Genomic DNA, 54,462 nt, shown 5'->3' on the forward strand with positions numbered 1-54,462 from the left:
ATAACCTAATAAGAAATGAAAAATTATATATTGAAACTCGCCTTAGTGAAAGGTATTATGAAGAGAATGATTATATAGAAAAAAATAACATAATGTTTATAAAATTCGCTAATGAATTCGAAAGGTACATGGAGAAATATGACCCTAATTGATACACATGTCCATATTGATTTTTATCCTGATCCAATGAAAGTTGCTCTAGAATATGAATCGCTAAAGATTTACGCAATGTTTGTGACAAACTTGCCTGAAATATTCAAGAAACATTCATCATCATTTAAAAATTTTAAATATGTACGACTTTGTATCGGTTATCATCCTCAGGTTTCAAGTGAATATAAATTTAATAAGGATTTATTTTGTGATTATGTACAAACAACAAGGTATATCGGGGAAGTCGGTTTAGATTTCCAAGACTCAGATGAAGTAAACAAACAAGCACAAATTAATGCATTTGAATATATTACATCTGAAAACTTCAACAAAGGCCGAGTATACTCTATTCACAGTAAAGGTACAGAAGATATTATTATAAGTATTTTGAAGAAAAATAATGTTAAGCATGCAATATTCCATTGGTATAGTGGTAAATTAACAACCCTAGATGAGATTGCAAACCAAGGTTATTATTTTTCTGTCAATCCTAAAATGCTTTACAGTAAAAACGGTCAAAAAATTTTGAGCAGGATTCCTAAACACTTGATTCTATTTGAAACAGACGGCCCATTTGCACGTTTGAATAGAAAAATTTTATATCCTAAAGATTTAAAAAGAATATACTTAGAATTCGAAAAAAATATTCCCGACTTTGAAAATACTGTATTTAAAAATTTCAGACGACTTCTGATTGAAAAAGATATATACTAACCTCACTTCCAAAAGGTGGGGTTTTATTGTACACTTATAACGAACATTTGTTCTACAATATTATTTTGGGATGTTTGAATGAGTTATACAACACATACAGAAGATTTTATTCAGGAGTTTTATACAAGAATGGGCATTTTGAAACCACAGCATCTTGAATTTCAAGAAATATCCAAACAACTTGGTGTTCATTTATTTTACTGGCAAGATATGAGCCAAGCCCTCTTTTTGAAAGATCAGGCATACATATTTATAAATGAAAAACAGACAAATCAGCTAAAATGGCAAGATTTTTGCCATGAGCTAGCACACGTACTTTTACATAGTGGGCATCAAGGGCGTATGTCCCCCCTATTCCGTGAGTACCAAGAGAACAAGGCAAACAACTTTATGTATCATGCTTGTGTTCCCTCTTTCATGCTGGATGAGATAGAGCCGTGTAATCTTAATGTTGAATATGTGCAGCAGCAATTTAATGTGGAATATGATTTTGCCTTCAAGCGATTAGAACAATATTTCAATAGAAAGCACTTATGCTGAATTGGAATAGGAACTTAACTGTCTCTGTTCTATATTTGAAAACAGAATGATATAAGCATTCAAAACTAATGAAATGAAGGTGAATGATTTGAGCTTAGGTGAGTTATTAAAGGGACTACGTGGTAATGAGGGTTTACGTGATGCTGCAAAGCGTATGGACATTACGTATTCTTACTTAGCTATGCTTGAAAGAGGAAAAGATCGTCGTACTGGTAATCCTATCAAACCAACACCAGAAACCCTACAACAAATCGCTAACGCCTATAAATATGATTATTATAAGTTAATAGAAGTGGCAGGTTTCTCGGATGATCCTATTTATAATCCAGCATTAAAAGAACCTTTTGCTCATAATCCCACATTACAGCAATGGTATAAAATTCTCCCTCATTATAATGAGAAAGAAGTTGAGAAACTAAAAGTAATCTGGGATGTAATTCATGAAGGTGGTGACAACTAGTGCATTTCGTACAAATAAATAAGACAACATGGCGTTGTACTGGTGAGGGCCCCCGTAACCCTTCCACTGGTAAACGTCGACAAATTACACGTCGTGGTAAAAGTAAAGGTGAAGCTCGTAACAGAGTAGAAAAAGCTATTGCTGAGCTAAAGAAAGCATATGCCTTTGATGAAAAGATTACGTTTGATGAGTTTAGCAAAGATTGGTTGAAGCTCTATAGGACGAGGGGCAATAAGGAAACAACAAATGAACATCGTGCCTACTGTATTTCCCTACTCAATCGTTACTTAGCGAAAAAGAAAATGACTGCGATTTCAACTATTGAAATACAAGGTGTCCTCAATCACCTATTTGAAAACGGTACTGCATTTAATACACTACGTGGCACTCACAATGCAGCCAAAATGATTTTTGCCTATGCAAAGGAAACTGGATTGATTGAAATAAACCCTGTAGAAGCTACTTTTGTACCGAAGAAGAAAATGACGTTAGAAGAAGTTACTACAGAGGAAACAGAGAAGCTTTATTTAGAAACAGATGAATTGAAGGAATTTTTAAGTTACGTGGACAAGCATCGTAATATTATGTATCGCACTTTGATTTACACAATCGCCTTCACAGGTATGCGCCCAGGAGAAGCTGTTGCTTTAAAATATGAGGATGTCGATTTAGTGAAGAAGGTTGTTCACATCAACAAAACAGTGTATGCGAAAAAAGGTATACGTGGTGACTTTGAGCTTACCCCCCCAAAAACATTTGGTAGCATCTGCTCCGTGGATATCGATGATATTGTAGTAGAAAAATTGAAGCAGCTCTATCAATGGCGTGAGGAACGTGAATGGATCAAATCCGATTTTGTATTCGGTGACAAGGAGGGCATCCCCCCCTACCGTCAAGATGCTCAACCAAACCGTCCGGCGACTGGGTGTTCTTACTGATATACAAAAACAATTCCGCACCTATATCCTCCACCATACACATATAAGTCTATTGGCAGAGGATGGTGTAGATTTGAATTTTATTATGAATCGTGTTGGTCATAAAAACTCTGAAACTACTACGAAGATTTATTTACATGTTACGTCTAGAATGCGTGCAGCCGCTACCGAGAAAATGCATGCTAAGTTTACTGAGTTGTTAGATGAATAAGTTGTGAAAAAGAGAGATATTAAGCAAGTCGCTTAGTTTCTCTCTTAATTAAAAATTTATTAATTTTCTAAACAGCATTTTTTATATTTTTTCCCACTACCACAATAACAAAGGTCATTTCTATTTATCTTAACTTCATTTTCTGCGATATATTCTATAAAACTATAGCAATCTAATACACATTTATAACAAATATAAAATATCAAATCATTATTATAGCTTATTGCGTTCTTCCCAAACAAACTACCAGGTCTCAAGTTATGTGCAAAACTATTTCTAAATAAAGATAATTCTTTAAATTCATCTTTACTCAGTAAAAACCGCGCTTTGTTCACGATTTTACCGGAAAAATCTAAATCTGAGAATCCTTCGAAATATGCTATTTTTTCGTATCTAGGATATGATTTAGTAATATATTTAGTAACTTTGTCAAAACATGCATGTATTCTTTGCAAAATAGAATAAATTAAATAACTCTGATCAATGGTCGTAATATAATCACTTTCCATACACCATTTTCTATAAAATTCTCCCGTTTCAATATTATAATATTCAATTAGACATTTCTGACATTCTTCTAATCTAAAAAAGACATCAAATAAATACTTAATATTACTCGAATTGTATCTACCAAAATTTCTTAATAATTTAAACAATTTATTTTTCTTAATTTCTAATTCCATTAAATCAATTTTTTCTTCAGAATCAGGTACAAAAGTTGGTAGTTGTGAAAAATGATTAAGCATTACTATATTAATCGACTTGCTTTTTGAAATATTTTTATTAGTAAAATCTATTATTTCATCTAACAAAATGTAACATGCTTCAATGCAATCTATATAATTATTAATTTTTGGAATATACATATCAATGTCCACATCATTGGAATCTCTATCAAAATCAATGTTACTCTTCTTTTTCTGTTTTACCTGCTCATTGACATAATTAATATTATATGAATAATCATGAGAATTTAATTCTCTCATTTTTATTATTTCATTATAGCTATTAACCCCCATTAACCCTTCCATTTTTACTTTAATTGCTGAACTTTTATATCTTTCATCTTTTCTTAAATGGTTTTTAATTCTACTTGTTGTATTATATTTCAAAGTATTCGAAAAAGGATAATCAAATTGCAAACCCAAAAAAACCCATATTCGTTCTATTGCATACCATATATTATCAGCAGCATTATGAAAATAAAATCTACCTGATAAAAATAAATTATCTTGTTTCCTTTTGTTAAAGTCCATCGCAATATCTGCAAGTTTTATATCTTGAACAGCTCGATTAATAAAGTGATGAATTTCTTCAATTAAAGTAATAAAATATCCAAATGATGTAGGTTCATCCGGAATCTCCATTATATTTTCAGACTCTAAATATTTAATAAATAGTTCATCTAATTTAATCTCGATATTATCCTTTTTTATATAATAGGTATTTATTTTTGAACCAAGTTTTTGTGGAATTACTTTGTATATGTAATCATAATTTTTAAAAGGAATCATATCTAGCTCATTAATTGAAAAATTATCCTCAATTTCTTTTCTGCTAAAAAAACCCTTAAAATCATTATTAACTAAAATTTCAGAAATATCTATTGGAAGATCACAATTACTACATTCCACCATTAAATCATTCATAACTCTAATACTGTAATCTTTACAACTAGGACAGAAAAATTTCTTATAATAATTTTCTAAACTCAAACTTCTAACCATACTTCCTCCTTGTTTTACCATAAATGTATTTCTTATAAATATATCAAGGTATTTAATATATTAAAACATAAAAATTATAGAGGGGTATACGAGGTTAGCTTTAGAAAAATGTACTTTTTTTAACCTTCTGGGAGAAATTTAGAATAAATGTTTAGTTTTTGTGACTTTTATCAAAATCCACCCTCATTTATCCTCTACAAACCTTGATATACCAAGGAAGCTAAAAAGCATGAACGCTTATATTCATCATAAGCGTTCATGCTTTTACCCTCTTTCATATGTATTCGCAAAGCTTATTATAGCAAGGTTTTGTGTGAAAGTACAAAGACATGCTTTTTGCCTGATTTCGTGGGTTTTCGGGAGGAATGTGACTTTTTCGTGATTTTGGTGACTTTTTTGTGTAACGGATAGTGGTTTTATTTGGGGTTGTTACACACCTGAAAATGGAACTAAATCCGCTGTTCAGGATTCAACCTTTGACTTCACACTCTTTTAGAATGGCTGGGACAACTGCTAAAACACTATCAATCATAAATGTACGTTTGACTCGCCTTGTAGGAATTGCCAGTAATTTTGATAGGCCTCTTTGACACGTTGCCATCCTTAGCTAAGTACATCATATTTAAAAATTGGTTACGCTGCATTGCTTTAATCAGTTGTTCTTTCATCATTCCACACCGCTCAATAAGAACATTTGTATGTATTATTTCAGAATATTAGTTTGTGGAAATAATTACATATAGGAAATAGAGCAATACATTGTTAAGATTTTATAGGTCCAACATTCTATGGGGAAATTTCCAGAATTGAAATTGAGGTGAGTTAAATGACGTTTGCATCGTTTGGATTATTATGTATACCCATTTTTTATCTTTATCAAATTATCTTTTACTTCTTTTTCAGAAAAAAAGAACCTAAAGAATCCACCTTAAAGTATTACAAATTTACCTGCGTGACCAATTTCTTGATTTTTTGTGCCACTAGTCCATTAGGGCTTTTTATCGGTGTTATGGCAACTGATAGCGGAGAATTCCCTATGGTTTCATTCATTTTAGGATTTTTATTCATCACTGGTTTACCATTACTTTTCTTCATTTGGTCACTAAGAGATTTTCTGATTTTACATAAAAAGTAAGATAGGCAGTAAATAAAAACATAAAAAAGCCCATTACCAATTAAGGTAACGGGCATCTACTGTTAAGCGCTACGTTGTGCAATGATAATCTTCAAACCTTCAAAATCACCATCCGTCAATGTATCAGCATCAAATTTATCTAGATGTGATTTATCAATAAACTTATTGTCCACTGCTCGTTTAAGATAATCACGAACTGCCGCTTTGAGTGTTTCATTTGTAAAGCGCATTGTATCATCATCCTTCCCTATCGATTTAGCTGTATTGTCCTCCACAATTAATTGCACTTGGTATTTACTATGCTTGTCCTAATACAGTACTTTGTCATCGTAGCAAGCCTAAAATATCTCTAGAATAGCTTTAATTTGTATATTGTGATATTGATGTCTGCTGTTTAATTAACGAGCACCAGTAGTAATCTGATAAATGGCACGCATTTTTGTCTTTTTTATTGGGAAAGTAGACATCCACTCCGTTTAAGCTCTCTGAATGAAGAAGCTTTAATCAAAAAATTCATTAATTTCATTCTCATTTAATAAATAGATTCCTGTGTCCGTTTGAATAACAAATTGTTTTTTGTATTTCAAAAACTCAAATGGCTTTGAATTCAGGGCAATATAGGGTTCAATTTTCCCGCTACTAGGATTAAAAATTACAATTCGTTTATTTTCCATATCACAAATAGAAAGCTTCCCATTCACATAAGAAATATATTCTGGGTAATCTAAACCTTCTAGCGCAGTATCACAATAAATTACCTGAAGTTCATTCCTTATATCTTCTGTTTTTCGTGCAAGTTCTTCATCGGTCGTATAATGATAGATTTTTTCTATTTCAAAACTCGGAAATCTATACTTTACAACAGAATTCAAAGTCGGGGATACAGCCCAGACTCCTTGGCCATCTGAACAAATTTGATACAGTGTATCATAATAATCAGAGGTTTCCAGCACAATATATTGCACAAGCTCATCATGCTCATTAAAATGCAGTAGGATATTATGAGGCCAGAGAAGACAAATTGTTTCATTTCGTATAGTACAAGTCATAAGATTAGTAACGTCTGAAAAGATATTATTTGGTATGATACTAAAATCATAGTTATTTTCCCAATTTTCACCAAACGTATGATTATAGTAATCACTTAAACTAATTAACTTTCTTTTTCCCGCTTCATTTACCCAACACTTTGCTATACTTTCAATATATGAAAAATTCGATTCTTCCAATTGACGAGATATACTACCCCATCTGTTATCAAATTTACTATTCGCATACAATTCTCTTGAAATTTCCTTTAGATTTTCACCATTATATTGATAATAGTAAGTTTTATCCTCTTTTTCAGAAAAACTTGCGAAAGATAATGTATTTTCATTTTGTGTAAGTGAATGACCATTCAAATGCAATTTTTTCATGAAATTTTTCATCCTCGTTATTTTATATGATAATCCAATTTGCCTCTGGTTCAGGGGCCTTTAAATCATATCCATTTCTCCATAAATAGTAATTCATCTTTTTTAAAGCCTTGTTTCTCATAGGATTCTTGAACTTCTTCATTATTTCTTTCTATTAACAAGTTAATCTTTTCACATCCAATTTTTTTAAAACGCATTTCTAATTCTTTGATGATCTGCTGCCCAATTTTCATTCCTTGGTATTCAGGGTCTACAGCTAAATGGTTTATCCAACCTCTTCTTCCATCAATAGTACAGCTCAGGGTATTGCTAAAAAAATCCTCCACAGACATGCATTATAAAAGGACACGTCCATCGACGCATCCTTTAGCTTTTAAAATTAGTTCTATTGGAAATTAAAAATCCATGTCATCGACCCAGTTTTATTGTTAATATCTGTGTAATCAAATGTTATCTGCGCTTCCCCAATACCAACTTTCTGCACATTTAAAGAAACATGTCCCGAAGGATTTGGACCTGTAATTGTTGCAGTGGAAATATTTTCATCGTTGCTTCTCGGATTGCTGAAAATGACAGTAGAATTATTTTCCCCTATAATGGCAACGGTCAGATTTACATTTGTTGAGGAGGAATAAGGCCCGCCAAATGTCCCGCCATCAACATAAGGTGCTAACGTATTTACTCTTGGTGTATCTGGAATTGTCACCGTTACGGGAGAGGACTTGTAAGCCACTACTTTAGTAGTATTATCCACTATTTTATAGGTTACTGTTACATCACCAGCTGTCACACCTCTTATAGCTCCAGTACTTGGATGATTTGTTGCGGAACCTGTACCATTCGTTACAGTCCAACTGATGGATTGACCAACTGCTGGAGGCGTAAAATTAGTTGCTGCTGTGCCCCAGCCAATAACTGAATAGGGTGCTGGCACTGTGGGTATTGCTGCTACTGCTGCTTGTGGATGAACCGTCACAGTTGTCGTACCTTTTTCAATCACTACGCCATTAGCATCCATTCCTACATACGTAATAACTGAGCTACCTGCACTTATAGCTGTTATTTGACCAGTTGTAGCATTTACCGTCCCTACACTTGTTGCTTCAGATATAAAGCTTTTGTTTGTTGCTGTCACAGATAAGCCTGCTCCCACTGAAGCTGTTATCACCTCGTCTATCTGCAATACTTGCGAATATGTTGGACTTTTTGCTGTTGCCTCTCCATATACAGTGAGACTCACAGAATTCATTTTATCATTACTACTTGTATACGAAATGATTGTTATTCCTGGTGAGTGAGCAGTAATTTCGCCTGTACTAGAATTAATTGTTGCAACGCTGGTATTGTTTGATGACCACGTTATGGTGCCTGACTCAGTTGTTTCTGCTGTTCTGCTAGTATTTTCTCCCATTTGTAGAACAGATGATGGAGTACCTACGCCTGTAATTGTTGCACCTATGCTATGGGACACTGTGAAAGTAACTGAAGCTGTTTTTAATCCATCTACCGTTGTTGCCGTTATGGTCACTGTCCCTATACCAGTTGCTATCACTTTCCCCTGCCCGTTAACAGTTGCAACGTTCTGATCTGAGGAAGTCCATCTCACAAGTTTGTTTGTCGCATTTGCGGGTGCAACGTTTACTGTTAGTGTTTTTATTTCACCAATCTGAAGATTTCCTATCCCCTCATTCAATGTAATCCCTGTTACAGGAATTACACTTGGTGTTGGTGCTGGATCTGGATTTGAGGTTGGGGTTGGGTTTGGATCTGGTTTTGACTCCGGTTTTGGTTCTGGTTTTGGTTCTGGTTTCGGTTCTGGTTTCGGTTCTGGTTTCGGTTCTGGTTTTGGTTCTGGTTTTGGCTCTGGTTTCTGTTCTGGTGTTAATTGATCAATTTGCTTTAAAAATCGAGAAGCTACAAGGGCTACTTGTTGTCTTTCAGCTATTCCTTGAGGATTGAAACGATTTAATGTATCCCCAGTCATTAAGTTTGATGCTACTGCAAAACCTACCGCGTCTCTTGCCCAAGCAGAAATTTTATGTTGGTCAGCAAAAGTAAGTTGTTCTCCAAGGCCTGTAGAATCACCACCTAATGCTCTAGCAAATAAAGTAGCCATTTCTTCACGTGTTAAGCCTGCGCCAACCCCGAACTTCCCATCACCTATCCCATTTATTAATCCAGCTTTAACTGCTGCTTCGATTGCAGGATAAGAATAATGAGTTGTTGGAATATCGGTAAATGTTGGCGTACTTGGAGAGTTTGTTATATTCAAATTCAGTGCTTTAGCTATTATTATAGCAAAATCTTGTCTTGTTATTGCTGATGTTGGTCTAAATTCACCTTCTGGATAACCATTTATAATGCCTTTTTCAACTAACTCGTTGATAGCATTTTTTGCATAGGAAGTCTCAACATCAGAAAAATCAACTGCAGCAAAGGTGACTGTATTTATTGAAAGAAATGAAACGACAAAGCTTAATAAGAATACTATGCTAATAATAATATTTTTCAAAATAACACTCCTTAGTTTAGTTTGGAATAAGCATCTTTCATCTTCACTTATTAATTTTATAGCCTATTTAATGTCGTTTCTATTAACAAATGTTAATAGTACTGTTAATTGTTTAATTATTAACAGCATGGAATTTTTCTTTGCTAGTGCAGAGACTTCTTACTTTACTTAAAACTCTATTTTACATCACCCATTACTTGTTAAAATGTATCCCTCCTATCTACAAACTCCTCTCGTTTTAACGGGTCTTCCACAATAAATATTCTTTACCTATTACTTTTTTTCCTTCAGTAATTCAATCTATCCATTCAAAATATATTAATTGCAGAATCAACAGTAATCCTCAGTGATAGATATGAAAATTTATATCCAACTGATAAATTGTTTTCGCACTGGCTCCGTGTCTGGGTTGAACGAATAACTGCTATTAATCATAGATAGAAAAAATCTATATATTCATTCCAAACACAAAAATAATGAATAAAAATATTTCCACAATTTTTGTCCTTTCACTTTCAAGATTTATTTCTTGTTTTTAATGATTACCTATACTCAAAATCTAACAATCAATAAAGTTAATCACTGTTCTTCCCCTCACCAAGGGATTTTTTATTTGCTGAGAAAACGGTGTGATCAGCTTATAAATAGATTAATAGCAACCAGTATTACGCATTTTTCTATTCTCCCTAACGTTCCAAGTTGTTAGACGTTCTTTTTCAAAGCTCATTTCTTGTCTAACTTCTACAGATTCCGTTTACCATCTCTTATAAATACACAACGAAGTTAACTGCGCTTGTAAATAAATTACTAAAAAAGTAAATATACTAAATCTTTTCAAGTCCTGTACGATAACAAGTATGGAACTAAAAATGTGAATAGGAAGGTGACAACTTATCATGATTACGACGAAATTTTCTAATATGCAATATTTAATGTCACGTAGGTCCTCGTCTAAGTATTACGGGTTGACGCGACAAATGAGCAAGGAAGTTAAAGCTACATCAAAAGAGGATCAAGAAAAAATAAATAATGTAAATAAAATACTTGAAGAAAGTAAAACCTCTAAACTATCTACCAAGCAAATTGAAACGTTAAAAAGCGCTGTAAAGCAAGGGTTATTAGGATCGAATTCGAATCATTTAAGCCCATTAGGTATGTATAACTATAAAAAATCAATCGCAAGTTCGAATTCAAACTTAAATTCAACTTTAAGAGCTTATCGAAATTCTATCTAGTATTAAAACACCCTTTAACGTATTAGAGGGTGTTTTAATATGGTGAAATAATAATATTCAGTTCATTAATATCATCATTAGTCACTATTCGTCTAACATACTGCCTAGCATTCCTGCGAATAATTGATTGCAAAGCATATTTCCTTTCAACCTCATCTCCTGTTTTTTGATAATCAATGACTTTTGAATATCCACCTTTGTGAAATGCATCGCAGCCTCATCATAATCAAACCAAGAAATTTATAAAAAGAATCTGCTAGTGCACTGGGGCATAATCCTATGACCACTTATATCACCTTTCCCCAGGAAATATTGATGCCATTTCGATGTTTCACGATAATGAATTCCGTTTCATTATCAGCACTCATTTGTATTTTATAATAACTTCCTGATTATAATCGTCTGGTGACATGTAATCGATTACGGAGTTGATTACTAACTCATTTGGTTCTTTCCATTTTAATTGATAGGCACCCTCTGAAAATGGTTGATAGCCATCATCTGTACGTGTATCGGCTGAATGCTTCATAAATATTTTTGTAGAGGACATTTGATACATATCACCGTGACCTATTTCCTTGACGACAAAATGCACTTGATTATACAGCTAGCAATCCGGTCATGCATGTAAAAGCGAAAATGAAATAAATCCCAGATAGGCAGGTGGAAAACATGAATAAACATTTTAAGAAATGATGAGATAGTCCACCTGGTGGGAATCCAATCTGTAGGTAAATGCCATTCATACTAAGAATAAGCATTAAAAGTATAATGGATGCACTCACAATAAAGCATACAAACCAAAGCTGAACATCACGTATGCGCTTAAATTCTTTCATTAAAATCCCCTGGCATTTGAAACTTCCACAACATAAAAAAGGTCACTTTCCTATTAGTGACCCTTTCAACGATTATTTAAAATTCTGTGGTTTTACTACTTTAAATGAAGCAACTTCGCCACAGTTTTTACAAAAAGTCATTAGGAGTGGTGACCCTACTGCCATAATTGCGCCAATAGGTCTTATATTGCCTTGGCTTGTAGTACCACCCACCTGTCCAGTCGTAAATTTATCTCGACCACAAGCCTTGCAAACCAATTTTTCATTCTCCATCTTATCACCTCGTTATGTAATTTATGGTAATTATAACATAAAAACACTTAGTATGAGCGATGAGCGGGTCTGACCCATCAAATGATTAGCCTCTTGTAACAAAGCCCTATAATTTGAAGTCTACTCTATAAAATCTCTTGGGATATGAATGAAGAAAACATTCTTATTACTCATTTTGTTATTTCTTGTAGGGTGTAATGACACGGTTAAAACGGAGGGAAAACGTTTGCATTTCCTGATGAAATACAAAAAATAATTGTGATGGGACAAGGGGTAAATAGTGATGACATCGCCATAATGAAAATACCATGCAAAACGCTAATTTAACAGAACCTCATACAGATGAAGGGCCATTCTATCAGCTGGAAGTGATTTATAAGGATTCGATAGATGTATGGTATTACGCAAGCTCAAATAGAGGGCGATTTTATGTAAACGATATGTATTCTTTGAACGAAGAAGCGCTCCCAGCTTTCAACAAACTGATGGACAATAATTAACAGACTCCGCTTCTTTTAAATCAAGACAAAGCTTTGAACGGACACATAGATTGAAAATAAAGATACGCCCATTAGGAACCAACCAGACACTGTTCTCTGTCTTTGAAATTCTTGAATGCCTAAAGTGAACATGAAGAAGCCTAAGAACAATATCATGAGGTCATTCAATTGGAAATCTCGTGTGATTAGACCGTAGGCTGCGAGAGAAATGCCTGTAATTGAAAAGATAATTTTTAAACGATTTAACATAACTTTCCACCTCCCATTTTAGTTTATGATACAATAAATAAAGTTTATAGCTAACTAGAAGGTCATTCGTATAACTACATTTCCATAGATAAAGGCATATGCTCGTCCATAGATCGAACATATGCCTTTATTTTTTAAACTCTTAACGAACCACGGAAGCCTCTTGCGGCGTAGTAGGAATCTGCTCCATTGTGGTACATAAAGACCATGTCATAGCGTCGGTCGCAGAAGATGGCACCGCCGAGCTTGCGAATGTTGTCAGGTGTTTGTACCCAGCTCGATGTTTTTAAATCGAATTTGCCAAGCTCCTGCAGATGGCGATATTGCTCTTCTGTTAACAGCTCAATACCGATGTCCTTAGCAACGTCCATAGCCGTATTTTCAGGCTTATGATTTTTTCTAGCTTCCCATGCTTCACGGTCGTAGCATAAACTTCTGCGTCCTTTAGGGCTTTCCGCTGAACAATCATAGAAAATGAACTCGTCCGTGTTTGCATCATAGCCCACTACATCTGGTTCACCACCTGTTGCTTCCATTTCGTGGAGCGACCATAGTTTTTCCATATTAGCCTCTAGCTTAGCTTGAACATTTGCCCAGTCAAGCCCTTCATGACGAGACGTATTTTTCTCAAAGCGAGCTTGCAAAGTATTGATTAGTTCCTCGCGTTGCTCTTGTGATAATTCCTTCGTTGTCATCGTTGTCTTCCCCCTTGCTTATTTAAATGACAAGCCTTCTTCCTCCAATGATGATCTCATAATCGGTAAGGAAGCTGGTCCAATACCATGCATTTTTACTATGTCCTTTTCCGTATACGTAGATAGTTTTTCCAACGTATCAATGCCTGCGTGCAGCAATGCATTTCTTGCAGGTGAACTCAGTTTGGAAAGGAAGCCACTACTCGGTTTATTTTCCTGATTACAGGTAGGGCAGTTTGGACAATCTGTGCTTTTGTAAAATGTATGCCCTTTTTCGCAAACTTTTAGCCTTTTTTCTGCCAACATCATCCCTCCAAACCTTATGCTATTGTCCATTTTAACATATTTTATCGAGGGAATTGCTAGAGGAACTTAGAAGGCCTCGATTTGTTGATCTGTTAAGTTTTGTGCACCCATATATTGAACTTTCGGTGCCCCATCCATATATTTCACGACCGCATATCTTTGGATCTCTGGTTTTAACCAAATGCGCGCTTCCTTCGGCCAACCCGCAATATCCTTCGCAAACATTTCCTCTGCTGTGATATTTGTATCTTTCGAGAGCGAATATTCAGTATTATTAAATTCATTATCTAAAATGGTCACATAGTATAAATCATCTCTGACTTTATAGACATCTTGAAAATGGCGGTCAATTGCATCGAAATAAAAGCCAGTTGGATATATATAAAACTCCCCTGCTTCATAAGCTATAATGGACTGACTTTCTCTGGATGGGAAATTCATATTCTCTATATCTAAGTCAACGCCAAATGTTTCTTTGTATTTTGCTTTGACAGTTGCCCCATCAAAAACCATTTCACCCATGTCGGAATACTCATGGTCAAGATTGTACTTTTGAATAACATCTAACACTAAAAATTGGACAACTTCACTGGCGTGATGATGAATGCGTCTCGTTGTACTAAATTCATCTAAGGCCTTAATGATTTCCTCCCTTTTGTTCTTCTCTAGTAATTCTTCTTGTCCAACAATACTATTTACGCTCGGTGCGAGGGCAGCAAGGACTTTGCCTACATTACTAGCTGGACTTGTATAATCGAAACCGTATTTTTTCTCTGAAAAAGTACTAATCAGGATGGAACGTTCCTCTCCAGCATATGGGGTAAAAGCTGTGTCATATGTAGCTTGATCTGTTTCTTTACCATTTAAAATATAGTCGATAGCACCTTCATTATTATCAATTGTAAATCCAGTTATAGCTAGCTCCATTGCTGAGTTATTTGGCTCCTTTGCATAAATCCATGTCTTGTCAACCGTAATCCCCTGACTTGTTTGATTGGAGAACATTTTAATGAACGTCCGACCATCCTGACCTTTGACTAAAGACACATTCATATCACAGGCCGAACAGACCAATTGATCAACTTCGCTTGAAAAAGATAGAATGGCGCTTTCACCGTTCGCATTTCCCGTCCAAATTTCTTGGATATAATTATCCTTATTTCGATGTGTATATGCAGATACTGGGTAGTCTGTTCCCTTCATGAAGGCATAAACCTCATGAACCCCATCATTATCAAAATCCACCAATTCCGAATATAAAACGCCCCGATTATACTCATTTTCAGCAAATGTTTGCATATCGTATGTATAACCTAATGTCTCAACGGCCTCAGATAATTTTTCATATAATTGACGCTCTACTAACTGCTTCTCCTGTGTTAGCTTAGATGTCGCTTCTTGGTCCACACTAGCCTCCACAGGCTCTTCCTTGGCTTGATTCGAACATCCACACATCAATACCATGAAGAATAATAACAACCAACTTTTTTTCATATCAACCTTCAACCTTTCAACACGATGTAATATCTATGTTATTTTTCTATATTTACTACTTTATACCAATACAAGAGTGCTGTAAGTAATAAAGTTTTGATATACCTCTACTAAAATGGCAAAAGAAAAACACCCTAAAGGATGCTCGTAAAGAAAATCACATGCTACTCATCAAAAAAATCTGTTAAGAAGAATGGCTGAATCCCAACCTCTCTAAATAAATATTTGATGGGATGAATCGCTTGAACAAAACGGCTGTTTGGAATGAATATTTTCTCTCTAAGTTCTTGAAACAGCGTTGCCTCAATTTCAGGAAACCATTCTTCATAGCTTACTCCCCTTTGTTGTTCAATCAAAATTAAATACAAGACAATGAATTCAAACATATAGGGAAAGTCTCGCTCTATTTTTGAATAATGCTGCAATAGAGCCGTTAGATAGCGTTCGAAATCGTAGTATGTTGTGCTAGCTCCATATTTTAAACGCTCACTCGCCGGCTTAAAGACAATTGTTGCTTTACTATACCAATTTCCTAGCATGCATACAAAAAGGAACAGTGCATGCTTTCTTGTTTCATAATCGGCATCATCGAAGTACTTGAAATACTCATCAAAAATATAAGGTTTGGCAGTGTCAAAATAGCCGATTTCAATTCCTTCAATTGTTTCCTTTACTTTTTCTACAATCGTTTTTTCAGTCATCCGTCCCACTCTTTCTTTATTTATTTGCAACATATTGCATCACTGCCTGGATCATAAGAACGAAACTAATGACCGTCGATAATAAAAGTTCCATTGCTTCTTGCTGATTCCATATAAGTCCATGTCGCATGAGCAAATAAAAACCACTTGCCAACGCAGGCAAATAGACTTCCCCAGGTCACGGCCTTGGACCTTTTATAAACATTACTGCCCCTTAAATACCTCATATACAAAAAACAAACAACACCTATTCCTATGATAAAAAGTGATGTCTGCGCAAAGGATGATGTCACGGTCATCAGTTCTTCATTTGGCATATCCACATAAAGAAGGTTACCTAGGTGAATCATGTTAAAAATCAGTAGACAAATCAGCACATATAAAAAGAATAGCCATTCAGCTATCATCAGGAACCGTCTCATTCTTTTTGTCTCTACCATCTTAGTCTAATAACCTTTCATTCTTTTTATTTACTATATATCTACAAAATAATCTCTCGCTATGAAAATCGCACGGTACATTTCTGACCATGGAATGGTATCTTCACAGCGATCACATTCTACATAAAGATCAGGTAGTAAACCCTTATCTAACAAGACATCCCATTGCCTATTGGTTAATTGATCTGGTCCATTTTTTATAACAGCCATAATGATTGCCAATACTTCCCCATCATAAATTCGATTGAACCTCACTAATTCTTTTAAATAAGCGATACATTTAGTCGGTTCACTTAGGATTTTTTGCTTTAGCTTTTCCCTTAGCATGTAACTCCCGCTTCCTTTTCTAACTTCATTCGCAAAAATAACATATCACTCTCTAATTATGTAAAAAAATTAAAATTAAGTAAATGAAAAACCTTATTCTCTTAAAGTGATAGGCAAGAAAGTTTTCAGCATTTTTTCAAACCATAGGGTAAATACCATTTCTCCTTTCTGCCAGCATACATATTATATGTTGTAGAAAGGAGGGATTTTCAGTGGGATACAACGGAAACGTAGGTAACATCAACAACAGCTGCTATTATGGCGGCGGCGACTCTGGCGGTGGCGGCTATTACGGTTCAACATTCGTATTAATCGTCGTTCTATTCATTCTTTTAATCATTGTTGGCGCTTCTTTCATGTACTAATCATCCCAATTAGCACCTAACCTTTTACAGACTTCTATAGTCATGTAAGGTCATTCTAGCCATTTTATAAGGGTCGCTTTTACCAGCCTAGTGACCCTTTTACTTTTCAGACAGGCGTGCGATAATGAAAGCTGAAATGGTAAATGGAGGTGAACCCTACATGTGGAGAGTAATAAAAGGATTACTAGGAATCGCCTTGATTATGGTTGGTCCTATGTTGATTGTCATTACGGTTGACGATACAGTATTTCTCAAAAATATATTATTAAGAATCATTGGTGGTCTGTGCGTTTTACTTGGCGTTCATTTATTACATAAACAATTTCATCCGAATTCATACAAAAGTAAACCTAGGTACTCAAAATAAAGAGCATTTGGTATACTTTTTAATTTAGAAAAAACTATTCCTTCTCAAAATATTTTGGATCTATTTGAAGAAGAATTGTATTCATATCATAAAAATTTCCTGATTTAAATTTTTCCTCATGAGTAAATCCTTGTTGATTTTGAATAAATGCTAACCAGTCCTTTTCTAACTAACTACCATTTCTCCCATAAACTTCCTCTATTTTTTTTGCTAGTTCTTTCTCGTTGTAGATTTGTTCAAACTTTTCAAGTCCATAGGTATCAATTAAATATGTAACAAATGAAGCCGCATGCGTGTAGCTCATCTCCATCAGGACTTGATTCTCTTTTTGATTTGATAGTTCTGGGCGAAAATAGACATCATCTTGATTTGGATCAATTAGCTTACTAATGGGAATTAACTTATCTGAATCCAAATAATGCTTCATGTATTTTTCAAAGTATAATTTATTTTTTCCATATTGATCCTCCATATAACTCGCAAAACCCTCTTGCGTAACATAGCCATGGTCTGATTCGAAATTGTCACCATAACCAAGTAAAGAATGGGTCATTTCATGGACTAGTGGATAGATATCTTCATTAACGCCAACTAGTTCGATTTTCATGCACCGCCCCAAGATAGACCGTCTTCCATAAACCATACGTTAATATGCTCAGATGGCGTGTAGGAAGTATGTATAGAATCCTTTATATGGTCATATGCCGTCACAATTTCATCCTTTATAGCCTCTACTTTTTCTTGTGGAACACCAATCTCATTCTTAATCTCAAAGGTTATTTTGCCATCCTTTGTCACCACAATATTTTCATCTTTTTTCGCTTCCTGTATTTGTTCTTTAGGTTGAACGGTTTCCGCTGTACAGGCTGTTAATAGCAATGTACATAGAAGGATTGTGCCTCTCCATTTAGCCATAATTTCCTCCTAAAAAAAGTATTTTCCAATTTATACGAAACGTAAAAACCAAAAGTTTCAATCCCAAAAGAAAAATAAGGAAAATTAGACAAAATTATTTATACTATTAGTAGATAAGGCAAAAAGGAGGACGCAATGAACAAAAGTAAATATATTCATTACAACTCACGCTATGGCTGGGATTTAAATGATGATGCAAATTTGGAAATGCGGTTATTCGCCAAAGCACAACACAAACAAGTAACCATTCTCAGCTATGGGTGTGACTTAGATCATCACACAATAAAAAAAATTGCTCAGCATTACCTCCATAGGAAAAAATCTGACCTAGCAGAAGAAACACTTGAAATAAGATATGATACATATGATGCTAATTCTAGTAAACATGAAGAGAGTCAATACTATTGGAAAACCTATTTCATTAGTGAAAGAACATTCGCTGCTTTTCTACAAGCGCTACATCGATTACCTGGTACGCATATTCGCTGTGAATTTAATGTGCGGGGACATTTTGAGGTAATTTTAAATGGTGTGGAATTTTCTACACGCGTATTAAAAGCCCTTGATTTTCCATCTATGTATAAGGAAGATTTAAACGGACGCTATCTTTTATTTATCGATACAGAATCACCTGACAATGAAATGATACGTCATAAAATACACTTGCTCCCTAAAGAGCTACAAAGTCTTTCACTTCCTTTAGATAGTTCACAGCTACAGTGGGAACTATTAGTAAAGGACTGGATAACAGCCATTCTTCGATACGAAGTGTAAACTTTAGCTTATTCAAGATGATGGACTATAAAACCAAGTAGTCTTACGCCACAGCGTAATTGCGTCCAGAATTTTTTTGAGCTTGCTCGAAAAGCTCCTATTCCAAATCTGTGACATCCGCTGGGGCTTTTATCTGGATTCAGTCGATGGTTGTACACCCAAAGAGAACAATTTATGCATTCATCTCACCACCTATAGAGGTGGGTATTTTCTGCTGAATCAAGATAAAAAGTAGTGTTAAGCGAATTCGTTTAACATGGCACCTCCCGATTTGTTACGAAGGGGCACTTTCATCGGTGCCCCTTCTATTTTTTGGTTATTGCACACTTCATCGCCATCCATTACGATAGAATTTATTCGTTATGATGGGATGTGGAATTATGTTAGAATTTATTGTTAATTTTTTATCCAATACCTATGTTAGTCAATCACCTTTACATACAAGAAAAATTGATCAAAATATAGCAAGGCTACAACAATATGATTGGTTTCAGACCATTTATTATGATGATCAGTATCGCAGCTTATTTTTTGCGAATCGTCACGTCAGAAAATATCTTCAAAGCACTATTCGTGTCAAGAGAATGATGAAGAAAAAGCAGGCACAAGCGCGATTTATCCGATTTTTAAATAAGCAATTAAAATAGATGCCTACAAATTGGTTGTTTACGGTGAAATAGCACTTAGCTAATTTCTATGAGGTCCATTTTCAATCATCATCATCTTTCATACTAGCCGTAGTGTGGAGAAGTGATGCGTGACAACACCACTCCATAAAGGATAGTGAACATCTTCACTTTATTTGAAAACCTTAGCTAAAAGGTACCATTTTTGTAGATTGGAGTGGAAGGCTACTTGACTCCTGTGTGATCGCGAGACAGACGAGCCTCTAAACGGAGCGATAGACTCGCTCTCGCCCACAGGAAAGCAAGTAGCCTGCAACGGAAACCATTTTCACCTTCCACCAAAATTCTATGGATGGTTATGTTATTTGTTTTTATATATCGCAAGCATATAGTGTTGAGCTACTCTACATCGGTACTTCAATAATACATACTTCATTCAATAAAGGTAACAATACAATGCATTAGGTAAAGATCACAAAGAGGTGTAGAAGAAAATGAAAAAGATGTTACTCGTCTTTATACTCCCCCTTATACTTGTTACTTCTTTCCAAACGACAATATCCGCTTCAACAGCTGAACCAACACAGGATTCTAACGAGCTGAGATTACAAGATATGCTCATGCTATTGCTTACTCCTTATATTGAAAAAGATTTGACCAATTATTATTCAAAGATTAGAAAGGATGTTTCCCCTCATGTTACTCCTTGGAAAATTGAAGTGATTGAAACAAAAAGAAATCATTTCCGAGGTTTTAAATTGCAAATTACTTTTGAAATTGAACCTACGGATGGTGGACAGTGGATTCCAATAGGGAAGGATCGGATGACCTATGAAATATCTGCAGGACCTGAGGTTAAATTAATCCATCACACGCACCTAAAGACGTATAAATATCCACCTGAATAATACCTTCCCAATTAAAATCACTTGCTTGTCCCTTTATTTAATGTCATGCGATTTTTTTCATCTGTGGTAGATTTAATCATAAAAGCACCCTGTCAAAGCTAGATGTTGTGTCTTACTTTGATGGGGTATTTCATCGTTATATTGGTTGACTAAACTGTTCATGGACTATCAATTTATTTTCTATCTCTTATTTCTTCTAGTATTTCTATTATGCGATTGTTTTGCTTTTCAATCGATTTTAACCTTTTTTCAATGATGCCTGAAGAGAAAAACACAATTAGTACAATCGCTATTCCAATTAGTAAATCCATTTTGATTCCCCCATTATCGATGTCAATTTACTTCATACTACATACGTTTCAAAAGACTAGTTGAATAAAAAAAGATGGCTCTATATGGAGGCCATCTTAAAGTAAAGTATCCGTGGTTGCATATTAATTGAATGATAAACAACGATGAATTAACGGATTCGAGCCTTACGGAAGCCATCGAATATACTGATTGCCGCATATACAACAAATATAATGATTACGCCGCCAACTATCCATATTTCAAATTGCTTAGTTGATGTGCTAAATAAATGACTCATGTACGTAATAAATTCTTGGTTCATTAAATTCGGATTACTTACTATCACAATGGATACAACGGTTGCGAAAAGCTCCACAATTGTATGAAAGATTGCCACTTTTTTCGTCCATTGCCCTTTCAGTAATTTGTAGAGACCTAACCCAATTTCGAGAGCAATGACAACGAGCACAATGGGCCAATAACGAAGTAAAACATCCTGATTGAAAGCTGGCATTACGAATCTGAGTCCATCCCCACCACCTTCATATACACCTAATAGGTGATTTGCATAAAAATAAAAAGTTGCCCAAATGGCCGTCCACATTAAATAGCCAAATACTTCGAGCTTCGTAATTGCTTTTTTCTTCGGAATATAAATAACGGTTTTCAAATCCTCAGGGGTCCATTTTTTAAGACTTGCTGACAACGGATACTGCTCTTTTCCTTTATCTGTTCGTTCAATAATGGCGAAAACGAGCGTTAGCCAGAAAAAGACGTTGATTCCTACTTCGATGATTCTCCATATTCCTTCACTGATTATCGTGATGACAACATTAAGAATCGCTTCTTCTCCACCAAAACCAATAAAGTATTCAGCAATCATCGAGATCACTGCAACGACAGCGGCAATTGGAATAATCATTTTTAATAACGAGATGTATACATCAAAATAGCGTGGGCCAATTAAATGCATGGGTTGATCTCGATAACCACTCGCTAATGCTGCTGGGTTTCCTAATTTCTCAAGAACATCCTTTACATCATTCTCATTGTAATCATCAGGCAGCATATCCCCAATGGTTGATCGTAACTCAAGTGCGATATCCTCACGATTTTTTTCAGGCAGCCTCCGCGTGACTTCTTGAATATAAATTTCAGTCAGATTCATCTTTATCCTCATCTCCTTTTAGTAACTCATAAAGTTCTTTTGAATTATTAATCCATTCTCTTTTCAATTGCAAAAAGACTTCTAATCCATAGTCACTTAATACATAATACTTGCGCGGTCTACTCTCTGATGTTTCCCAGCTACTCGTCACTAACTCCTGTTTTTCTAAACGGCGAAGCAATGGATATAAGGTACTTTGATCAATGTTAATGCCCGAATCCTCTAATAATTGAACAAGTGAATACCCATACTGGGGTGTTCGTAATTGACTTAAAACGGCTAATGTCAGCGTTCCTCTCCTAAGTTCTGTCGTTAATGAATTCAGTAACGTACTCATTCACTCACCTCAATTCCACTTACTATATGACATACACTGTATAACTTATACTATGTATCGTACACTATTGTTGTTACAACAACAAGCAGTTTTAATTTCCTTTATAGAAAAAATGCCGTTTTTCAACACAGAAAGGTGCTCAGAGGTGATTCGAGCTGACTGGGTTTCAAACGTTGGTTGACAGGAAAGGTCTGCGTTCCGTTAATTAAAGGTCGAACCACTGTATTATTGTGAAATTTCCAATACATAACACTTCAGACATTAGTCTGAAGACAAGAAATGACAATAGACTGTATATTGTATTTATACTTTTTAACAATAAAAGTATTAGGATAAATCCTAGACAACCATTACGTATAGAAAAAAATTACTACTAAAACGTTCAAGTATCTTAATTTATAAAAACTATACGTAATGTGTTTGTTAGATTTGTACTCGAAAAATTACATCTTGTACAACGGAACGTACAGTGATGTTTTTATGCCCTTTTGCTATGGATAAAACTGTATGTTCAGACCGATTAACTATTTGAAATACAAAAGTGTCGAGGTGATTTCTATGAAAGAGAAAATGCATTTTACAATTTTAAGTAACGATTCAACTGACGGAGATGGAGGTTACGGAGTAGGTACCCTTGATCTAAATAATGTAACGTCAATTATTATAGATTGTGAAAAAGAGCACGTGTTTATAGATTTAGAAGCCTTACACGGACGAAGTCAAATTGAAAAAAAAGTTCGTTTTTCCCCAGATCTAGCTCATGCTAGCAACGATTATTCTCGTTATTGGATAGTGTGGGTAGCGATTCAGGTTAATCAAAATGGCCCTTATTATGCGGGATGTACCGCAAGTGAAGTACGGGTATCAAAGGAAGAACGCCGTATTAAACTTGGCTATAAATCTTTGCCAGAACAAGTTAATTATTTAGATAAGGCACTGAAAGGGAAATTTCTCTTGCAGCATATAGACAGTAATTCAAAAAAACTACTCAATCAGTTTTTATCTGGATTTAATGAAGCGTATTGGCAACACTCACCTGAAGAACTGAAACAACAATTGTCTGTATAGGAGGATTTATAATGGCTTTTGTCATTACAGAATTATGTAGGGATGAAAAAGCGGCTGTCTGTTTGGATGTCTGTCCAGTAAATTGCATTGTTATGACAGATACCCAATATGTAATTGATCCCGATCTTTGCATTGATTGTGGAGCCTGTGAATTAGTTTGTCCAGTAGAAGCAATTTATTTTGAGGATGAGTTGCCTTCTGAATATCATTCAGCAACCCTGCTAGCACGCAATCATTTTCGAAACTAAATTGATATAAATTGAATAGAAGCGAGAATGTCCTACCTAAAAAAAGCCGATTTCCTATACAAGAAGAAATCGACTTTTTCGATAAGATGTACTTATCCTAACTGGCGTTTAAATTGTGTAATGGCGAAGAAGTAAGCGAAGACCATGATGCCGACGCACCACATAAGAGCGAGCCAAATATCGTTACTAACAGACCCTTCATATAAGAGGGCACGAATCGCATTCACGATTGAGGTAACGGGCTAGTTTTCAGCAAACGCACGGATAATTTTAGGCATGGTTTCAGTGGGAACAAAGGCCGAACTGATAAAAGGTAGGAAAATTAGCGGGTACGAGTAGGCTGTTGCCCCCTCCATAGACCCTGCTGCCAATCCAGGAATAATTGCCAACCATGTCAGTGCTAGCGTAAACAGCCCTCCTTGTTACAGCTCGTTATTTACATATGTGCATAATTGCTGATACATTTCCTCTTCATAATCCTTCTGGCCTCTTATAAATTTCTCCTTTAAATTATAAAAACAAATTTCAAGATATTCCTGATTATGATGCTGCTGAAAGGGTTTCCTCGCTTTTACTGGTCCTAATCCATCAAAGTAGTGATTCATTTTTTCGTAGGTTCGAATTTGATAGCCCCGCTTCTTCATTTCATCCATGACTTTTTCTGTATACAAATACAGGTCGTCTTTCGGGTATTCGTATAGATAATTAATCAAAATATGCTGATCCTCTTTAGCAAAGATGCTATTTAGCTCTCTCCACTGTGACAGAAGTTGTCCTTTTGGTAGATACGCGATTAAATCTACATGCCATAACCTCATACGTCTTCCCCTTTCTATTAATCAACCATTAATGTAAAATATTACTTACTATACTAAAACTGACGGAGGGATAGTATGGAAATAAAAACTGCAACGCTCGAAGAAATTCCACAAATTGAGCGTTTATACCAAGCGCTTTTTTTAGAAATGTCCATTCTTCAACCTAAATATATCAAACCTGCCAAACAAGATGCCAATTTTATCAGGTATACAATCATTGAAGATGATTCAGATATTTTAATCGCAACATTCGAGAACGAAGTAGTAGGCTTTTTGCTTATTCAAGAAACAACGACCCCACCCTACTCTTGTTTGGTTGAACACAAATATGCCTTTATTGTTGATGTGATAGTTGAAAAATCTTACCAAAGCAAAGGAATTGGATCTGCTTTATTAGATGCAGCGAAAAAATGGGCAGCCTATCGTCACTTGGATTATTTGGAGTTAAATGTATTGACTGAAAATAAAGGGGCTAAATCCTTATATGAAAAACATGGTTTCAAGGATACGAACCAGACGATGCGCTTAGCATTTTAGGTATGTGATGAGAAAGGAGGGATTTCAATGGAAGAAATGAAAACAGTACAAAAGAAATCAAACCTCGTAGTGCCTGTCTTTATTGGCATGGGATTAGGTGCGTTTATCGGAATACTTGCCTATGTAAAAGATTGGCTATAAAAAAAAATAGACAAAGCTCCTCAAACGGCTTTGTCTATTTTTCTGCTAAAACACTAGATTAATTTACTTTCTTTCAGTAAATCATAAATGATTGTATCTTTTGTTTTATGAATACCCAATTTACCGATTTGCTTTAAGATAAATGGTGCATCAATATCTGTGAGTTTTTTACCGTCCAGTAAACGAGCCGTTGAAGCTAACAACGTGCGAACATCAAAGGCAGATGCAAATACTTCTGGCACTCCACGATCAATCGTTAATAATTGATAGACTGCCTCCATCGCCGTTCTTACTGAATATTCAGTGGTAAAGACTGTATCTCTTGCTGTTTCACTAAAGTTGCCAATGAAGGCTAGGTTAGCAGATCCTTCTGGCACAACTAGTGGACGATCACCCATTGCTCTTGGCATGAAATAAGAGGTGATGTAAGGCATATAGCATGGAATGGTATTACAAGAATTTTGCGCAATGTCTGGAATTTCATCCACCGGTACACCCATATGGTATAACCACTCTTGTGCAATCTCAATGCCTGTACATTCCGTAATACTTTTCTTAATAAAATCACCTGGTTTGTTTGATAGTAAGCCATAAATCCAAACAACTAATTGATCCTTTGGTTGATTTTTAAAGTGAGGTTGTCGATTCAATGTATAGCTTAGCATCCAATTAGAATCGGTAGCTGTCACAATCCCTCCTGTTACAACCTTACCAGCATATGGGTCCCTTTTACTGATTTTTTCAATATAAGGAGCCACACGATCGTCTAATGTCGTAAGAGTAGCTGAAACAAACCAGCTTTCTTCTGGAAGATTATCGCAGAACTTTTCTGGTCGTCCAAACTCTTCACCTTGGGCAGCGATGTTTTTCCACAGTGACCAGCTGCCACCTAACTCTTTATTTATAGGGGCTGGTGTATTATTATCCCCGTAGGTTGTGCTCTCCGTAATACTACCATTTGTCACAAACACTAACTCATTTTCTGTTAGCTCAATATTCTTTTTCACACCATCTTTTCTTAACACCAATGTATGAGCGACTTTTTTGTCTCCTACCTTATCAACCAATACATTTTCTACAACCGTATTAAATTGGAAATCAACATCATGACTTTCTAAGTATTTAATCATAGGAAGCACGAGTGATTCATACTGATTATACTTTGTAAATTTCAATGCGGATAAGTCTGGTAATCCGCCAATATGATGAATGAAGCGCATAATATAACGACGCATTTCCATCGCAGAATGCCATTTTTCAAACGCAAACATAGTGGACCAATAGAGCCAAAAGTTCGATTCAAAAAATTCCTCTGAAAAAACATCTGTGATTTTTTTATCCTCTAATTTTTCCTCAGGGGTAAAGAATAATTTAATCATTTCTTCTGAGGATTTGTCTGATAAGGTGAACTTGCCATCATCCTCAAGTCTTTGTCCTCTATCCTTTATTAATCGACATTTTGAATAGTTAGGGTCCTCTTTATTTAACCAATAAAATTCATCTAAAACCGAAGCATTTTCTACTTCTAACGAAGGAATGGAACGGAATAAATCCCATAGGCATTCAAAATGATCTTCCATTTCACGACCACCGCGAATAATAAACCCTCTCGTCGGATTAAGTATGCCATCAAGACTACCTCCTGAAATATCCAACTCTTCGAGAATATGAATATTCTCTCCTTTCATTTGGCCATCACGAATTAAAAAACATGCCGCTGAAAGCGAGGCTAGTCCCGAACCAATCAGATAAGCAGATTTTGCATCTACCCCCTCAGGTTTTTTAGGACGTGCGAAAGCTTCATAGTTACCATTGCTGTAATACATATTACCGCCTCCCGATTTATTATTCTAATATAGAATAACACAGATCATCGGCCTAATGGTAAATTGAGCTAATAATTAACAAAAAATTCAAATTCGAAATTTGGCTGCCAATTAGCCTACCCTTCTCATTGGACATAACAACTGTTTGTATTTTTATAAAAGAGAAGAATACATTAAAACGCCGAACTAACCCCCATAAATTCTACCTTAAAAAGGAAAAATAAAGACAGCAGGTTCCTACTAGATTTGCATAATTATTATATCAATAAATCATTTTAACCTTCATAATCTTTTATGTTTAGCCAATTTCTCGTTACCTCGTTTAAAATTACCCGTAATTTTAGCTAACAATAACTGGATTTCCTTTATCTGACCTTTCACTTCCTGAATTTTTGCTAGAAGACGCTCAGCCTCTTTCTCCTTGACGATTTTGATTTGCTTCCCTTCATAATAAATAACGACAGTCCCCTTTTTGGTCATTTGATAAGTAAATGGTTCCTCGTTTAGTCTATTACGTTTATCGATGTCACTCATCGCTTCATCCCTCGATTTCTTAATAATAATGATTCTTAGCTAAATTCCAATATGTTATTATTAACATATATTATATAAAAATGGTATTTTCAGGGTCACTTTCAGCATAGTGATAAGGAGAGAGGTATGTATATGGAATGGTTGAATGTTCAAACACTTATTTGGTTGTTTCCTATTTTATTTATTATCCATGACTTTGAAGAAATTATTATGATAGAAAAATGGTTACATCACAATCGTCATAAGCTGTATGAAAGATTACCCCCAAAAATAGCCGATAAAGTGGTGAAACAATTTTCAATGACCACAGCACAATTTGCTGTTGCTGTGTTATTTATCTTTTTGTTTGTCAGTCTCTCTACCATTCTGGCTAACTACTATTTCCTAAATGGAGTCACTTTTACTATCTATTTTTTCACAGCTGTTACACTTGTTTTCTTTATCCATGCTTTTACCCATATTGGACAATCGCTCTTATTTCGTTCTGTTACACCAGGAACTATAACATCAGCCATCATCATTATTCCCTATAGCATTATTTTATTTAAATCTTTGTTTACTAGTGGCATCATTACGTGGCCTATCGTTTTGATAAGTCTTCCTTTTGGCATACTATTTTTCCCCATAGTCTTCACTGCTCATTGGATAGGAAAAAGAGTGGTGTAGATACATGTTCATCGTGAAAAGAAAGAAAGGAGGAAATAGAATGGCAAAAATTCCGATTTTTTTAAAATTGATGATTGGTATTGGGATGATGATTATCCTAGCCTCGTTGTACTTTTTAAAAGACCATCCTTATTATTTATGGGTTAGGTGGACAGGTAATATGTTATTGATCGTAGGCATTGTATGGATTCCATTTACGAAAGAAGCGGATAAAAAACAGATAAATACTTAGCTGGTCTTATCTCCTTCACATAGACCTTCGTTTTTTTCTGGAAATACGCCTACTATTATAATAATATGATAAAATCAGATAAAAAAAGAAGGTCTTTGTATGTTAGAAAAACTGAATGTATTTCTCCAAAAATACATTGCGATCCTGACACCATTAAGTTTAATTATCGGTGTTTTCTTAGAAAGCATTGGACATCATTTATTATTCCTCGTCTCCTGGCTATTTGCCTTCATGACATTTTCAGGAAGCTTACATATGAAATTTAAAGATGTAAAAATTTTCATGAAGCATCCAGTACTTATTTTATTCTCCATCCTTTTTCTTCATCTCTTGATGCCTTTATGGGCGTATTTTTTGTCCACCGTTTTGTTCGATGACCATTTGTTGACTGTTGGTTTTGTCTTAGCGGTTGCACTCCCAACAGGCGTAACGAGTGTTATTTGGATCAATATTTGTAAAGGAAACTTACCGTTAGGCTTATCGATTATTTTAATTGATACACTCCTTTCTCCCATCATCCTCCCCTTCATCCTCTATATCGTTTCGGGTGAAAAAATTGAGTTGGATGTGGCATCCCTGATTCTTAACTTGCTGTGGATGATTGTCTTACCTACGATTTTAGGTATTTTAGTGAATGAACTTTCAAAAGGAGCCATCCCCAAAAAAATCGGTAAGAAGCTTGCTCCTTTTTCCAAGCTATGTTTATTTGCAGTTATACTGATTAATAGTAGTGCGATTGCTCCCTACTTAAAGGATATCAACATGCATCTCTTATTCGTGGTGCTTTTAGTGTTCTTGCTTGCTATATCGGGCTATCTATTTGCTTACCTCATTGGTCGATACCTGTTAAAAGATGGCCCTCAAATGGCAACCTTTGTTTTTACTGGTGGCATGAGAAATATTGCCGTCGGTGTCATCGTGGCTACAACGTACTTTCCAGGTAAAGTCGCCATGCCTGTTGTGTTCGGTATGCTATTCCAACAGGTGCTAGCCTCCGTTTTTAGTAAGATGGTGACAAAAAGCACCGTTGTATAGACAGTGTTCTTATTTTAGATTTGCACTTATACTAAATAGGAAAAGCTTTTATTTACATTTGAAGGGTGTGCTAATATGTCATACAATTTCCAACTTACCTCACCAAAAATACCTCCGAATCTTGACAAGGCAAATTTTCAGGATATTTTTTATGATGAAGAACCCTATTTAACAAATTGCATGATTGCTGATACGGTCATGGATCACGAGGACGTTGAACGATTAATCGTCTCTAACGTTATCTTTAAAAATGTCACATTCATCAATTGTACCTTTCAAAAAATTGATTTAACGGATGTCGTTTTTGAAAACTGTGATTTATCTAACTCCAATTTAAGTGAAGGCATCATTCATAGAGTGACCTTTAAAAACTGTAAATTATTAGGGTTGAATTTGACTGAAGCAAACCTCGGCAATGTTTCATTTGAAAATTGTCTTGCAAACTTATGCAATTTCCCTGAAGTGCGCTTCAAACAAGTACTATTTGATAACACCTCCCTACAAGGTGCTAATTTTTATGATTGTTTACTCAATAAAGTGGCGTTTCAGGAAAGTGATCTACATGATGTTGATTTCTCTCAAACTTCGTTAAAAGGAATAGACATCAGTACATGTCAATTTAAAAGACTGCAAGTCACTCCAGAAAGTTTACATGGGTGTGAAGTCTCTACTGAACAAGCGATAGGTTTTGCTTCATTACTAGGCTTGAAGGTTAAATACTAGTTTAAGTGCTTAAAAGTTTAAGAAAAAAATGAAGCGCTTAAGTCAAGTCCTAATTATTGTGTAAAATTCTATACAGAAGTTTTCAACCTAGCGTTTATTCATAGTTCTTGATTGGTGTAGCCAAATTTTGTTTATCTATTTAACAACACTACCATTTTTTGCCCGTAACTTCCATGGGTTTATATCTCCACAGGCAGTAAAGGCTGTCAAAGGCTCTTTTCACTTTGATAGCCTTTACTGCTTGTGGAATACTCCATGAATGGAAGATACGTTGAAAAATACTTGTTCTATTTGGTTAAACCTTTTTTCTTTGAGTAAATCGTTTCTTGATACTGCATTAAAATAGCACCTACCAATCTAAAGGCAGACTGCGTATTTGGAAAGATTCGTATGACCTTTTCTCTTCTACGCACTTCTTGATTTAATCGTTCAAGTGAATTTGTACTTCGAATATGACAGCGTATATCTGCTGGATAATTCATGTATTGGATGGTATCTTCGAAACCTTCATCTAAGATAGTAAGAGCTTTTTCGTACTTTGGATTATTTCCAAATTGGTCCATTAATTCATCCTTAAACTTTCGAATATCTTCAAGGGTTACGGCTTCAAAAATGCGCTTCATCATCATTCGGATATCAACGGAGTCTTTTTTAGGAAGCTTCTCGATAATATTTCGTTTAAAATGCACATTACATCTTTGCCAAGCAGTGCCGATAAATTCACGCTGTATCGCTTTTTGAAGCCCTTGATGAGCATCTGAAATCACTAGTTGAGGTGATTGAAGTCCACGTGATTTGAGTTGTTTAAAAAAAGAGCTCCAACTATCAAAACTTTCAACATGATCCACACTTAAACCGATAATTTCGCGTTTATTTTCTTCCGTAATGGCCGTAGCGATATAAACAGCTTTTGATACGACACGTTGATGTTCACGTACTTTTATGTACATGGCATCTACAAAAACAAAAGGATAATACATGGTGTTTAATGGACGATTTGCCCATTCGTTCACGATTGGATCCAGTTTCTGTGTGAGTGAAGAAACAAAAGATTTAGAAACGGATTCTCCGCAAAGTTGTTCTACAATATGTGTGACTTTTCGTGTAGAGACGCCATTAATAACCATCTCCAGCATAGAAAGAACAAATGCCTGATCACAACGTGCATACTTGTCAAAAACAGTAGGAGAAAATTCACCATGACGCGTTCTAGGAACTTTTAGTTTTATCTTACCAATACTCATAGTCAGTTCACGTTCATAGTACCCGTTACGGTAATCACGACGCTCATTAGAACGTTCATAGGCAGATGCATGAAGGAAGGTATCTCTTTCTTTTTCCATAAATTCATTTAAGACTAAAATAATAGCTGACTTTACAACAGCATCAATAGTGGAATTCATAACGGAATCTTTTAAAAGATCCATGTCTAGGTTAAACTGTAATTGGGTCATTTTTAATCTACCTCTCTTAAAATGTGTTCGTGGTTGAAAACATTCTAACCAAGAGGAGAGAAAATGACCCCTTTTCTTTTTACACAATTATATGGACTTAATCAGCGCTTATCCTTATTCACGGATAGCGCTCACTATTTTTTCAGTTCTAACCTTCTATTTGAGGAGTATCCTCTACTTTAAGCGTTCTATCCGCTACTTTTTCAGTTCTATCCTGCACTTTTAGAATCCTATCCTTCTATTTGAGGGCTATCCTCACTTTGAGCGTTCTATCCGCTACTTTTTTAATTGTATCCTGCACTTTTAGAATTCTATCCTTCTATTTGAGGGCTATCCCTCACTTTGAGCGTTCTATCCGCTACTTTTCCGGTTCTATCCTTCACTTTTAGAACTCTATCCTTCTATTTGAGGGCTATCCCTCACTTTGAGCGTTCTATCCGCTTCTTTTTCAGTTCTATCCTGCACTTTTAGAATTCTATCCTTCTATTTGAGGGGTACCCCTCACTTTGAGTACCCGCTACTTTTTCAGTTCTATCCTGCACTTTTAGAATTCTATACTTCTATTTGGGGAGTATCCTCTACTTTAAGCGTTCTATCCGCTACTTTTTCAGTTTTATCCTTCACTTTTAGAATTCTATCCTTTTATTTGTGGGCTATCCCTCACTTTGAGCGTTCTATCCGCTACTTTTTTAGTTCTATCCTTCACTTTTAGAATTCTATCCGCTACTTTTTCAGTTTTATCCTTCACTTTCGATTGTCTTTATTTAAAAGCTAAAATCGTAAATTCCCATGGGATATTTTCATTTTTCCAACCACGATGCTCATCAAATTTCTTTAATTTGAAACCTGATGTGATGACAGCATTTATTATTTCACTAAGTGTATAAAACCGTATAGATACATCTGGAAAGTCTTGTTGTTCATGCTCATCAAAGAAATGCTTATACGCTAAGTCTCCATTTTGTAATTCTTGGTCAAAATAACCTTGTTCGATTTGATATTGGATTTCAGCGTTAGGCCCTTTAACTATACATCTTCTTAAGGGATGAAAATCACTGAGAATCATTTCCCCACCATCTTTTAGTAAAGAAAACAGAATCAACATGAATTTATCAATATCATTAAAATAGTGTAATATGCCACCTTCTAAATAAATCATGTCAAAATGGCTTCTATACTTTGTTAAGTCAATATCATCAATGTCAGTGACAATATAATGAATAGAGGTATTTGCATGTTCTGCTAATTCTAAGGCATATTTTTGGTTTTCTGCTGAAATATCAAATACGGTTACTTCAGCACCTAATAATGCTAATGGTACTGCTTTTCTGCCATTTGAACCGCAAATATTGGCAATCTTCTTTCCTTCAATATGTTCAAAGTATTGTTTGTGCTTTTTAAGACATGCGCTAGGGTTTTCTAATATATGAATAGCCAAATCCTTAGGGGTGCCGTTGCTTTTATTCCAAAATTCATATGCTCGATATTCCCACGCCTTTTTATTTTTTATGCTTTGTTCATTCATCTTCAGTATTACGCCTCCTCTGTAGAACGTTGATTAGCTTTTAATATTTGTTATGGTATTCGACACCTAAAATAAAAATGACGCCTATCCATGTTCCAGGATGGCGCCCGATTGAATGACACAGTTAAAGATACCTAATTTTAGAAGGCGTATAATTTTAATAGCTCATGGATTGATAAACGAGAAGTAGCGTCCACTTTAACAAAATACGGTGATTGCCACTTTTTAGTTGCGATTGCCTGTTTGCTGATGGGCGTATCCCAACTAGGGTAAACTCTAATAGCCATTTTTCCCTTTGTATTAGCCGTTTTAAGGATGTTTTGTTGTAAAAGAACTTCTTTTGGAAATACAAATTGGCCAAAATCCCCATTATTATGAAAAGTGTTTATTACCAGTAAATCAGTGGCGTTCTCATATGAGAATGCTTGATTTTTATTAGCTGCATCCTTTTCCCAAAAGGAAACAAACTGTCCTACCTTGGTAGGTGTTATTTTTGCGACTCTAAATCGAACAGATTTCGAATCCAACTGAAACATCCCAGCCCCGTAATCAGCATTTTGAGTTTCCTCTTGGATGTTTTTTATAGTCAAATGATGAGGTGCATAAAGTAATTCATTTACATATGTTAACGCTTTATTAAATTCATTCATAGTTTTACTCCCTATCTTATACGACGAATACCAGTCTATCATTTGCGAACTTGTTACTGTAATTTAAAAAAGCTGTATATAAATGAAACAAAGAATAACAATCAAAACATGGATATGCCAATGTTTTGATTGTTATATTGTGTCCCTAACTTACATTTTTTGATTTTGTATACTTAATTCATTTCTTCTGTTAAAAATCTTTCTCCAAAAGTTGTCATTGTGACTTGAGTTAGATCAACAGAGTGAACTCTTTCATCGTTATATGTATCATCATCGCCAAACCAATAAATTGTAACATCAGCAATATATGTTCTATCATGCATATATTCAATAAGATCTGCCCAAATGTCTAAATTAATATTGTAATCTGTATGAACAGGTATATGGCCATTTTTGATTTCATTTAAGATATTAAGTATTATTTCTTTGTTTTCCAATTAACAACATCACCTTTCCGAAGCGGTGTTTGGTACTGCTCAAAGTAACATTAGTTTGTGATTTTCATATCCCCATGTGATAGATATAATAATTGCCCTCAGACAGTTGTTTAGATATAGAACTCATTTTTTCAAATTTGGCTATCGCATAGTCTCTATCGAAACGCAGTAATTCATCCTCAGAGTAATCATGGTAATAAATCATTTTGAGGATTTCCTCTGGACCATTTTTTAATAAATCACACCAAGCAGTAAAAATCGAAATAAGGCAAGGAGCCGAATGTTCTTCAAATAGGGTGACGCCAATGTTATGAAAGCCTATGTCTTGAGGCATGCCAGGCAAGCTAGGGTTCCTGCATGGAATCCATGTAAGTGAATCAAAAATATATTCAACTAGGTTGTCTTCAAGTCCAATGTATTCAACAATTAAATCTTTGTATTGCTCTTTATCTCTCCAAAAATATTGAAAAAATTCTTCATCTTGTGTTTCGATCTTTTTTATTAAATAAAAATCATGCATAAATACCCTCCATATGTAGTAAAACCATTTAATGTAATTAATAACCATCTTATCATATAATGTTCATTCATTTGTTTCAAATATTTATCTTCGCTGTAATAAAGTATGCTGCTTCATTAATTGAATGAAATATAGCCCCCAAACCATCGTTTGATAACAAAAGTTAAAAAAATAGGGAAACATTGTGGCATCACTATTACTTAAGATTTTTAAAATGTAGTTTAATTGATTTACATTGATCCAAAACGGTGCGCTACTAAGGGTGAGAGGTTCTTTTGGACCATAATTTTTTTTGCAAAATTGGCTACTAGTGACAGAGCCTTACTACAGCTTATTGGAGGAAGGCTCCTTAAAGTGGTTTAAAAAGTTTCTTTTACACACTTGACTTTCCCCTGTACTGGAAACTATATACTTACATTAAGTTATTAGATTGGAGGTGATATTTTGTTTAAAATCAGTGAATTTTCCAGGCTAAGCAAAGTATCCTTAAAAACATTGCGCTATTATGATCAGATTGGCATATTAAAGCCGAGAAAGGTGGACGATGACACCTGCTACCGATATTATTCAGCAGACCAGCTACTTGAGCTCAACCGAATCTTTCTCTATAAGGAATTGGGGTTCACCTTGCCACAAATTATACGTTTGCTCCATGAGGATATTACGTTAAAAGATATTCAAGGGATGTTTAAGCTGAAGAAAAATGAAATCCAACATATTATCGATACAGAACAAGCCAAGCTCGCACGGATTGAAGAGCGTATGCAACTATTAGAACGAGATGGACAAGTGGAATCAGATCAAGAAATTCGAATCAAGGCAGAAGGTGCTCAGCAGTTCCTATCATTGAAAGCACGCGGGAGAGAAGTAGATATTCCAGACCTATTTCGTACATTTAATCAATTATTAACAAAGGAAATGCGCCATTTGGCTCAAAGTCCCCAGGTCGTTTTATGGAAAGAAATAGAGGAAAAAGAAGACGAGTTTGAATTTGAAGTCGGGTATTTTTTAACCAAGGAGCTTCCATCATTCCCCGATACATTTCAACTACGGACGCTTCCTTCAGAGTCAATGATGGCCACAATGACCTTTCGTTCGGATTCTAACTTTGCTTGTACAGCCTGTGTTGATTTAGCTAACTGGATTGTGAAAAATAACTATCAGATCAAGGAAAACGAACCAGGTAGAGAAATATATTTGCCATTATCTACAACACAAAATGTCCAATTAATGGAAATACAAATACCTATTACAAATAGATAGCTGAAAGAAGAGTGAAATGAGTTGAAAAATAATCTGATTATCTATGTGTTATCGCTTGTTGTTTTTCTAATCGGAACAGTTGAATACATTATTACAGGCGTGATTGAAATGATTGCTGTGGACTTTGGAGTAACGATTTCAGAAGCTGGGTTATTGGTGACTTTATTTGCCCTTGCAGCAGCCATTTTCGCTCCAATTCTCATTGCGCTCACGATAAATATGGATCGCAAAAAGTTGCTCATGGCTACCGTTAGTGTGTTCATTGTCAGCAACGGATTAATGTTTATAAGCCCTTCTTATGAATTTGCACTATGGATACGAATTATTCAAGGGGTTAGCGGTGGAATCGCTACAGTGGTAGCCATGGCAGTAGCTACGCGACTAGTTGAAAAAGAACGAAGAGGTCGTGCTATTGGTATTATTTTGATGGGCCTAAGCAGTTCGCTCGTGCTAGGTGTTCCAATTGGCACCTTTTTTAGTGAAATGTTTGGATGGAGAGTTTTATTTATTTTAATCGGTTTATTAACCATTTTGCCATTGTTTATCATCTATACAAAGGTTCCAGTCATCAAGGAGGAAGAAGCTGTTACCCTCAGGTCGCAGCTCTTCATTTTAAAAGATTCAAAAATTCTAACTGCCCTGGCTATTACTTTATTTTATGTCGGTGGATACGCTACCCTATTTACTTATATTACGCCGTTTTTGCAAGCCTCATCCACTCTTTCTATGACCGAAATTAGTGGCATTCTATTTCTGGCGGGAATTTGCAGCTTCGTTGGTTCAAAAGTGGGCGGACAATTGGCAGATGCAAAGGGTTCGCGATTCACCATTTGGTTTGGATTGCTGTTACAAGCAGCAACACTCCTCTTATTCGCACTATCAGGTAGCAACCTCTTTGTATTGATCTTGGTTTTGATGATTTTTATGGTAGCAACATGGAGTATTTCCCCTGCCCAACAGCTCCTTCTTGTCACGCTGGTACCTCGAAATCCAGACATTGCCCTAAGCATAAATACTTCCTTTATCCAATTTGGTTTTGCACTGGGCTCGGCATTAGGCGGATTTGTCATCGGCCATACCTCTGTCCTAAATTTGAATTGGGTAGGTTTTGGTACTGTAAGCATCGCTTTATTTCTTGCTATTTTGCTATTCAAAAAAACCCCTATTGCTACGAAAGTAAACTATTAAAAAGCACCAATTCTACTTTTATATTGAAAATCGACCTATTCAATATAAAGGTAGTTTTTCTAATCAAATTAGGAATGAATGAGGCCAACCTTTAGTAAAGCTTCCCTTTTGTCAATATAATGGAGGGTCTCCCCATACTATGTCCCTGCAGGAATATGTACTCTTGATTAAAATCATTTCATACGTGGTGATATAGGTCAGTGTGCCATTTGATGTACCTGTGGCAGCCTCCTCATCAATGCCTTCCGTTGTATCAACATTCTCATACCCAACGAATAGGAAGTAAGTCGCCTATAGTCAAGATCGTATTCTCTCCTACCATGACCTCACATTGATAGTTATCATCATGAATTTGACAAATAAACTCCCTACATCTTCCGCACGGTGGTATGATTGTTCCATCCTTGTAAACTGCAATGACTTTTTTTATTTTACTTTCACCATCCGTAATCATCGCTGCTATGGCTGCGTGCTCTGCACAAAATCCCATAGAGCAAGGCGTATCGATACACACCCCTTTATATACCTTACCATTCTCGCATAAAATGGCAGCAGCAACAGATCCAGCATAAGAATTTCTTGAAATTTGTTTTGGATTTAGGACACTCTTTGCCAAATTGTATAGTTCTTCAAATTCCATCATTTCCATCCCCTTATTAAACTAATTATTTATTTTCTATTTAACTAGATGATCTAGCTTACTGTTAATTTATCTAACTCCATCATATACTTAAGTAACGAAAAGGAGGCTAGAAAATGAAACATCATCCTTTGCACCCATGGCAAAAAGAACAGCATAAACGAGTAAAAGATTTCCATAAAAATCACGCGTTAGCAATAGAAAATGGCGAGAATGGCAATGGATTGTTAGCTAAGTGGGAAAGATTTCTCTACCATAAGGGAAAAGCTCTTTTTAAAGCAGGCAAATAATTAGCTGTTCTTTTTTAGGACAGCTCTTTTTTTGCATAATCTCCTTAAAATGTTCGGTAAAGAATTCTTGACTAACAACTAATTAAGCCACAAAATCACTAAGACTTTTTATGTTATAATTTACACAAAATACATATTAAGGTGATTCTAATGACATTTATCAGAAAATACTTGAATATTGTTTACTTCGTTACACTTTTTTTACTTTTATCTGTTTCGGATTATTTCAAAATAGGTAATTGGGATTTTCTTAATAATCTCTTCTTTTCTTTATGGGCAGTACTTGTTTATGCTTTTTTAAATTGGGCATGGGGTAGTAAAAAATATGAAAAGAAATAGCATGTTGTGCAGTATCATTGGTCCATCCTGAATAGATAGATAGACCTCTATATAAATAAAGACTGAATCTTTAAAGCAACTTCTTTTGGTTTTATATCAATTGTCAACAACTTTTCAATCTCTACCCATATCGGTAGATAAGTTCCACTATCTTTTTTGCTGTCTGAGTATTCTTCACCTTGTCCTGTTCCAAATTTACCCCCAATTATTTCTGATAAGAAAAAATATTGATTGCCATTAAATTTTTCCTCTGCGATACAATCCTTGACCCTAACAATTACACCTAATTCCTCTAATGCTTCCCTCCTTGCAGTATCTTCAGGTTTTTCATTATTCTCCATTCCACCGCCTGGAAAAACATAATAAACGGTACCGTCTCTTTCCCTTCTAATAAGTGCAATCATTTTATTTTCAATTATTACAACCGAACTTCTATCTCTCATGCTTATAACCTTCTTTCAAATTTCCTAACATTTAATTGTACTATTAATTCCTTTTTATTTACTGCACATTATCCTCCGGTTGTGCAGTAAATGCATCATTCCATATTTCATATATTATCCAATTATGCTATCCTTATATAGGTAATTACCTATATATCAGGAGTTGTTATGCAATGAAAACAATGTCTACACTTGGATGGATCATATTTATTTTTGGCATTACTTTGCTTATAAGTGGAGTGGGAAGATTATCTGGTTTCTTTGAATATGATTCAGTTATTCCAAACAAATCTGTTGCACTAATATACATTTCTATGGGCTTTTTTGTCATGTTTATTTCTTACTTTGTGAAACCCAAAAAAGAAAAAGGTTAGTAGTTTTACCAATCAATATCTTTCAAGCATGTTCCTTATATTGTGCAGCAATCAAACCGAACCATGTTTTTAAATATTTCCTAATAATGTTATCATTAACCTAATATCAGGAGTTGTTATGAAATGAAAACACATTCTAAAATTGGACATATCATATTTGTTTTAGGCATCTTATCGCTTTCAATCGGAACAGCGAGATTAACTGGTGCCCTAGAATACAATTCATTTATTTCAAATAAATCTTTTGCAGTACTATTCATTGCCATAGGGGTTTCTGTTATGTTCCTTTCATTCTTTGTAAAACCTCAAAAAGATATCTAATATGTATTGAAAAAGAGGATATATGCTCATATATTGAACATATTATCCTCTTATTAGTTTAGTCTATTTAATCCTCATATTGTTCCGTAAGCGCTACTCGGATTTGAGTAGCGTATTTTTAGCCAGAAATCATTGCCCCAAACTTTAAGCAAAGCATAAATTTTACGTTTTTAAATTCGTTTTTGATTTTAATACCCAAAAATCCCCTTAATCAATTTGAATAAATACCAGTAATTTTCTCATATTATGACTATAGCTAAAAAGGAGCTGTTAAATAAAATGAGAAAAAATCACTTGATCAAAATATTCGTATTTCTAGTCTGTGTTTCTGTAGTAGTTCTGTCTGCTTCTTTTGTCAAAGAATCTCATTCATTCGCAAATGAGATTAAAAAAGTTCAAACCGAAACTCTTGGCATCAGTAAAGAAGAATTAAAACGCTCTAAGTTGGTGGATAATATTAGTAAAGAATTAAAGAAAGAAAACTTACAATTTACATTACAACACGGGGAATTAGACAGTACACCTGTTGAATTCACAGTAAAATTTCCTATTGAACAAAAAGTAGATAAAACTTTAAAAGATAAGGTACAGAGTGTAGCTTCTAGTGTAATAAAGAAAAACAAATTTAACACAGAGCAAATTAAAATCAATGTAATCAATGTTCTTTCTGAAACGCAAGATTTTAAATCTAGAGTAGACGATTTAGGTGGTCAGATTGGGCTTAAATTAATTGAAAATAACTACAAAACATTTGCGATAGAACCTAATGCTATATCTGAAAAAGAAGCTAAAATACTTATTAAATTACCTGTTGAAAATCTCGATGAAAGTACTAAGATGAAAATCCAAAAGATAGCTACAAATGTTATACAAGAGCACACTTTTGATCTATCAGAATTTACGATTAATGTTCAAGGATATTTAGAAGGTCAAACATATTAAATTTACATTTCCAAATGGTATTCCATTACTTTTTTAAAACCGGTTTTCAAAATAAATTTCATTTGTAAAATCGATACAATAAACCGTGTTATTAACTGTTTTTATTGTTTCGCCTTCTATTTCAGTTCGAAAAATTCTTTCATAACAAACAGGGCAAGAACCCTACATATAGCTTTCTTTTTTTCCAAGTTAGCCATTCACCTTACTGCACAATATCTTTCTATTGTTCAGTGAGGTTTATTGTTATCATGACAGGAAAACCTCTAAATATTAGTTAACAAAAAACATAATTTATGTTAACATATTATAAATACCATTATTTAGGGGTGTGTTTTTTTGACTGACAAGAATAGAACATTACTTTGCTCAGTTAGTAGTTTGGCATTATTTACTGTAGGGGCATATAGAATCTTTACAAACAACTTAGAAACGATGTCCATACTAGTAGCATACATTTTTTTGGTTAACGGTTTGATAGGTTTTGTTTCCAGTGTTGTAATGTTGTCTCGAATTGAACGAACTTAGCGTTGCTTTTGTGTAACGCTTTTTTTAATGCTACTGAACAATACCTTCTAATTGCTCAGTTCTAACAAATTTTATAACTCATGGAAAATATCAAGCAACATTTTCCAATACCTTTCGTCCTCTAATTTGAAAAGGAGGGAAATGTAATATGCCTGGTCTGCTTCATACACGCAATTTCCGACTATGGTTTATATGTTTTATTTTTAGTGTATCCATTTTACTTTTGATACTTTTTCTCGGTACAAAAGGTATTTATTTACAGATTGGATTCCCACCAGGAGGAATACATTCTTATCAAATCAAATGTTTATTAATAATTTTAATACTAATATCTAGTGTTTATTTAATTCAACATCTATTTCATAACTTAATAATGACTACCATTGCAACAATCAATAATTGCTTTATATTTTCAGCCATTTTAATAATTTATGTTTTGCATCTTGGTGACGTAGACTATACGACTTTCTCCTCTCCAAAAAATCAAGAAAATTTTGTAGTAGTTGAAAGAGGTTTTGGCGAATTATATCAAATGTCAAAGACAGGATTATTTATGAAATATTTAGCAAATGTACATACTGATGACGGCTATAGACCATTTTCAGAAGGAGCATATCAATTAAATTGGAAAGAGCCAAATACATTAGTCATCAGGCACGCGTTTGATTATATGTCTCCCAATAGTTATACACAGATAGTTACACTAAAATATAATTAGTACTTTTTAAATTTGCACTCGAACTATGCTAGTTACGGGTCACTTCTCGCTGCGTGAACCTTTATTAATTTCTATCCTCAAAATGAAACCATCCATGTTAACCTTAAAGCATGATTTGATTTACATAAATTGGAGATGTACAAATGCTTGTTAATTTACGTTTCTATATACAAGTGGCTTCAACAATTTTAATTATGATCTTTGTCTTCATGAATTTTTTGGGGCTTTGGACCGCAGACAGATTCGTTCAAATTATATTTTTCTTTAGTATGGTAATCGCGGTTTTCAGTGTCGGTATGGAAACGGAGAAAAAGCTAAAAAACAGAAGCTGATTGGACGTGCTAATCGGCTTTTTTTATGTTCAATCTTTTTAAAAATTCCATTTCAAATCATCTATGGTAAAAATAGATAATTACTGGTATATTATAGGTTGTATTCTATTCATTTCATGAAAGGTGGTGCATTGATGGATAAAACACTGGAAGATTTACAAAAGGAAATGATCGTTGAAGTAAAAAAAGGATTCCCCATTTTACTTGCTGGTGCCGTTGTCTTTTTACTTTTCACCCTAATGCCCTTAGTTTTGCCAATGGAAACTGTACATTTAATTTGGATATTTGGCTTAGGCGCTATTTTTCCTATCGGTATGTTCATTAGTAAAATTCTTGGTATTAATTTAAACGCTACTGGTAACCCTTTAGGGACGCTAGGAGGAATCGTTGCCGCTCCTCAAGCTTTTTACATACCTGTATTTATCATTGTGTATATGAACATACCTGAATACCTTCCCTTCACAATTGGTTTACTTGCAGGCTCTCATTTTCTTCCTTACATATGGATTTATAAAAGTAAAGCTTATTTATTTGTGACTTTAGGCGTCTGTTTTTCTGCTTTGATTTTAGGTGGCTTCTTTGTTGATCAAGCTTTCACACTTGTACCTTTAGCAATCTCTATCGTGTATGGAATGGGCGTTCTTTTGATTCTAAGAGAGCTTAAAGTCAATCCGATTTAATCACCTTCCTCAAGGTGATTTTTTTTTGGACACTATCTATCGTTTAATTATTCCAGACCGCATTCAACCTGAGAAATAAAGTATTCATTTCCTATCCCATGCTTGTTCCTTTACAATAAACGTATTAATAAATGAAAGGATGGATGGATTTGCTGTTTCCATATCGTAATGATCTTAGGAAAACATTAATACCTTACCTAACTAATCTTGATGAAGCGTTTTGGTATAAGAAATCCGATTTTTATCCAAATAATGTAGCTTGGGTTATTTCTCATCTATCAAGTAGCGAAGACTATTGGGTGAATGAAATTGGTCTTAAAAAACCTTGTATGTTAAACCTTCACGATGATTGTTCGCCTAAGGAAATACTAGATAGCTATATTGAAATTAGAAATTATACGGATAACATTCTACATACATTAGACGATTCGCAGCTCAATCAATTAGTCGTAGTGCCAAAGTTTTCCGATGGTTGGACACCACCTTCCGTACCTACACTTAACTGGTTGTTTCATCATGTTTACTCGCATGAAGCTTACCATGTTGGGCAAATCTCTGTTATCGCGCACCTTAATGGATTTCCAAAGCCATTATTTTAATAAAGGCAAAGCAATGAAAAGAACAACTTGTTTAAATGGAGGAACAGTAATTTGAAAAAATTTCGTGGGAAAAAGCGTTATTTCCGTAACTTATGGCGAGAAACAACGGCAGAGCCATCTGATGTAGACTTTGGCAAAGAAGGTTGGTTTGATTTGTGGCACACCCACCTTGATTTTTACGGGTATGGCAATAATGGTTTGAAGATACGAAGAGAGCATATAAAAGCACATATCGCCTTGTATAACCATTTATCAGAAAAGCTTTCGACACTCGGAAAACCCTATCAATTGTGGATGGAGTTCGTGGAGGAAGATGCTAGTTTGGATTCAGTAAATATACATACGCCTAATCCAGCTGAGGATAATTTCCCACTAACAATAGCAAATGTAGATTGGGATTGCCCTGTCCCAAAATTCTTTAAGGATTTAATAAATCTGAACGAATTGAATGTAGGACACTATAAGCAGGAATCAACTAATAGCTATTTCATCCAGTCTAAAAATAATGGGGTGAAATTGTAAAGGTGGAAACCTACAAAAGGAAGGCTTCCCCCACCATACTCTCTGTTGTGGTGATTAACAGAATGGAGGTTTGTTCTTCACGTTTCTTCCCCTCTATCTCGTATGGAAGTAATGCCCTTTGCATCCCTCTCCCCTTGGAAAACAATGTATATTCTATTATACTTAATAAAAAATGACTTGAGGATGGTGGGATTATTATGATGTTTGCTCCATTATTTGAACAGGATGTACCAGCACTTCTTCTTCTTTAACGGTAGAAGCGCTTTTTCTCCGTTAAGGGCATAGGTATCTATGAAAACGGAGGAAAAAACATGTGAAATCTAGTAATCGGCGCCATCTTTTTATCGCTTGCCGCAAGTATTTGGGGTGCTATGTATGTCGTCGTTAAAGTAGTGGTGGAGGTTGTGCCACCATTAGAGCTTGTTTGGATGCGTTATTTGATTGCGGTGATTGCACTCGGTATCATTGGTATCGTGATGAAGCAATCTTGGAAAATAGTGAAAAAAGATTGGTTGATTATTTTTCTTGTTGGACTTATCGGGAACACCATTTCGATTGTTACGCAGGAAATGGGTACAATGCTGTCCACTGCGCAGATGGGGGCAATCATTACAGCAACAACTCCTGCTTTTATGGTCGTCTTTGCCCGTTTGATTTTAAAAGAAAGCATTACGCTGAAAAAGTGTTTGTCCATCGCTCTTGCCACGATGGGCGTGGGGATCATTGTAGGTAATGGTCAAATCGACGTGACACAGCAATTAGGTGGACTCTACTTACTGCTTGCTGCCTTAACGTGGGCATTGATGTCGGTGTTAATCAAAAAGGTGCCAAGCCATTACTCACAAATTGTTGTTACAACCTATACATCTTTGATTGCTGTGATGCTATTGACTCCCTTTGTCCTTCCAAGGCTAAAAGATTTGGATCTAGCAAGTGTTTTGCAGCCAACGATTTCAGGGGGCTTGCTCTACTTAGGCATTGTCTCAACAGCTGGTGGTTTTTTACTATGGAATAAAGGGCTTCAACTAATGAATGCGTCTAGTGGCGGCTTATTTTTCTTCTTTCAACCTATTGTTGGCACATTTTTAGGCTGGCTCTTATTGGGAGAGACGATCGGGCTTTCCTTTTGGATAGGCTCCCTGTTAATTTTTAGTGGCGTTTTTATTGTCATTCGAGAGGAATAAATCGAAGTGCGTTTCTATGTTAGATAGAGACGCACTTTTTGCATCCTTATAGTCATCGAAAATCATGGTAGCACATATATTGCATAAGCTTAAAGGAGCTGATACTATTGATCATCTTTTTAAATAACTTAAAGGATTTTACTTTATTAATTTTTTTACTTGCTAGTATGATCTATTGTCGACAGCTAAAATTAACGAAGTGGCAACGAAAATTATCGCTTGGTGAATGGAGCATGTATATCCTCCTTTCTATTGCCCTTCCCCTTTACGCAGTGCTTTATCTTGCTTTTCTTTTAGGGACATAGGAACATGAAATTTTGGGAGGGATTTCATGTTTCAAACAGTCGATTCACCGATTTTTCCTTTATTTTCGAGGGAATAGCATTTTATAAAGCGCTCAAGTTCGCTATACTATAAACAGTCTATATGGGAGGTTTTTGTTTGTTCAACTTATGTTTAAGCATTGTGAGTACGCTTTCTTAATACAGGGAATGTAGCAAGAAAGCACCATTTATAGATTTTCAAAAGAACAGGAGATTACAAATGGACATGATTATTAGACAAGAACTCACAGCAGATTATCAAACAACGGAGGCCATTGTGAAAAGTGCTTTTTTGAATGAAGCATACAGTGATCATCAGGAGCATTTGCTGGTACAGCGCATTCGCCAAACAGATGCCTTTATCCCTGAGCTATCACTCGTTGCTATTCAACAAGACGAACTGGTTGGTCATATTCTTTTATCAAAAATTCACATACTGGATGGTGACAAAGCTGTGGAATCATTAGCTCTTGCCCCTGTCTCAGTTGCCCCTTCTCATCAGAAAATGGGTATCGGCAGTCAATTAATTCGTGCGGCTCTCAAAAAAGCACAGGAGCTAGGGTACCATTCTGTCATTCTGTTAGGTCACAAAGATTACTACCCAAAGTTTGGCTTTCAACCAGCAAGCAACTGGCATATTCGAGCACCGTTTGAAGTACCAGACGAAGCATTTATGGCTCTTGAATTAACAGAAAATGCACTTGCCGATGTGCGGGGTATTGTGCGTTATTCAGAAGCTTTTGCATAATAAAAAGAGAGGTTGTCCTAAAAATAGGCAACCTCTTTTATTAATGATTTTTTACACTATAAAGATGCTAGCCAGTTATTAGTATCAGCGATGGTTGGGTTAGCGAGATAATGGCCGCCTTCAATTTGCAATGTTTGGCCCGTCATAAATTTTGATTCGTCAGAGGCTAAAAATACCACTGCATGGCCAATATCATCTGCTTCCCCATGATAAGGTAGCGCATTAAATTTTCCATAGATTGCTAGCATTTCCTCTGGCATATTGTTTTTTGCAGCTGGTGTTAAAATTAGCCCTGGTGCAACCGCATTACAACGAATATGATCCTTCCCAAATTGTGTCGCAATGTTTCTCGTCATATTCACCACCCCTGCTTTTGTCGCCCCATAGGCTGTACGGATTTGGTCACTGGCGAATGCCGCCATAGAAGCCGTATTAATAATTGAGCCCCCGCCCGCTTTTTGCATATGTGGAATCGCAAAACGACTGCCAAGTAAGATGGATTTTAAGTTCACATTGACTAAACGATCCCACTCATCTAAATCAATATTCAAAACATCTAAATCCTTCTTCAGGTTAGTTAGACCAACATTATTAAAGAGCACATTTAATGAGCCGTATCGTTCTACCGTGAAGTTCACGGCCGCTTCAATGGAGGAAGCATCCCCTGCATCAAGGAAAACCGCTGCCGCCTCATACCCTTCTTTGACTAAAGTAGCTGCCGCCTCTTTTGCCCCCTCTACATTGAAATCAGCAATAACTACTTTTGCGCCCTCTTTTGCTAATAAGCTAGCTGCGGATAAACCAATACCAGAAGCCCCACCTGTCACTAATGCCACTTTATTTTTTACTCGATCCATTTTTAATTCCTCCTTCAATCACACGAAAAAGAGCGAATTAGCTCTCTTACCGTTGAATAGTTTAACATTAAACTATCTATTTTTAAACTAATAGCCTTGAATGTGAAGTGTATATTTTCAATCTGAATCGAGATACTTAAAAATAAAGTACTTTCAATAAGGACGTGCAAGCAAATGCGGAAGAAAATTACTTTTTCACTATTTATTTTTTTAATTTACCAAACCATTGATCATGTTAGTGCGCATCCTCAGCCGCCCACTTTTGAGGAAAAATTTGATGAAGCGGGCTATCAATCAGTAGAAGCAGCTGTGAAGGAATTTGAACAGTATTATACTAAGATCAAACTGCCAACTGTTTTCCCCCCATTTTCCATCACGCATAAATTTGGCCGATTTTACAAAGATCATGAATATGGCATAAATGATGCACTAAACATTCTCTATGTTCATAACGAAATGAAACAGCATATTTTTAAAATCGATATTCGACCTATTCAACAAAAAGTGAGCTTTTCAGGAAAAGCCTATACACTGCAGGATGGTAGTCAGGGGATTTATTTTGAGCACCTACTTTTTAATTTCTTTGTCTTTGAAGAAAACCATTTACAATATCTTCTCAGCATTTATAAAGATGTCACGAATCATGAAACACCCAATCTTTTCGTTCAAATAGCCAATTCAGTCAAGTCAAATGAAGTATATTTTCCTTCATCTATACAATGAATAAGTTGTTATGCTATAATACTTTAGAAAACCTCAAAGGGTATCAACCAATTCTGAGCTACAGTGATGCATATCGCTGTAGCTTTTTCTATGTTATAATTTCCTTAAACTTACATTATGAGGTGAGAACATGGAAACGAATACATATAGTTGTAAGGCCTGTGGTGGTCAATCTTTTTCTGAAGGGAAATTAGATGGCTATGCGGCTTTAAGACCCGTGAATAGCATCTTTTCTTCTGGCTCTCCTCTTATTTTTACTGTCTGTACGCAATGTGGAGAAATTGCCTCTATTAAAGCCACAAAACCTGAAAAGTTCAAGTAAAAAACAAGAGAGCATCATTTCAAGAAAAATGAAATTTGCTCTCTTGTTTTATATTTCTTTATTATTCTTCTTCCCCCATTGATACGGCTTTTTGGACCAATTCCACATCCAAATAAAGAAATAGATGATGACCATCGTTATCACCATCATCGTCACATTTTCTCCCCATGTAATCGGCTCTTGCACCGTTCTTACAAGGAAGTACAAAACAGGATAAATAAAATGAACTACTTGATCCCGTCGCATCCAAACACGCCTCCTTTTGGAAAGGTGATTTCCCTACTGATCAATCATCGTCGCAAGCTTCATCATCGTTTTCCAATTGCGAACTGTAGCGGGCACCTCCAGCTTATGCAGGTGTTGACTAAGTTTGGCATTGCGAATGCTATCGTAAAATAACAGATAGACATCTCTGCCCTTGATAATGCAGCGCTCTTTTTCACTTACATATTGTAATAGCTTAGCACTGTTTATTTCGGTTGGAGCTACTGGTAGTAATGCTACATGGAGACTTTCCCCTGTAGCTGTAGCACTTGCGTCTGTTAAGTCTTGCTCTGGGAAAGGACAATTGTTCACAATCGAGTGGAACTCATCAGCTGTACGGATGATCACTGTACTTGTGATAGTGAATGTAGTTAGGATGGTATCTTGAATTTGCTGTTGCAAGAGTTCTTCAGATTCACTTGATTCGAACAGGATATTGCCACTTTGAATATATGTCCGAATATTTTGGAGTCCTAGTGGTTGCAGGGCATCTCTTAATTCAGCCATTTTTAATTTATTGTGCCCACCTACATTAATGCCTCGTAAAAGTGCTACGTGTTTTGTCATGCGCTTCCACCCTTCCTTTTATCTATAGTATAGCAATAATTAGGGAATAATAGGAAAAACTGCACCCATTTATTCAAGGTGCAGCTTGATTGGCTATGCTAATCGGTGAATATCGTCTATTAAACGCTCCACATTTTCTTTTGTCGTAGCCCAGCTTGTGCAAAAGCGCACAACCGTATGAGTATCATCGTATGTTTCCCAAATAGAGAAGGAATATTTTTCTTCCAACGTCGGAAGTAGATGGTTTGGTAAAATTGGAAATTGCTGATTCGTTTTCGAGTCATAGCGCATTGCGAAGCCTTTGTCGAGAAACGCCTGTCGAATCAGCATCGCCATGTCTACAGCATGATGCGAAATATCCATATAAAGCGTATCTTCAAATAGCGTTTCGAACTGAATGCCCAATAATCGACCTTTGGCAAGCAGCCCTCCTCTTTGCTTGATCATGTAGCGGAAATCTTTTTGGTACACAGGATTCACGATCACGACTGCTTCCCCAAACAATGCACCCATTTTAGTGCCACCAATATAAAAAACATCCACAAGCTTAGCGATTTCTGCTAAAGATAAATCGCTGTCTTGTGCCACGAGACCATAGCCTAAACGAGCACCATCTAAAAACAGCGGTAAATCACAGGCTCGGCAAACTTCACTTAAAGCCGTTAATTCTGCCTTACTATAAGTTGTACCATTTTCTGTAGGATGAGATATGTACACTAAGCCTGGCTGCACCATATGCTCATGCGTACTGTCCTGCCAATGCGCATCATAGCAAGCTTTCACCTGTGCCGCAGTTAGCTTGCCATCATCGCTAGGCAATGTCAGCACCTTATGACCCGTTGCCTCAATAGCACCCGTTTCATGCACCGCAATATGCCCCGTACTGGCAGCAATAACGCCCTGATGCGGCCTTAAAATCGACGCAATAACGATTGTATTCGTTTGCGTACCACCAACTAAAAAGTGAATGTCTGCCTGCTCCGCTGCAATGGCTTTTTTAATAGAGGCTCTTGCTTTTTCACAATGCTCGTCCATACCATAGCCTGGTGTTTGTTCTTCATTTGTGGCCACTAATCGTTGCAAAATCTGTGGATGGGCACCCTCTGCATAATCATTTTCGAATCGTATCATCTCTACTACTACCTCCAAATTCTCTCTATCTAATACTCTATCTTACGCCTGTTGCCTTATTTTCGCTATTTGTTTAGCTGAAAAAATACTGAATAGTAAATAGCTTCTTATTTATTGGGCTAGAGATTGTCCTCCAAAAGTACAATGACGCACCAAAACTTAGTCGAGGATGCTAAATCTATTCCGTTCTTTTCAACAGTTGTAGATATTTGTGAGGCGATGAAAAATATCCATTCAAATATGTACGATAGAAGAGATACGAGCCAAGCTGATCTCCTCTTCTTTAGGATCACCTTGGATTCTCTTTGGAGCGGCTTCTCCTTATTTGGGATCACTTTAGCAACACTTTGGAGCGGGTTCTCCTTATTTTAGATCACCTTGGACTCACTTATGAGCGGGTTCTTCTTATTTTGGATCACCTTGGACTCACTTATGAGCGGGTTCTTCTTATTTTGGATCACCTTGGACTCTCTTTAGAGCGGCTTCTTCTCATTTTGGATCACCTTGGACTTGCTTTGGAGCAGGTTCTCCTTATTTTGGATCACTTTGGACTCTTTTTGGAGCGGGTTCTTCTTATTTTGGATCACTTTAGCCTTACTTTGGAGCGTGGTCTCCCTTAGTTGGATCACTTCGGCATCACCTTCGAGGCGGCTTCCCAGTTAGATCACTTTGACCTCACTTTGGAGCGGCTTCTCCTTATTTTAGATCACCTTGGACTCTCTTTAGAGCGGCTTCTTCTCATTTTGGATCACCTTGGACTTACTTTGGAGCGCGGTCTCCTTATTTTGGATCACTTTGGACTCTTTTTGGAGCGGGTTCTTCTTATTTTGGATCACCTTGACCTCTCTTTGGAGCGGGTTCTTCTTATTTTGGATCACTTTGGACTCTTTTTGGAGCGGCTTCTCCTTATTTTGGATCACTTCTACCTCACTTTGGAGCGGCTTCCCTTTATTTTGGATCACTTCTACCACATTTAGGAGCGGCTTCCCCTTATTTTGGATCACTCCAACCACTTTTCCAGAATGGTCACCTTCATTCCCCGCCGGAGCCACAGGATGAGTCACTCGTTGTAGCACTAGAATCGGTACATTGGTGGCTGTCTTGGGAGGAAAGATGTGCATCGTTTGTTGAAAAATCGTTTGTGGAATGGATGTGGTGGTTGTGCTCGTTTGATTTGCTGTGATTTTTATTTGCATTACTGACGATGCCTATGACAACGACCACGCCAACAAACACGATAAATATAATCAATTATTCCAACTCCTTTCATTCATTCTATAAATTGTAACATTAAATCAACGCTCGGTAGTATAGTTCTATGTAAAAGTGGCGATGGCTTTGTCTTCTCTATGCTTGATAAAAGAACACCACAATCCAAAATGATTGTGGTGTTCATGTTATGATTGCGATTTGCGTGTGGCGGATTTTTTTGAACGATTCCCTTCGTTCGAATTTTTCTTTTGCTCTTGTGTTAAAGCATTTTCTTCGCGCACATCTAAATCATCTGGACTTAAATCTGTCGCTAATTCCGCCAACTCTGACTGACGTTTATATTGTTTGCCCTTTGTCAAAATGATCACCTCCAAGTAGTATTACATTGCCCTATTTGGTTTGATCTATTCCCAGGACGGTATGAAATGATTATTTCTAGCTAAACTAATGGCACCATCTGTTGGTTCAAAAGATGGTGATACGCTTGTAAATCTTGGTCGTATAATTTCTGGTAGGTCGCTAGGCTATGCTGTTTGATATAGTGAAAGTCCTTTTCAGGAACGAGATGATGTGTATGATTCAGCATCCATGCATTCGTCCAGGCCGTTTGCTCAAATTGACGATTCATTTCATGTTCTTCAATCAGCATGGCTAATAATTGTTCCTGACGATATATTTCCTTTAAGGCATGTTGCTTTTTCATCGTAAAGATTTCCATTGTACGTGGAAGTGATGCCTGTAATGCTTCTCGATCCACAGCATGACCTAGCTCATGTAGGGTCATTGTTTTGACATACACTTCAAGTGAAGTTGGGAGCATTAGCTCATTTCTTGCCTCTACTAGTCGTTTCGCATCAAAACCTACATAATCCCCAATAAAGTTATAACTCATATTCATACCTGAATCATCTTGTTTTATCTTGACCGCCATGTTCACAGTCTGCACGACGGATTGAATTACCTGCAATCGTTCGTTTTCTTTATGTTGTGTCATTTCCTCTGAAAACAAGTAGAAGCGGATTAAATATATACTACCATTAGGAGAGCTTCAAAAATTTATCCTGTGGATTGAGGGGAACTTAACAACAAAAAAGGAGCCTGTAGTGAAAACTGCAAACGCCTTGTGTGTGAAGGGTTTCAACCTATTTAAATGTGATTAGTTATTATCGTTATGTCGACGATTTTGGTTGCCATTGGAGTCCTGACTACGCTGTTTGCTGCGTGCCTCTCCACCTTTACGGCCTATCTCGCCATAAAATTCTTCGCCGTGGTTATCAGCCGTAGCTTCTCCACCTTTGCGACCAATTTCTTCGTAAAATTCATGTCCATGATTTATAGCCGTAGCCTCGCCGCCTTTACGTCCCGCTTCTTCGACAGTCATGTTTTCATTGTTGTTTCTGTTGCGATTGTTTTGCTTGTTAGCCATTTCTATTCCACCTAAATGTTTTTTGAGCTATTTATATTGCCAGTCAAAACATATCGAAACATATTTTTTTAAAAACTAATTTTCTTATTGTGATAGAACACTGTTAGGCGTTGATTGCTTACTAGCCCTTCAATCATATACATGTACCCTTTCCAATATAATACTAATCTATAGATAAAAGAAGGGTGATGGAAAAATGACGACTCTCACAAAGCCATCCATTGGTTTAACACAATTTACAGACTTCACAATGAAGGGAAGTGCAGCTAAGACAAAGTTTGTGAAGGATATAAAATATCAGGGAGAGTACCATCCAATAAAAGATTATTGGAAAGCATTGCGGGATGGGTTAAAAAAATACCATGAACACCGCTTTAACGATGCCTATTTACTCGACATTGTGGATAATGCCCTTCCTGCACGCCAGAAAAATTACCAGGAAGCCGTTAAAGCCTATATAAAATTCTTAAAAAATAAACATGTTCAGTGGTTTGAGCCAGGGAAGGCGAATTGGTATTGTGACGATTTAATCGTTCGTTCCAATCCTGAGCTTGGTTTAATCATTGACGATGTGCCCTATTTGATCAAGCTGTATTTTAAAGGAAAAAATGAGCGCATTGATAAACATAAATGTCGATCTGCCCTCACGCTTCTAAAAGACTCCCACTATGCGATTGAACATCCTGATTCGGTTAAACATGCCATTTTAAATGTGCAAAAAGGGCGTTTGATTACAGATGATGATTCAACTGATTATCATCAAATTGCCCTCGAATCAGATGCAGCTCAATTTATGTTTATTTGGAATAGACTCTAGCTAAAATGTGGATTTGGAAAATACCAAATCCACATTTTCATTTCATATAATAGTAATTTTTCTATTCTTAAAAAATATACGAACGTTACTGATTTTTTTCTTTTCTGTTTGCTAGGAGTAGCTTTATTTTGTCAGCAAGTCCAAACCAAGCTGGAATAAAGATTGGCATCATCATAAACGTCAAGATCACTAATCCAATAATCACTGCCATCGCTACCTGAATCAGCGTAATAACGCCAGATGGCATTAATGCAGCAAATGTGCCACCTAAAATAACAGCCGCAGCTAAAATAACACTTCCCATCTGTAGGCTTGTCGGAATAATTTCCTTCAGCCCTGCTTGTGCTGTTTCGTTATAGCGCATCATCAAGAAAATGGAGTAATCCACACCAAGTGAGACAATCATAATGTACGTAAAGAATGGTACATTCCAGCTAAGCATGTCATAACCTAGCAGCTGTTTCGCTATCATTTCAGTTAAACCAAGGCTTGCAAATGTAGCGATTAATAAGCTGGCATTAATAATAAGCGTTTGTAAAAATGAGCGTGTGATCAACCATAAAATCACGCTAATGCCAGCAAGCATCAGTACTGCACTTCGTATAAAGTCAGCTGAAGAAATTTCTTGTAAATCGATATTACTCATTGTTTTACCTGTTAAATAGACGTCTGCATGCTGC

At 35.8% G+C, this 54,462-nt stretch carries 73 protein-coding genes and 2 pseudogenes (2 of these 75 cut by a window edge); 36 read left to right on the forward strand and 39 right to left on the reverse strand.

Going from position 1 to position 54,462, the window contains the following annotated elements:
- The 5 genes and pseudogenes from ACEVFT_RS22705 to ACEVFT_RS22725 form a co-directional block, all read left to right on the forward strand.
- A protein-coding gene (locus ACEVFT_RS22705) for a hypothetical protein (RefSeq protein ID WP_393951385.1) crosses the window boundary here: on the forward strand, positions 1-152 show its 3' end. It extends 1,048 nt beyond the left edge of the window; only the last 152 of its 1,200 coding nucleotides appear in the window; the start codon falls outside the window, past its left edge; its stop codon occupies positions 150-152.
- The gene (locus ACEVFT_RS22710; protein WP_393951386.1) at positions 112-867 is read left to right on the forward strand and encodes a TatD family hydrolase; all 756 of its coding nucleotides are present in this window, start codon (positions 112-114) and stop codon (positions 865-867) included. Before ACEVFT_RS22705 ends, ACEVFT_RS22710 begins: the two co-directional genes overlap by 41 nt.
- A gap of 78 nt (positions 868-945) precedes the next feature.
- Complete coding sequence (locus ACEVFT_RS22715; RefSeq protein WP_393951387.1) at positions 946-1,407, forward strand: ImmA/IrrE family metallo-endopeptidase; 462 nt, start codon at positions 946-948, stop codon at positions 1,405-1,407.
- 73 nt (positions 1,408-1,480) lie between these two features.
- Positions 1,481-1,867 carry a helix-turn-helix domain-containing protein gene (locus ACEVFT_RS22720; protein ID WP_393951388.1) on the forward strand — a complete coding sequence of 129 codons (387 nt, stop codon included), beginning with the start codon at positions 1,481-1,483 and terminating at the stop codon, positions 1,865-1,867.
- Positions 1,867-3,016 (forward strand): annotated as a pseudogene (locus ACEVFT_RS22725) (tyrosine-type recombinase/integrase). The gene ACEVFT_RS22720 and the pseudogene ACEVFT_RS22725 overlap by 1 nt, the downstream one beginning before the upstream one ends.
- A gap of 59 nt (positions 3,017-3,075) precedes the next feature.
- Here the strand turns inward: ACEVFT_RS22725 and ACEVFT_RS22730 are convergent.
- Entirely contained in the window at positions 3,076-4,764 is a 1,689-nt protein-coding gene (locus ACEVFT_RS22730; RefSeq protein WP_393951389.1) for a YecA family protein, read from the reverse strand.
- A gap of 805 nt (positions 4,765-5,569) precedes the next feature.
- Between ACEVFT_RS22730 and ACEVFT_RS22735 the strand changes: the two genes are divergently transcribed.
- Positions 5,570-5,878: a hypothetical protein gene (locus ACEVFT_RS22735; protein ID WP_393951390.1), complete on the forward strand. Its 309-nt coding sequence runs from the start codon at positions 5,570-5,572 to the stop codon at positions 5,876-5,878.
- 62 nt (positions 5,879-5,940) lie between these two features.
- Here ACEVFT_RS22735 and ACEVFT_RS22740 read toward each other — a convergent pair whose 3' ends face one another.
- From ACEVFT_RS22740 to ACEVFT_RS22755, 4 genes are all read right to left on the reverse strand, one after another.
- Complete coding sequence (locus ACEVFT_RS22740; protein ID WP_393951391.1) at positions 5,941-6,165, reverse strand: hypothetical protein; 225 nt, start codon at positions 6,163-6,165, stop codon at positions 5,941-5,943.
- A gap of 213 nt (positions 6,166-6,378) precedes the next feature.
- A complete protein-coding gene (locus tag ACEVFT_RS22745) occupies positions 6,379-7,296 on the reverse strand; it encodes a hypothetical protein (RefSeq protein WP_393951392.1) in 918 nt (305 codons plus the stop codon).
- A 65-nt stretch (positions 7,297-7,361) separates the two neighbouring features.
- Entirely contained in the window at positions 7,362-7,628 is a 267-nt protein-coding gene (locus tag ACEVFT_RS22750) for a GNAT family N-acetyltransferase (RefSeq protein WP_393951393.1), read from the reverse strand.
- Positions 7,629-7,681: 53 nt separating this feature from the next.
- Positions 7,682-9,808 (reverse strand): S-layer homology domain-containing protein, encoded by a 2,127-nt coding sequence (locus ACEVFT_RS22755; RefSeq protein ID WP_393951394.1) that lies wholly within the window; start codon positions 9,806-9,808, stop codon positions 7,682-7,684.
- A gap of 977 nt (positions 9,809-10,785) precedes the next feature.
- On the opposite strand from ACEVFT_RS22755, the gene ACEVFT_RS22760 reads away from it, so the two are divergent.
- Entirely contained in the window at positions 10,786-11,043 is a 258-nt protein-coding gene (locus ACEVFT_RS22760; RefSeq protein WP_243456152.1) for a hypothetical protein, read from the forward strand.
- Between the two features lie 364 nt (positions 11,044-11,407).
- On the opposite strand, the gene ACEVFT_RS22765 is transcribed toward ACEVFT_RS22760, so the two are convergent.
- Both ACEVFT_RS22765 and ACEVFT_RS22770 read right to left on the reverse strand, forming a co-directional pair.
- Positions 11,408-11,638 carry a hypothetical protein gene (locus ACEVFT_RS22765; protein WP_393951395.1) on the reverse strand — a complete coding sequence of 77 codons (231 nt, stop codon included), beginning with the start codon at positions 11,636-11,638 and terminating at the stop codon, positions 11,408-11,410.
- A gap of 316 nt (positions 11,639-11,954) precedes the next feature.
- Positions 11,955-12,155 (reverse strand): hypothetical protein, encoded by a 201-nt coding sequence (locus tag ACEVFT_RS22770; RefSeq protein ID WP_205443193.1) that lies wholly within the window; start codon positions 12,153-12,155, stop codon positions 11,955-11,957.
- Between the two features lie 308 nt (positions 12,156-12,463).
- Here ACEVFT_RS22770 and ACEVFT_RS22775 point away from each other — a divergent pair, with 308 nt between their 5' ends.
- Positions 12,464-12,655 carry a hypothetical protein gene (locus tag ACEVFT_RS22775; RefSeq protein ID WP_393951396.1) on the forward strand — a complete coding sequence of 64 codons (192 nt, stop codon included), beginning with the start codon at positions 12,464-12,466 and terminating at the stop codon, positions 12,653-12,655.
- A 15-nt stretch (positions 12,656-12,670) separates the two neighbouring features.
- On the opposite strand, the gene ACEVFT_RS22780 is transcribed toward ACEVFT_RS22775, so the two are convergent.
- The 7 genes from ACEVFT_RS22780 to ACEVFT_RS22810 all read right to left on the reverse strand — a co-directional run bounded on the left by ACEVFT_RS22780 (position 12,671) and on the right by ACEVFT_RS22810 (position 16,867).
- Positions 12,671-12,904 carry a YczI family protein gene (locus tag ACEVFT_RS22780; RefSeq protein ID WP_205443191.1) on the reverse strand — a complete coding sequence of 78 codons (234 nt, stop codon included), beginning with the start codon at positions 12,902-12,904 and terminating at the stop codon, positions 12,671-12,673.
- 134 nt (positions 12,905-13,038) lie between these two features.
- Positions 13,039-13,599, reverse strand: a complete 561-nt coding sequence (locus ACEVFT_RS22785) for a DUF4256 domain-containing protein (RefSeq protein WP_393951397.1) — start codon at positions 13,597-13,599, stop codon at positions 13,039-13,041.
- Between the two features lie 18 nt (positions 13,600-13,617).
- Complete coding sequence (locus tag ACEVFT_RS22790) at positions 13,618-13,905, reverse strand: RNA polymerase alpha subunit C-terminal domain-containing protein (protein ID WP_393951398.1); 288 nt, start codon at positions 13,903-13,905, stop codon at positions 13,618-13,620.
- A gap of 66 nt (positions 13,906-13,971) precedes the next feature.
- Positions 13,972-15,399 carry a hypothetical protein gene (locus ACEVFT_RS22795; protein WP_393951399.1) on the reverse strand — a complete coding sequence of 476 codons (1,428 nt, stop codon included), beginning with the start codon at positions 15,397-15,399 and terminating at the stop codon, positions 13,972-13,974.
- Between the two features lie 164 nt (positions 15,400-15,563).
- A complete protein-coding gene (locus tag ACEVFT_RS22800) occupies positions 15,564-16,100 on the reverse strand; it encodes a hypothetical protein (RefSeq protein WP_393951400.1) in 537 nt (178 codons plus the stop codon).
- Positions 16,101-16,165: 65 nt separating this feature from the next.
- A complete protein-coding gene (locus tag ACEVFT_RS22805) occupies positions 16,166-16,522 on the reverse strand; it encodes a hypothetical protein (protein ID WP_393951401.1) in 357 nt (118 codons plus the stop codon).
- A gap of 51 nt (positions 16,523-16,573) precedes the next feature.
- Entirely contained in the window at positions 16,574-16,867 is a 294-nt protein-coding gene (locus ACEVFT_RS22810; protein WP_393951402.1) for a hypothetical protein, read from the reverse strand.
- Positions 16,868-17,106: 239 nt separating this feature from the next.
- On the opposite strand from ACEVFT_RS22810, the gene ACEVFT_RS22815 reads away from it, so the two are divergent.
- Both ACEVFT_RS22815 and ACEVFT_RS22820 read left to right on the forward strand, forming a co-directional pair.
- Positions 17,107-17,232 carry a YjcZ family sporulation protein gene (locus ACEVFT_RS22815; RefSeq protein ID WP_205447465.1) on the forward strand — a complete coding sequence of 42 codons (126 nt, stop codon included), beginning with the start codon at positions 17,107-17,109 and terminating at the stop codon, positions 17,230-17,232.
- Positions 17,233-17,356: 124 nt separating this feature from the next.
- Entirely contained in the window at positions 17,357-17,599 is a 243-nt protein-coding gene (locus ACEVFT_RS22820) for a hypothetical protein (RefSeq protein WP_393951403.1), read from the forward strand.
- Between the two features lie 169 nt (positions 17,600-17,768).
- Here ACEVFT_RS22820 and ACEVFT_RS22825 read toward each other — a convergent pair whose 3' ends face one another.
- Together ACEVFT_RS22825 and ACEVFT_RS22830 are read right to left on the reverse strand one after the other, a co-directional pair.
- The gene (locus ACEVFT_RS22825) at positions 17,769-18,206 is read right to left on the reverse strand and encodes a gluzincin family metallopeptidase (RefSeq protein WP_393951404.1); all 438 of its coding nucleotides are present in this window, start codon (positions 18,204-18,206) and stop codon (positions 17,769-17,771) included.
- The gene (locus ACEVFT_RS22830) at positions 18,203-18,514 is read right to left on the reverse strand and encodes a hypothetical protein (protein ID WP_393951405.1); all 312 of its coding nucleotides are present in this window, start codon (positions 18,512-18,514) and stop codon (positions 18,203-18,205) included. The genes ACEVFT_RS22825 and ACEVFT_RS22830 overlap by 4 nt, the downstream gene beginning before the upstream one ends.
- Before the next feature lie 135 nt (positions 18,515-18,649).
- Between ACEVFT_RS22830 and ACEVFT_RS22835 the strand changes: the two genes are divergently transcribed.
- The 3 genes from ACEVFT_RS22835 to ACEVFT_RS22845 all read left to right on the forward strand — a co-directional run bounded on the left by ACEVFT_RS22835 (position 18,650) and on the right by ACEVFT_RS22845 (position 20,822).
- Entirely contained in the window at positions 18,650-19,288 is a 639-nt protein-coding gene (locus ACEVFT_RS22835) for a hypothetical protein (RefSeq protein WP_393951406.1), read from the forward strand.
- A 380-nt stretch (positions 19,289-19,668) separates the two neighbouring features.
- Positions 19,669-19,935 (forward strand): hypothetical protein, encoded by a 267-nt coding sequence (locus ACEVFT_RS22840; protein WP_393951407.1) that lies wholly within the window; start codon positions 19,669-19,671, stop codon positions 19,933-19,935.
- Between the two features lie 473 nt (positions 19,936-20,408).
- A complete protein-coding gene (locus tag ACEVFT_RS22845) occupies positions 20,409-20,822 on the forward strand; it encodes a DUF3888 domain-containing protein (RefSeq protein ID WP_393951408.1) in 414 nt (137 codons plus the stop codon).
- A 173-nt stretch (positions 20,823-20,995) separates the two neighbouring features.
- Here ACEVFT_RS22845 and ACEVFT_RS22850 read toward each other — a convergent pair whose 3' ends face one another.
- The 3 genes from ACEVFT_RS22850 to ACEVFT_RS22860 form a co-directional block, all read right to left on the reverse strand.
- Positions 20,996-21,133, reverse strand: a complete 138-nt coding sequence (locus ACEVFT_RS22850; RefSeq protein WP_342534557.1) for a hypothetical protein — start codon at positions 21,131-21,133, stop codon at positions 20,996-20,998.
- 149 nt (positions 21,134-21,282) lie between these two features.
- Positions 21,283-22,281 carry an HAAS signaling domain-containing protein gene (locus tag ACEVFT_RS22855; RefSeq protein WP_205443177.1) on the reverse strand — a complete coding sequence of 333 codons (999 nt, stop codon included), beginning with the start codon at positions 22,279-22,281 and terminating at the stop codon, positions 21,283-21,285.
- A complete protein-coding gene (locus tag ACEVFT_RS22860; protein ID WP_205443176.1) occupies positions 22,268-22,618 on the reverse strand; it encodes a PadR family transcriptional regulator in 351 nt (116 codons plus the stop codon). The genes ACEVFT_RS22855 and ACEVFT_RS22860 overlap by 14 nt, the downstream gene beginning before the upstream one ends.
- 558 nt (positions 22,619-23,176) lie before the next feature.
- On the opposite strand from ACEVFT_RS22860, the gene ACEVFT_RS22865 reads away from it, so the two are divergent.
- Positions 23,177-23,686: a YwhD family protein gene (locus ACEVFT_RS22865; RefSeq protein ID WP_205443174.1), complete on the forward strand. Its 510-nt coding sequence runs from the start codon at positions 23,177-23,179 to the stop codon at positions 23,684-23,686.
- An 11-nt stretch (positions 23,687-23,697) separates the two neighbouring features.
- Positions 23,698-23,934, forward strand: a complete 237-nt coding sequence (locus tag ACEVFT_RS22870) for a DUF362 domain-containing protein (protein ID WP_393951409.1) — start codon at positions 23,698-23,700, stop codon at positions 23,932-23,934.
- A gap of 92 nt (positions 23,935-24,026) precedes the next feature.
- Here ACEVFT_RS22870 and ACEVFT_RS22875 read toward each other — a convergent pair.
- Positions 24,027-24,350: pseudogene (locus ACEVFT_RS22875) on the reverse strand (ABC transporter permease); the annotation flags it as partial.
- Between the two features lie 6 nt (positions 24,351-24,356).
- The gene (locus ACEVFT_RS22880; protein ID WP_342443462.1) at positions 24,357-24,752 is read right to left on the reverse strand and encodes a pyrimidine dimer DNA glycosylase/endonuclease V; all 396 of its coding nucleotides are present in this window, start codon (positions 24,750-24,752) and stop codon (positions 24,357-24,359) included.
- 75 nt (positions 24,753-24,827) lie between these two features.
- Here ACEVFT_RS22880 and ACEVFT_RS22885 point away from each other — a divergent pair, with 75 nt between their 5' ends.
- Positions 24,828-25,289 (forward strand): GNAT family N-acetyltransferase, encoded by a 462-nt coding sequence (locus tag ACEVFT_RS22885; protein WP_393951410.1) that lies wholly within the window; start codon positions 24,828-24,830, stop codon positions 25,287-25,289.
- 194 nt (positions 25,290-25,483) lie between these two features.
- Here ACEVFT_RS22885 and ACEVFT_RS22890 read toward each other — a convergent pair whose 3' ends face one another.
- Both ACEVFT_RS22890 and ACEVFT_RS22895 read right to left on the reverse strand, forming a co-directional pair.
- Positions 25,484-27,256, reverse strand: a complete 1,773-nt coding sequence (locus tag ACEVFT_RS22890; protein WP_393951411.1) for an oleate hydratase — start codon at positions 27,254-27,256, stop codon at positions 25,484-25,486.
- Between the two features lie 282 nt (positions 27,257-27,538).
- The gene (locus ACEVFT_RS22895) at positions 27,539-27,790 is read right to left on the reverse strand and encodes a hypothetical protein (protein WP_393951412.1); all 252 of its coding nucleotides are present in this window, start codon (positions 27,788-27,790) and stop codon (positions 27,539-27,541) included.
- Positions 27,791-27,922: 132 nt separating this feature from the next.
- Between ACEVFT_RS22895 and ACEVFT_RS22900 the strand changes: the two genes are divergently transcribed.
- From ACEVFT_RS22900 to ACEVFT_RS22915, 4 genes are all read left to right on the forward strand, one after another.
- Positions 27,923-28,456 (forward strand): HXXEE domain-containing protein, encoded by a 534-nt coding sequence (locus ACEVFT_RS22900; protein WP_393951413.1) that lies wholly within the window; start codon positions 27,923-27,925, stop codon positions 28,454-28,456.
- Between the two features lie 40 nt (positions 28,457-28,496).
- Positions 28,497-28,688, forward strand: a complete 192-nt coding sequence (locus ACEVFT_RS22905; protein ID WP_393951415.1) for a hypothetical protein — start codon at positions 28,497-28,499, stop codon at positions 28,686-28,688.
- A 99-nt stretch (positions 28,689-28,787) separates the two neighbouring features.
- Positions 28,788-29,723, forward strand: a complete 936-nt coding sequence (locus tag ACEVFT_RS22910) for a bile acid:sodium symporter family protein (protein ID WP_393951416.1) — start codon at positions 28,788-28,790, stop codon at positions 29,721-29,723.
- 75 nt (positions 29,724-29,798) lie between these two features.
- The gene (locus tag ACEVFT_RS22915) at positions 29,799-30,446 is read left to right on the forward strand and encodes a pentapeptide repeat-containing protein (RefSeq protein WP_393951417.1); all 648 of its coding nucleotides are present in this window, start codon (positions 29,799-29,801) and stop codon (positions 30,444-30,446) included.
- 287 nt (positions 30,447-30,733) lie between these two features.
- Here ACEVFT_RS22915 and ACEVFT_RS22920 read toward each other — a convergent pair whose 3' ends face one another.
- The 5 genes from ACEVFT_RS22920 to ACEVFT_RS22940 all read right to left on the reverse strand — a co-directional run bounded on the left by ACEVFT_RS22920 (position 30,734) and on the right by ACEVFT_RS22940 (position 35,032).
- Positions 30,734-31,900 carry an IS256 family transposase gene (locus tag ACEVFT_RS22920; protein ID WP_393951418.1) on the reverse strand — a complete coding sequence of 389 codons (1,167 nt, stop codon included), beginning with the start codon at positions 31,898-31,900 and terminating at the stop codon, positions 30,734-30,736.
- A gap of 760 nt (positions 31,901-32,660) precedes the next feature.
- Entirely contained in the window at positions 32,661-33,425 is a 765-nt protein-coding gene (locus tag ACEVFT_RS22925; protein WP_393951419.1) for a class I SAM-dependent methyltransferase, read from the reverse strand.
- Positions 33,426-33,565: 140 nt separating this feature from the next.
- On the reverse strand, positions 33,566-34,075 hold the full coding sequence (locus ACEVFT_RS22930) for a MepB family protein (protein ID WP_393951420.1): 510 nt from the start codon (positions 34,073-34,075) through the stop codon (positions 33,566-33,568).
- A 173-nt stretch (positions 34,076-34,248) separates the two neighbouring features.
- Positions 34,249-34,512: a hypothetical protein gene (locus ACEVFT_RS22935; protein WP_342443452.1), complete on the reverse strand. Its 264-nt coding sequence runs from the start codon at positions 34,510-34,512 to the stop codon at positions 34,249-34,251.
- Positions 34,513-34,576: 64 nt separating this feature from the next.
- Positions 34,577-35,032, reverse strand: coding sequence for a hypothetical protein (locus ACEVFT_RS22940; protein ID WP_393951421.1), 456 nt, complete (start codon positions 35,030-35,032; stop codon positions 34,577-34,579).
- Positions 35,033-35,476: 444 nt separating this feature from the next.
- Between ACEVFT_RS22940 and ACEVFT_RS22945 the strand changes: the two genes are divergently transcribed.
- Together ACEVFT_RS22945 and ACEVFT_RS22950 are read left to right on the forward strand one after the other, a co-directional pair.
- The gene (locus ACEVFT_RS22945; RefSeq protein WP_393951422.1) at positions 35,477-36,295 is read left to right on the forward strand and encodes a MerR family transcriptional regulator; all 819 of its coding nucleotides are present in this window, start codon (positions 35,477-35,479) and stop codon (positions 36,293-36,295) included.
- Between the two features lie 21 nt (positions 36,296-36,316).
- Complete coding sequence (locus tag ACEVFT_RS22950) at positions 36,317-37,483, forward strand: MFS transporter (protein ID WP_393951423.1); 1,167 nt, start codon at positions 36,317-36,319, stop codon at positions 37,481-37,483.
- A 262-nt stretch (positions 37,484-37,745) separates the two neighbouring features.
- Here the strand turns inward: ACEVFT_RS22950 and ACEVFT_RS22955 are convergent, their stop codons facing one another.
- The gene (locus ACEVFT_RS22955; protein ID WP_393951424.1) at positions 37,746-38,123 is read right to left on the reverse strand and encodes a cytidine deaminase family protein; all 378 of its coding nucleotides are present in this window, start codon (positions 38,121-38,123) and stop codon (positions 37,746-37,748) included.
- 116 nt (positions 38,124-38,239) lie between these two features.
- Here ACEVFT_RS22955 and ACEVFT_RS22960 point away from each other — a divergent pair, with 116 nt between their 5' ends.
- Positions 38,240-38,413 (forward strand): hypothetical protein, encoded by a 174-nt coding sequence (locus ACEVFT_RS22960; protein WP_342534540.1) that lies wholly within the window; start codon positions 38,240-38,242, stop codon positions 38,411-38,413.
- A 386-nt stretch (positions 38,414-38,799) separates the two neighbouring features.
- On the opposite strand, the gene ACEVFT_RS22965 is transcribed toward ACEVFT_RS22960, so the two are convergent.
- Positions 38,800-39,195: an NUDIX hydrolase gene (locus ACEVFT_RS22965; RefSeq protein WP_342443446.1), complete on the reverse strand. Its 396-nt coding sequence runs from the start codon at positions 39,193-39,195 to the stop codon at positions 38,800-38,802.
- Between the two features lie 173 nt (positions 39,196-39,368).
- Here ACEVFT_RS22965 and ACEVFT_RS22970 point away from each other — a divergent pair, with 173 nt between their 5' ends.
- From ACEVFT_RS22970 to ACEVFT_RS23015, 10 genes are all read left to right on the forward strand, one after another.
- The gene (locus tag ACEVFT_RS22970) at positions 39,369-39,569 is read left to right on the forward strand and encodes a hypothetical protein (protein ID WP_205443146.1); all 201 of its coding nucleotides are present in this window, start codon (positions 39,369-39,371) and stop codon (positions 39,567-39,569) included.
- 123 nt (positions 39,570-39,692) lie between these two features.
- Entirely contained in the window at positions 39,693-39,890 is a 198-nt protein-coding gene (locus ACEVFT_RS22975) for a hypothetical protein (RefSeq protein ID WP_393951425.1), read from the forward strand.
- Between the two features lie 279 nt (positions 39,891-40,169).
- On the forward strand, positions 40,170-40,832 hold the full coding sequence (locus tag ACEVFT_RS22980; RefSeq protein ID WP_393951426.1) for a hypothetical protein: 663 nt from the start codon (positions 40,170-40,172) through the stop codon (positions 40,830-40,832).
- A 673-nt stretch (positions 40,833-41,505) separates the two neighbouring features.
- Complete coding sequence (locus ACEVFT_RS22985) at positions 41,506-42,075, forward strand: hypothetical protein (protein WP_393951427.1); 570 nt, start codon at positions 41,506-41,508, stop codon at positions 42,073-42,075.
- Between the two features lie 466 nt (positions 42,076-42,541).
- A complete protein-coding gene (locus ACEVFT_RS22990; protein WP_342443444.1) occupies positions 42,542-43,087 on the forward strand; it encodes a DUF7010 family protein in 546 nt (181 codons plus the stop codon).
- A gap of 143 nt (positions 43,088-43,230) precedes the next feature.
- Complete coding sequence (locus tag ACEVFT_RS22995) at positions 43,231-43,686, forward strand: DinB family protein (protein WP_393951472.1); 456 nt, start codon at positions 43,231-43,233, stop codon at positions 43,684-43,686.
- A 51-nt stretch (positions 43,687-43,737) separates the two neighbouring features.
- A complete protein-coding gene (locus tag ACEVFT_RS23000; protein ID WP_393951428.1) occupies positions 43,738-44,208 on the forward strand; it encodes a hypothetical protein in 471 nt (156 codons plus the stop codon).
- 326 nt (positions 44,209-44,534) lie between these two features.
- A complete protein-coding gene (locus tag ACEVFT_RS23005; RefSeq protein WP_393951473.1) occupies positions 44,535-45,392 on the forward strand; it encodes a DMT family transporter in 858 nt (285 codons plus the stop codon).
- A 107-nt stretch (positions 45,393-45,499) separates the two neighbouring features.
- Positions 45,500-45,697 carry a hypothetical protein gene (locus ACEVFT_RS23010; RefSeq protein ID WP_393951429.1) on the forward strand — a complete coding sequence of 66 codons (198 nt, stop codon included), beginning with the start codon at positions 45,500-45,502 and terminating at the stop codon, positions 45,695-45,697.
- Positions 45,698-45,935: 238 nt separating this feature from the next.
- Positions 45,936-46,463, forward strand: a complete 528-nt coding sequence (locus tag ACEVFT_RS23015; RefSeq protein ID WP_342443441.1) for a GNAT family N-acetyltransferase — start codon at positions 45,936-45,938, stop codon at positions 46,461-46,463.
- A 56-nt stretch (positions 46,464-46,519) separates the two neighbouring features.
- On the opposite strand, the gene ACEVFT_RS23020 is transcribed toward ACEVFT_RS23015, so the two are convergent.
- Positions 46,520-47,320: an SDR family NAD(P)-dependent oxidoreductase gene (locus tag ACEVFT_RS23020; protein WP_342443440.1), complete on the reverse strand. Its 801-nt coding sequence runs from the start codon at positions 47,318-47,320 to the stop codon at positions 46,520-46,522.
- A gap of 174 nt (positions 47,321-47,494) precedes the next feature.
- On the opposite strand from ACEVFT_RS23020, the gene ACEVFT_RS23025 reads away from it, so the two are divergent.
- Both ACEVFT_RS23025 and ACEVFT_RS23030 read left to right on the forward strand, forming a co-directional pair.
- Positions 47,495-48,043 carry a carbon monoxide dehydrogenase gene (locus ACEVFT_RS23025; RefSeq protein ID WP_393951430.1) on the forward strand — a complete coding sequence of 183 codons (549 nt, stop codon included), beginning with the start codon at positions 47,495-47,497 and terminating at the stop codon, positions 48,041-48,043.
- Positions 48,044-48,173: 130 nt separating this feature from the next.
- On the forward strand, positions 48,174-48,365 hold the full coding sequence (locus ACEVFT_RS23030; protein ID WP_205443131.1) for a hypothetical protein: 192 nt from the start codon (positions 48,174-48,176) through the stop codon (positions 48,363-48,365).
- Positions 48,366-48,413: 48 nt separating this feature from the next.
- On the opposite strand, the gene ACEVFT_RS23035 is transcribed toward ACEVFT_RS23030, so the two are convergent.
- The 7 genes from ACEVFT_RS23035 to ACEVFT_RS23065 form a co-directional block, all read right to left on the reverse strand.
- Entirely contained in the window at positions 48,414-48,611 is a 198-nt protein-coding gene (locus ACEVFT_RS23035) for a hypothetical protein (protein ID WP_393951431.1), read from the reverse strand.
- A gap of 33 nt (positions 48,612-48,644) precedes the next feature.
- Positions 48,645-49,196 carry a DUF1697 domain-containing protein gene (locus ACEVFT_RS23040; protein ID WP_393951432.1) on the reverse strand — a complete coding sequence of 184 codons (552 nt, stop codon included), beginning with the start codon at positions 49,194-49,196 and terminating at the stop codon, positions 48,645-48,647.
- A 93-nt stretch (positions 49,197-49,289) separates the two neighbouring features.
- Entirely contained in the window at positions 49,290-50,327 is a 1,038-nt protein-coding gene (locus ACEVFT_RS23045; RefSeq protein WP_393951433.1) for a threonine aldolase family protein, read from the reverse strand.
- 722 nt (positions 50,328-51,049) lie between these two features.
- A complete protein-coding gene (locus tag ACEVFT_RS23050; protein WP_393951434.1) occupies positions 51,050-51,523 on the reverse strand; it encodes a hypothetical protein in 474 nt (157 codons plus the stop codon).
- Positions 51,524-51,724: 201 nt separating this feature from the next.
- Positions 51,725-51,907 carry a hypothetical protein gene (locus ACEVFT_RS23055; RefSeq protein ID WP_243456430.1) on the reverse strand — a complete coding sequence of 61 codons (183 nt, stop codon included), beginning with the start codon at positions 51,905-51,907 and terminating at the stop codon, positions 51,725-51,727.
- Positions 51,908-51,978: 71 nt separating this feature from the next.
- The gene (locus tag ACEVFT_RS23060; protein ID WP_393951435.1) at positions 51,979-52,533 is read right to left on the reverse strand and encodes an integrase; all 555 of its coding nucleotides are present in this window, start codon (positions 52,531-52,533) and stop codon (positions 51,979-51,981) included.
- Positions 52,534-52,695: 162 nt separating this feature from the next.
- The gene (locus tag ACEVFT_RS23065) at positions 52,696-52,965 is read right to left on the reverse strand and encodes a KGG domain-containing protein (RefSeq protein WP_393951436.1); all 270 of its coding nucleotides are present in this window, start codon (positions 52,963-52,965) and stop codon (positions 52,696-52,698) included.
- 196 nt (positions 52,966-53,161) lie between these two features.
- Here ACEVFT_RS23065 and ACEVFT_RS23070 point away from each other — a divergent pair, with 196 nt between their 5' ends.
- Entirely contained in the window at positions 53,162-53,782 is a 621-nt protein-coding gene (locus ACEVFT_RS23070; protein ID WP_393951437.1) for a hypothetical protein, read from the forward strand.
- Between the two features lie 85 nt (positions 53,783-53,867).
- Here ACEVFT_RS23070 and ACEVFT_RS23075 read toward each other — a convergent pair whose 3' ends face one another.
- Positions 53,868-54,462: the 3' portion of an MMPL family transporter gene (locus tag ACEVFT_RS23075; protein ID WP_393951438.1), read on the reverse strand. Its footprint extends 2,486 nt past the window's final position; the window shows 595 of its 3,081 coding nt (coding positions 2,487-3,081); the start codon falls outside the window, past its right edge; it ends in the stop codon at positions 53,868-53,870.

This window comes from Lysinibacillus sp. PWR01, assembly GCF_043359455.1.
Taxonomy (GTDB): Bacteria; Bacillota; Bacilli; order Bacillales_A; family Planococcaceae; genus Lysinibacillus; species Lysinibacillus fusiformis_F.

Bases quoted from the DNA above. Each gene is read 5' to 3' on its own strand.
- ACEVFT_RS22900 (WP_393951413.1), top strand. From the start codon at position 27,923: ATGGAATGGTTGAATGTTCAAACACTTATTTGGTTGTTTCCTATTTTA.
- ACEVFT_RS22915 (WP_393951417.1), top strand. From the start codon at position 29,799: ATGTCATACAATTTCCAACTTACCTCACCAAAAATACCTCCGAATCTT.
- ACEVFT_RS22820 (WP_393951403.1), top strand. From the start codon at position 17,357: ATGAAAGCTGAAATGGTAAATGGAGGTGAACCCTACATGTGGAGAGTA.
- ACEVFT_RS22710 (WP_393951386.1), top strand. From the start codon at position 112: ATGAATTCGAAAGGTACATGGAGAAATATGACCCTAATTGATACACAT.
- ACEVFT_RS23040 (WP_393951432.1), bottom strand. From the start codon at position 49,196: ATGACAAAACACGTAGCACTTTTACGAGGCATTAATGTAGGTGGGCAC.
- ACEVFT_RS22965 (WP_342443446.1), bottom strand. From the start codon at position 39,195: ATGAGAGATAGAAGTTCGGTTGTAATAATTGAAAATAAAATGATTGCA.
- ACEVFT_RS22835 (WP_393951406.1), top strand. From the start codon at position 18,650: ATGAACAAAAGTAAATATATTCATTACAACTCACGCTATGGCTGGGAT.
- ACEVFT_RS22745 (WP_393951392.1), bottom strand. From the start codon at position 7,296: ATGAAAAAATTGCATTTGAATGGTCATTCACTTACACAAAATGAAAAT.
- ACEVFT_RS22925 (WP_393951419.1), bottom strand. From the start codon at position 33,425: ATGAATGAACAAAGCATAAAAAATAAAAAGGCGTGGGAATATCGAGCA.
- ACEVFT_RS22885 (WP_393951410.1), top strand. From the start codon at position 24,828: ATGGAAATAAAAACTGCAACGCTCGAAGAAATTCCACAAATTGAGCGT.
- ACEVFT_RS22770 (WP_205443193.1), bottom strand. From the start codon at position 12,155: ATGGAGAATGAAAAATTGGTTTGCAAGGCTTGTGGTCGAGATAAATTT.
- ACEVFT_RS22715 (WP_393951387.1), top strand. From the start codon at position 946: ATGAGTTATACAACACATACAGAAGATTTTATTCAGGAGTTTTATACA.
- ACEVFT_RS22805 (WP_393951401.1), bottom strand. From the start codon at position 16,522: ATGAGACGGTTCCTGATGATAGCTGAATGGCTATTCTTTTTATATGTG.
- ACEVFT_RS22905 (WP_393951415.1), top strand. From the start codon at position 28,497: ATGGCAAAAATTCCGATTTTTTTAAAATTGATGATTGGTATTGGGATG.
- ACEVFT_RS23060 (WP_393951435.1), bottom strand. From the start codon at position 52,533: ATGACACAACATAAAGAAAACGAACGATTGCAGGTAATTCAATCCGTC.
- ACEVFT_RS22735 (WP_393951390.1), top strand. From the start codon at position 5,570: ATGACGTTTGCATCGTTTGGATTATTATGTATACCCATTTTTTATCTT.
- ACEVFT_RS22760 (WP_243456152.1), top strand. From the start codon at position 10,786: ATGAGCAAGGAAGTTAAAGCTACATCAAAAGAGGATCAAGAAAAAATA.
- ACEVFT_RS23065 (WP_393951436.1), bottom strand. From the start codon at position 52,965: ATGGCTAACAAGCAAAACAATCGCAACAGAAACAACAATGAAAACATG.
- ACEVFT_RS22730 (WP_393951389.1), bottom strand. From the start codon at position 4,764: ATGGTAAAACAAGGAGGAAGTATGGTTAGAAGTTTGAGTTTAGAAAAT.
- ACEVFT_RS23070 (WP_393951437.1), top strand. From the start codon at position 53,162: ATGACGACTCTCACAAAGCCATCCATTGGTTTAACACAATTTACAGAC.
- ACEVFT_RS22865 (WP_205443174.1), top strand. From the start codon at position 23,177: ATGAAAGAGAAAATGCATTTTACAATTTTAAGTAACGATTCAACTGAC.
- ACEVFT_RS22870 (WP_393951409.1), top strand. From the start codon at position 23,698: ATGGCTTTTGTCATTACAGAATTATGTAGGGATGAAAAAGCGGCTGTC.
- ACEVFT_RS22980 (WP_393951426.1), top strand. From the start codon at position 40,170: ATGAGAAAAAATCACTTGATCAAAATATTCGTATTTCTAGTCTGTGTT.
- ACEVFT_RS22930 (WP_393951420.1), bottom strand. From the start codon at position 34,075: ATGAATGAATTTAATAAAGCGTTAACATATGTAAATGAATTACTTTAT.
- ACEVFT_RS22840 (WP_393951407.1), top strand. From the start codon at position 19,669: ATGTTAGAATTTATTGTTAATTTTTTATCCAATACCTATGTTAGTCAA.
- ACEVFT_RS22780 (WP_205443191.1), bottom strand. From the start codon at position 12,904: ATGTTAAATCGTTTAAAAATTATCTTTTCAATTACAGGCATTTCTCTC.
- ACEVFT_RS22985 (WP_393951427.1), top strand. From the start codon at position 41,506: ATGCCTGGTCTGCTTCATACACGCAATTTCCGACTATGGTTTATATGT.
- ACEVFT_RS22810 (WP_393951402.1), bottom strand. From the start codon at position 16,867: ATGCTAAGGGAAAAGCTAAAGCAAAAAATCCTAAGTGAACCGACTAAA.
- ACEVFT_RS22830 (WP_393951405.1), bottom strand. From the start codon at position 18,514: ATGGCTAAATGGAGAGGCACAATCCTTCTATGTACATTGCTATTAACA.
- ACEVFT_RS22855 (WP_205443177.1), bottom strand. From the start codon at position 22,281: ATGAATCTGACTGAAATTTATATTCAAGAAGTCACGCGGAGGCTGCCT.
- ACEVFT_RS22970 (WP_205443146.1), top strand. From the start codon at position 39,369: ATGAAAACAATGTCTACACTTGGATGGATCATATTTATTTTTGGCATT.
- ACEVFT_RS23035 (WP_393951431.1), bottom strand. From the start codon at position 48,611: ATGCGACGGGATCAAGTAGTTCATTTTATTTATCCTGTTTTGTACTTC.
- ACEVFT_RS22960 (WP_342534540.1), top strand. From the start codon at position 38,240: ATGAAACATCATCCTTTGCACCCATGGCAAAAAGAACAGCATAAACGA.
- ACEVFT_RS22955 (WP_393951424.1), bottom strand. From the start codon at position 38,123: ATGGAATTTGAAGAACTATACAATTTGGCAAAGAGTGTCCTAAATCCA.
- ACEVFT_RS23050 (WP_393951434.1), bottom strand. From the start codon at position 51,523: ATGCAAATAAAAATCACAGCAAATCAAACGAGCACAACCACCACATCC.
- ACEVFT_RS23025 (WP_393951430.1), top strand. From the start codon at position 47,495: ATGCGGAAGAAAATTACTTTTTCACTATTTATTTTTTTAATTTACCAA.
- ACEVFT_RS22975 (WP_393951425.1), top strand. From the start codon at position 39,693: ATGAAAACACATTCTAAAATTGGACATATCATATTTGTTTTAGGCATC.
- ACEVFT_RS23015 (WP_342443441.1), top strand. From the start codon at position 45,936: ATGGACATGATTATTAGACAAGAACTCACAGCAGATTATCAAACAACG.
- ACEVFT_RS22825 (WP_393951404.1), bottom strand. From the start codon at position 18,206: ATGAAAATCGAACTAGTTGGCGTTAATGAAGATATCTATCCACTAGTC.
- ACEVFT_RS22845 (WP_393951408.1), top strand. From the start codon at position 20,409: ATGAAAAAGATGTTACTCGTCTTTATACTCCCCCTTATACTTGTTACT.
- ACEVFT_RS23045 (WP_393951433.1), bottom strand. From the start codon at position 50,327: ATGATACGATTCGAAAATGATTATGCAGAGGGTGCCCATCCACAGATT.
- ACEVFT_RS23030 (WP_205443131.1), top strand. From the start codon at position 48,174: ATGGAAACGAATACATATAGTTGTAAGGCCTGTGGTGGTCAATCTTTT.
- ACEVFT_RS23020 (WP_342443440.1), bottom strand. From the start codon at position 47,320: ATGGATCGAGTAAAAAATAAAGTGGCATTAGTGACAGGTGGGGCTTCT.
- ACEVFT_RS22750 (WP_393951393.1), bottom strand. From the start codon at position 7,628: ATGTCTGTGGAGGATTTTTTTAGCAATACCCTGAGCTGTACTATTGAT.
- ACEVFT_RS22790 (WP_393951398.1), bottom strand. From the start codon at position 13,905: ATGTTGGCAGAAAAAAGGCTAAAAGTTTGCGAAAAAGGGCATACATTT.
- ACEVFT_RS22880 (WP_342443462.1), bottom strand. From the start codon at position 24,752: ATGAGGTTATGGCATGTAGATTTAATCGCGTATCTACCAAAAGGACAA.
- ACEVFT_RS22895 (WP_393951412.1), bottom strand. From the start codon at position 27,790: ATGAGTGACATCGATAAACGTAATAGACTAAACGAGGAACCATTTACT.
- ACEVFT_RS22890 (WP_393951411.1), bottom strand. From the start codon at position 27,256: ATGTATTACAGCAATGGTAACTATGAAGCTTTCGCACGTCCTAAAAAA.
- ACEVFT_RS22920 (WP_393951418.1), bottom strand. From the start codon at position 31,900: ATGACCCAATTACAGTTTAACCTAGACATGGATCTTTTAAAAGATTCC.
- ACEVFT_RS22795 (WP_393951399.1), bottom strand. From the start codon at position 15,399: ATGAAAAAAAGTTGGTTGTTATTATTCTTCATGGTATTGATGTGTGGA.
- ACEVFT_RS22940 (WP_393951421.1), bottom strand. From the start codon at position 35,032: ATGCATGATTTTTATTTAATAAAAAAGATCGAAACACAAGATGAAGAA.
- ACEVFT_RS22995 (WP_393951472.1), top strand. From the start codon at position 43,231: ATGGATTTGCTGTTTCCATATCGTAATGATCTTAGGAAAACATTAATA.
- ACEVFT_RS22860 (WP_205443176.1), bottom strand. From the start codon at position 22,618: ATGAGTACGTTACTGAATTCATTAACGACAGAACTTAGGAGAGGAACG.
- ACEVFT_RS22850 (WP_342534557.1), bottom strand. From the start codon at position 21,133: ATGGATTTACTAATTGGAATAGCGATTGTACTAATTGTGTTTTTCTCT.
- ACEVFT_RS22775 (WP_393951396.1), top strand. From the start codon at position 12,464: ATGCAAAACGCTAATTTAACAGAACCTCATACAGATGAAGGGCCATTC.
- ACEVFT_RS22990 (WP_342443444.1), top strand. From the start codon at position 42,542: ATGGATAAAACACTGGAAGATTTACAAAAGGAAATGATCGTTGAAGTA.
- ACEVFT_RS22800 (WP_393951400.1), bottom strand. From the start codon at position 16,100: ATGACTGAAAAAACGATTGTAGAAAAAGTAAAGGAAACAATTGAAGGA.
- ACEVFT_RS22720 (WP_393951388.1), top strand. From the start codon at position 1,481: ATGAAGGTGAATGATTTGAGCTTAGGTGAGTTATTAAAGGGACTACGT.
- ACEVFT_RS22785 (WP_393951397.1), bottom strand. From the start codon at position 13,599: ATGACAACGAAGGAATTATCACAAGAGCAACGCGAGGAACTAATCAAT.
- ACEVFT_RS22910 (WP_393951416.1), top strand. From the start codon at position 28,788: ATGTTAGAAAAACTGAATGTATTTCTCCAAAAATACATTGCGATCCTG.